This is a genomic window from Tangfeifania sp. (assembly GCF_055108615.1).
The window spans coordinates 1-57,671 of the sequence record NZ_JBSQIC010000009.1; the positions used below are offsets into that span (position 1 = coordinate 1).

54 protein-coding genes and 1 tRNA gene (2 of these 55 only partly in view) are annotated in these 57,671 nt (G+C 43.5%); 24 read left to right on the forward strand and 31 right to left on the reverse strand.

All coding sequences use genetic code 11. The annotated features are described in order from the left end of the window. The 4 genes from ACTCNA_RS03415 to ACTCNA_RS03430 form a co-directional block, all read left to right on the forward strand. Nucleotides 1-139: PadR family transcriptional regulator (locus tag ACTCNA_RS03415; RefSeq protein WP_462946546.1), on the forward strand; the 139-nt coding region annotated here is incomplete at its 5' end. Between the two features lie 19 nt (nucleotides 140-158). Next, nucleotides 159-1,784, forward strand: a complete 1,626-nt coding sequence (locus ACTCNA_RS03420; protein ID WP_462946491.1) for a PspC domain-containing protein — start codon at nucleotides 159-161, stop codon at nucleotides 1,782-1,784. A gap of 19 nt (nucleotides 1,785-1,803) precedes the next feature. Beyond that, nucleotides 1,804-2,304: a DUF4252 domain-containing protein gene (locus tag ACTCNA_RS03425; protein ID WP_462946492.1), complete on the forward strand. Its 501-nt coding sequence runs from the start codon at nucleotides 1,804-1,806 to the stop codon at nucleotides 2,302-2,304. A gap of 119 nt (nucleotides 2,305-2,423) precedes the next feature. Beyond that, nucleotides 2,424-3,155 carry an MBL fold metallo-hydrolase gene (locus ACTCNA_RS03430; protein WP_462946493.1) on the forward strand — a complete coding sequence of 244 codons (732 nt, stop codon included), beginning with the start codon at nucleotides 2,424-2,426 and terminating at the stop codon, nucleotides 3,153-3,155. 237 nt (nucleotides 3,156-3,392) lie between these two features. Here the strand turns inward: ACTCNA_RS03430 and ACTCNA_RS03435 are convergent, their stop codons facing one another. The 5 genes from ACTCNA_RS03435 to ACTCNA_RS03455 all read right to left on the reverse strand — a co-directional run bounded on the left by ACTCNA_RS03435 (nucleotide 3,393) and on the right by ACTCNA_RS03455 (nucleotide 7,657). Beyond that, on the reverse strand, nucleotides 3,393-3,977 hold the full coding sequence (locus ACTCNA_RS03435; RefSeq protein ID WP_462946494.1) for a hypothetical protein: 585 nt from the start codon (nucleotides 3,975-3,977) through the stop codon (nucleotides 3,393-3,395). A 595-nt stretch (nucleotides 3,978-4,572) separates the two neighbouring features. Further along, nucleotides 4,573-5,574 (reverse strand): tRNA dihydrouridine synthase DusB, encoded by a 1,002-nt coding sequence (gene dusB / locus ACTCNA_RS03440; protein WP_462946495.1) that lies wholly within the window; start codon nucleotides 5,572-5,574, stop codon nucleotides 4,573-4,575. Between the two features lie 189 nt (nucleotides 5,575-5,763). Next, nucleotides 5,764-6,576 (reverse strand): mechanosensitive ion channel family protein, encoded by an 813-nt coding sequence (locus ACTCNA_RS03445; RefSeq protein ID WP_462946496.1) that lies wholly within the window; start codon nucleotides 6,574-6,576, stop codon nucleotides 5,764-5,766. Between the two features lie 120 nt (nucleotides 6,577-6,696). Further along, a complete protein-coding gene (locus ACTCNA_RS03450; protein ID WP_462946497.1) occupies nucleotides 6,697-6,933 on the reverse strand; it encodes an acyl carrier protein in 237 nt (78 codons plus the stop codon). Between the two features lie 175 nt (nucleotides 6,934-7,108). Continuing rightward, the gene (locus tag ACTCNA_RS03455) at nucleotides 7,109-7,657 is read right to left on the reverse strand and encodes a GNAT family N-acetyltransferase (protein ID WP_462946498.1); all 549 of its coding nucleotides are present in this window, start codon (nucleotides 7,655-7,657) and stop codon (nucleotides 7,109-7,111) included. Between the two features lie 126 nt (nucleotides 7,658-7,783). Here ACTCNA_RS03455 and ACTCNA_RS03460 point away from each other — a divergent pair, with 126 nt between their 5' ends. Both ACTCNA_RS03460 and ACTCNA_RS03465 read left to right on the forward strand, forming a co-directional pair. Then, nucleotides 7,784-8,608 (forward strand): peptidylprolyl isomerase, encoded by an 825-nt coding sequence (locus ACTCNA_RS03460; RefSeq protein WP_462946499.1) that lies wholly within the window; start codon nucleotides 7,784-7,786, stop codon nucleotides 8,606-8,608. After that, complete coding sequence (locus tag ACTCNA_RS03465) at nucleotides 8,601-9,938, forward strand: peptidylprolyl isomerase (RefSeq protein WP_462946500.1); 1,338 nt, start codon at nucleotides 8,601-8,603, stop codon at nucleotides 9,936-9,938. Before ACTCNA_RS03460 ends, ACTCNA_RS03465 begins: the two co-directional genes overlap by 8 nt. Here the strand turns inward: ACTCNA_RS03465 and ACTCNA_RS03470 are convergent. Further along, entirely contained in the window at nucleotides 9,930-10,565 is a 636-nt protein-coding gene (locus ACTCNA_RS03470; protein ID WP_462946501.1) for an HAD family hydrolase, read from the reverse strand. The genes ACTCNA_RS03465 and ACTCNA_RS03470 overlap by 9 nt on opposite strands. 45 nt (nucleotides 10,566-10,610) lie before the next feature. Here ACTCNA_RS03470 and mtnA point away from each other — a divergent pair, with 45 nt between their 5' ends. Together mtnA and mtnP are read left to right on the forward strand one after the other, a co-directional pair. Next, complete coding sequence (mtnA, locus tag ACTCNA_RS03475) at nucleotides 10,611-11,717, forward strand: S-methyl-5-thioribose-1-phosphate isomerase (protein WP_462946502.1); 1,107 nt, start codon at nucleotides 10,611-10,613, stop codon at nucleotides 11,715-11,717. Beyond that, nucleotides 11,714-12,463 carry an S-methyl-5'-thioadenosine phosphorylase gene (mtnP, locus tag ACTCNA_RS03480; protein WP_462946503.1) on the forward strand — a complete coding sequence of 250 codons (750 nt, stop codon included), beginning with the start codon at nucleotides 11,714-11,716 and terminating at the stop codon, nucleotides 12,461-12,463. The genes mtnA and mtnP overlap by 4 nt, the downstream gene beginning before the upstream one ends. 20 nt (nucleotides 12,464-12,483) lie before the next feature. On the opposite strand, the gene metG is transcribed toward mtnP, so the two are convergent. The 3 genes from metG to ACTCNA_RS03495 are packed head-to-tail and all read right to left on the reverse strand — an operon-like array spanning nucleotide 12,484 to nucleotide 15,243. After that, nucleotides 12,484-14,562, reverse strand: coding sequence for a methionine--tRNA ligase (metG, locus tag ACTCNA_RS03485; RefSeq protein ID WP_462946504.1), 2,079 nt, complete (start codon nucleotides 14,560-14,562; stop codon nucleotides 12,484-12,486). 43 nt (nucleotides 14,563-14,605) lie between these two features. Continuing rightward, complete coding sequence (gene vapC / locus ACTCNA_RS03490; RefSeq protein ID WP_462946505.1) at nucleotides 14,606-15,007, reverse strand: type II toxin-antitoxin system tRNA(fMet)-specific endonuclease VapC; 402 nt, start codon at nucleotides 15,005-15,007, stop codon at nucleotides 14,606-14,608. Further along, on the reverse strand, nucleotides 15,007-15,243 hold the full coding sequence (locus tag ACTCNA_RS03495; RefSeq protein ID WP_462946506.1) for an antitoxin: 237 nt from the start codon (nucleotides 15,241-15,243) through the stop codon (nucleotides 15,007-15,009). Before ACTCNA_RS03495 ends, vapC begins: the two co-directional genes overlap by 1 nt. Before the next feature lie 64 nt (nucleotides 15,244-15,307). Between ACTCNA_RS03495 and ACTCNA_RS03500 the strand changes: the two genes are divergently transcribed. The 7 genes from ACTCNA_RS03500 to ACTCNA_RS03530 all read left to right on the forward strand — a co-directional run bounded on the left by ACTCNA_RS03500 (nucleotide 15,308) and on the right by ACTCNA_RS03530 (nucleotide 19,482). Beyond that, the gene (locus tag ACTCNA_RS03500; RefSeq protein ID WP_462946507.1) at nucleotides 15,308-15,958 is read left to right on the forward strand and encodes an HAD hydrolase-like protein; all 651 of its coding nucleotides are present in this window, start codon (nucleotides 15,308-15,310) and stop codon (nucleotides 15,956-15,958) included. A 109-nt stretch (nucleotides 15,959-16,067) separates the two neighbouring features. Continuing rightward, complete coding sequence (locus ACTCNA_RS03505; protein WP_462946508.1) at nucleotides 16,068-16,463, forward strand: hypothetical protein; 396 nt, start codon at nucleotides 16,068-16,070, stop codon at nucleotides 16,461-16,463. Between the two features lie 9 nt (nucleotides 16,464-16,472). Next, nucleotides 16,473-17,378: a S66 peptidase family protein gene (locus ACTCNA_RS03510; protein WP_462946509.1), complete on the forward strand. Its 906-nt coding sequence runs from the start codon at nucleotides 16,473-16,475 to the stop codon at nucleotides 17,376-17,378. Nucleotides 17,379-17,407: 29 nt separating this feature from the next. Next, the gene (locus ACTCNA_RS03515; RefSeq protein WP_462946510.1) at nucleotides 17,408-17,770 is read left to right on the forward strand and encodes a YraN family protein; all 363 of its coding nucleotides are present in this window, start codon (nucleotides 17,408-17,410) and stop codon (nucleotides 17,768-17,770) included. 53 nt (nucleotides 17,771-17,823) lie between these two features. Continuing rightward, nucleotides 17,824-18,180: an MmcQ/YjbR family DNA-binding protein gene (locus ACTCNA_RS03520; protein WP_462946511.1), complete on the forward strand. Its 357-nt coding sequence runs from the start codon at nucleotides 17,824-17,826 to the stop codon at nucleotides 18,178-18,180. Between the two features lies 1 nt (nucleotide 18,181). Further along, nucleotides 18,182-19,261, forward strand: coding sequence for a C1 family peptidase (locus ACTCNA_RS03525; protein WP_462946512.1), 1,080 nt, complete (start codon nucleotides 18,182-18,184; stop codon nucleotides 19,259-19,261). After that, entirely contained in the window at nucleotides 19,261-19,482 is a 222-nt protein-coding gene (locus ACTCNA_RS03530; RefSeq protein ID WP_462946513.1) for an RNA-binding S4 domain-containing protein, read from the forward strand. The genes ACTCNA_RS03525 and ACTCNA_RS03530 overlap by 1 nt, the downstream gene beginning before the upstream one ends. Before the next feature lie 3 nt (nucleotides 19,483-19,485). Here ACTCNA_RS03530 and ACTCNA_RS03535 read toward each other — a convergent pair whose 3' ends face one another. The 3 genes from ACTCNA_RS03535 to ACTCNA_RS03545 form a co-directional block, all read right to left on the reverse strand. Then, nucleotides 19,486-20,004: a DNA-3-methyladenine glycosylase gene (locus ACTCNA_RS03535; RefSeq protein ID WP_462946514.1), complete on the reverse strand. Its 519-nt coding sequence runs from the start codon at nucleotides 20,002-20,004 to the stop codon at nucleotides 19,486-19,488. A gap of 27 nt (nucleotides 20,005-20,031) precedes the next feature. After that, a complete protein-coding gene (locus tag ACTCNA_RS03540) occupies nucleotides 20,032-22,497 on the reverse strand; it encodes a YfhO family protein (protein WP_462946515.1) in 2,466 nt (821 codons plus the stop codon). Nucleotides 22,498-22,717: 220 nt separating this feature from the next. Then, a complete protein-coding gene (locus ACTCNA_RS03545; protein ID WP_462946516.1) occupies nucleotides 22,718-23,197 on the reverse strand; it encodes a superoxide dismutase [Ni] in 480 nt (159 codons plus the stop codon). A 244-nt stretch (nucleotides 23,198-23,441) separates the two neighbouring features. Between ACTCNA_RS03545 and ACTCNA_RS03550 the strand changes: the two genes are divergently transcribed. Next, a complete protein-coding gene (locus ACTCNA_RS03550; protein ID WP_462946517.1) occupies nucleotides 23,442-24,875 on the forward strand; it encodes a hypothetical protein in 1,434 nt (477 codons plus the stop codon). A 90-nt stretch (nucleotides 24,876-24,965) separates the two neighbouring features. On the opposite strand, the gene ACTCNA_RS03555 is transcribed toward ACTCNA_RS03550, so the two are convergent. Then, nucleotides 24,966-26,300: a glucuronyl esterase domain-containing protein gene (locus tag ACTCNA_RS03555; RefSeq protein WP_462946518.1), complete on the reverse strand. Its 1,335-nt coding sequence runs from the start codon at nucleotides 26,298-26,300 to the stop codon at nucleotides 24,966-24,968. 251 nt (nucleotides 26,301-26,551) lie between these two features. Between ACTCNA_RS03555 and ACTCNA_RS03560 the strand changes: the two genes are divergently transcribed. The 5 genes from ACTCNA_RS03560 to ACTCNA_RS03580 all read left to right on the forward strand — a co-directional run bounded on the left by ACTCNA_RS03560 (nucleotide 26,552) and on the right by ACTCNA_RS03580 (nucleotide 35,767). Beyond that, nucleotides 26,552-28,936, forward strand: a complete 2,385-nt coding sequence (locus ACTCNA_RS03560; protein ID WP_462946519.1) for a glycoside hydrolase family 127 protein — start codon at nucleotides 26,552-26,554, stop codon at nucleotides 28,934-28,936. A 142-nt stretch (nucleotides 28,937-29,078) separates the two neighbouring features. Continuing rightward, nucleotides 29,079-29,921 (forward strand): alpha/beta hydrolase, encoded by an 843-nt coding sequence (locus ACTCNA_RS03565; protein WP_462946520.1) that lies wholly within the window; start codon nucleotides 29,079-29,081, stop codon nucleotides 29,919-29,921. Between the two features lie 19 nt (nucleotides 29,922-29,940). Beyond that, the gene (locus ACTCNA_RS03570; protein ID WP_462946521.1) at nucleotides 29,941-32,409 is read left to right on the forward strand and encodes a glycoside hydrolase family 95 protein; all 2,469 of its coding nucleotides are present in this window, start codon (nucleotides 29,941-29,943) and stop codon (nucleotides 32,407-32,409) included. A 17-nt stretch (nucleotides 32,410-32,426) separates the two neighbouring features. Continuing rightward, the gene (locus ACTCNA_RS03575) at nucleotides 32,427-34,193 is read left to right on the forward strand and encodes a glycoside hydrolase family 43 protein (protein WP_462946522.1); all 1,767 of its coding nucleotides are present in this window, start codon (nucleotides 32,427-32,429) and stop codon (nucleotides 34,191-34,193) included. A 2-nt stretch (nucleotides 34,194-34,195) separates the two neighbouring features. Beyond that, the gene (locus tag ACTCNA_RS03580) at nucleotides 34,196-35,767 is read left to right on the forward strand and encodes a glycoside hydrolase family 43 protein (protein WP_462946523.1); all 1,572 of its coding nucleotides are present in this window, start codon (nucleotides 34,196-34,198) and stop codon (nucleotides 35,765-35,767) included. 74 nt (nucleotides 35,768-35,841) lie between these two features. Here the strand turns inward: ACTCNA_RS03580 and ACTCNA_RS03585 are convergent, their stop codons facing one another. Beyond that, the gene (locus ACTCNA_RS03585; RefSeq protein WP_462946524.1) at nucleotides 35,842-36,927 is read right to left on the reverse strand and encodes a DUF6051 family protein; all 1,086 of its coding nucleotides are present in this window, start codon (nucleotides 36,925-36,927) and stop codon (nucleotides 35,842-35,844) included. 314 nt (nucleotides 36,928-37,241) lie between these two features. On the opposite strand from ACTCNA_RS03585, the gene ACTCNA_RS03590 reads away from it, so the two are divergent. Beyond that, nucleotides 37,242-38,090 carry a LytR/AlgR family response regulator transcription factor gene (locus tag ACTCNA_RS03590; RefSeq protein ID WP_462946525.1) on the forward strand — a complete coding sequence of 283 codons (849 nt, stop codon included), beginning with the start codon at nucleotides 37,242-37,244 and terminating at the stop codon, nucleotides 38,088-38,090. A 55-nt stretch (nucleotides 38,091-38,145) separates the two neighbouring features. On the opposite strand, the gene ACTCNA_RS03595 is transcribed toward ACTCNA_RS03590, so the two are convergent. The 4 genes from ACTCNA_RS03595 to ACTCNA_RS03610 are packed head-to-tail and all read right to left on the reverse strand — an operon-like array spanning nucleotide 38,146 to nucleotide 42,447. After that, nucleotides 38,146-40,287, reverse strand: a complete 2,142-nt coding sequence (locus tag ACTCNA_RS03595; RefSeq protein WP_462946526.1) for a xanthine dehydrogenase family protein molybdopterin-binding subunit — start codon at nucleotides 40,285-40,287, stop codon at nucleotides 38,146-38,148. After that, entirely contained in the window at nucleotides 40,284-40,766 is a 483-nt protein-coding gene (locus tag ACTCNA_RS03600) for a (2Fe-2S)-binding protein (protein ID WP_462946527.1), read from the reverse strand. The genes ACTCNA_RS03595 and ACTCNA_RS03600 overlap by 4 nt, the downstream gene beginning before the upstream one ends. Before the next feature lie 6 nt (nucleotides 40,767-40,772). Continuing rightward, complete coding sequence (locus tag ACTCNA_RS03605) at nucleotides 40,773-41,363, reverse strand: nucleotidyltransferase family protein (protein ID WP_462946528.1); 591 nt, start codon at nucleotides 41,361-41,363, stop codon at nucleotides 40,773-40,775. Next, the gene (locus ACTCNA_RS03610; RefSeq protein ID WP_462946529.1) at nucleotides 41,356-42,447 is read right to left on the reverse strand and encodes an XdhC family protein; all 1,092 of its coding nucleotides are present in this window, start codon (nucleotides 42,445-42,447) and stop codon (nucleotides 41,356-41,358) included. The genes ACTCNA_RS03605 and ACTCNA_RS03610 overlap by 8 nt, the downstream gene beginning before the upstream one ends. A gap of 133 nt (nucleotides 42,448-42,580) precedes the next feature. On the opposite strand from ACTCNA_RS03610, the gene ACTCNA_RS03615 reads away from it, so the two are divergent. Further along, nucleotides 42,581-43,390, forward strand: a complete 810-nt coding sequence (locus ACTCNA_RS03615; protein WP_462946530.1) for a Rossmann-like domain-containing protein — start codon at nucleotides 42,581-42,583, stop codon at nucleotides 43,388-43,390. Between the two features lie 12 nt (nucleotides 43,391-43,402). Here ACTCNA_RS03615 and ACTCNA_RS03620 read toward each other — a convergent pair whose 3' ends face one another. Then, complete coding sequence (locus ACTCNA_RS03620; protein WP_462946531.1) at nucleotides 43,403-43,627, reverse strand: hypothetical protein; 225 nt, start codon at nucleotides 43,625-43,627, stop codon at nucleotides 43,403-43,405. 216 nt (nucleotides 43,628-43,843) lie between these two features. After that, nucleotides 43,844-46,375 carry a cellulase N-terminal Ig-like domain-containing protein gene (locus tag ACTCNA_RS03625; RefSeq protein ID WP_462946532.1) on the reverse strand — a complete coding sequence of 844 codons (2,532 nt, stop codon included), beginning with the start codon at nucleotides 46,373-46,375 and terminating at the stop codon, nucleotides 43,844-43,846. A gap of 525 nt (nucleotides 46,376-46,900) precedes the next feature. Here ACTCNA_RS03625 and ACTCNA_RS03630 point away from each other — a divergent pair. Further along, nucleotides 46,901-47,143 (forward strand): hypothetical protein, encoded by a 243-nt coding sequence (locus ACTCNA_RS03630; protein WP_462946533.1) that lies wholly within the window; start codon nucleotides 46,901-46,903, stop codon nucleotides 47,141-47,143. 313 nt (nucleotides 47,144-47,456) lie between these two features. On the opposite strand, the gene ACTCNA_RS03635 is transcribed toward ACTCNA_RS03630, so the two are convergent. Beyond that, a tRNA-Asn gene (locus ACTCNA_RS03635) sits at nucleotides 47,457-47,530 on the reverse strand. Between the two features lie 176 nt (nucleotides 47,531-47,706). After that, on the reverse strand, nucleotides 47,707-50,793 hold the full coding sequence (locus ACTCNA_RS03640; protein ID WP_462946534.1) for a cytochrome c biogenesis protein: 3,087 nt from the start codon (nucleotides 50,791-50,793) through the stop codon (nucleotides 47,707-47,709). 222 nt (nucleotides 50,794-51,015) lie between these two features. Continuing rightward, nucleotides 51,016-51,627, reverse strand: a complete 612-nt coding sequence (locus ACTCNA_RS03645) for a cytochrome b/b6 domain-containing protein (RefSeq protein ID WP_462946535.1) — start codon at nucleotides 51,625-51,627, stop codon at nucleotides 51,016-51,018. 6 nt (nucleotides 51,628-51,633) lie between these two features. Continuing rightward, entirely contained in the window at nucleotides 51,634-52,623 is a 990-nt protein-coding gene (locus ACTCNA_RS03650) for a cytochrome c3 family protein (RefSeq protein WP_462946536.1), read from the reverse strand. A gap of 56 nt (nucleotides 52,624-52,679) precedes the next feature. After that, nucleotides 52,680-53,105, reverse strand: a complete 426-nt coding sequence (locus ACTCNA_RS03655; protein ID WP_462946537.1) for a c-type cytochrome — start codon at nucleotides 53,103-53,105, stop codon at nucleotides 52,680-52,682. 24 nt (nucleotides 53,106-53,129) lie between these two features. Continuing rightward, nucleotides 53,130-54,038, reverse strand: coding sequence for a DUF5777 family beta-barrel protein (locus ACTCNA_RS03660; protein WP_462946538.1), 909 nt, complete (start codon nucleotides 54,036-54,038; stop codon nucleotides 53,130-53,132). A gap of 22 nt (nucleotides 54,039-54,060) precedes the next feature. Continuing rightward, entirely contained in the window at nucleotides 54,061-54,447 is a 387-nt protein-coding gene (locus tag ACTCNA_RS03665) for a hypothetical protein (protein ID WP_462946539.1), read from the reverse strand. A 67-nt stretch (nucleotides 54,448-54,514) separates the two neighbouring features. Then, on the reverse strand, nucleotides 54,515-55,570 hold the full coding sequence (locus tag ACTCNA_RS03670; protein ID WP_462946540.1) for a hypothetical protein: 1,056 nt from the start codon (nucleotides 55,568-55,570) through the stop codon (nucleotides 54,515-54,517). Between the two features lie 173 nt (nucleotides 55,571-55,743). Further along, nucleotides 55,744-56,505 (reverse strand): Crp/Fnr family transcriptional regulator, encoded by a 762-nt coding sequence (locus ACTCNA_RS03675; RefSeq protein WP_462946541.1) that lies wholly within the window; start codon nucleotides 56,503-56,505, stop codon nucleotides 55,744-55,746. Between the two features lie 144 nt (nucleotides 56,506-56,649). After that, on the reverse strand, nucleotides 56,650-57,671 hold the 3' portion of the coding sequence (gene hemH / locus ACTCNA_RS03680; RefSeq protein WP_462946542.1) for a ferrochelatase. 1 nt of this gene lie beyond the right edge of the window; the window shows 1,022 of its 1,023 coding nt (coding positions 2-1,023); the start codon is cut by the window's right edge — 2 of its three bases fall inside, at nucleotides 57,670-57,671; it ends in the stop codon at nucleotides 56,650-56,652. Next, nucleotides 57,656-57,671 carry the final stretch of a protoporphyrinogen oxidase gene (hemG, locus tag ACTCNA_RS03685; protein WP_462946543.1) on the reverse strand. Its footprint extends 1,358 nt past the window's final position, so 16 of the gene's 1,374 nt are visible here — the last part of the coding sequence; its start codon lies off the right edge, out of view; its stop codon occupies nucleotides 57,656-57,658. The genes hemH and hemG overlap by 17 nt, the downstream gene beginning before the upstream one ends.

The window sequence follows — 57,671 nt, forward strand, 5'->3', positions numbered from 1 at the left end:
CTGGGAAGAATCGACCCAGGGCCCCCCGCGTAAATATTACGAGCTGACCGAAACCGGACGAAAATTTCTTACCGAACTCGAAGGTTCATGGTCGGAGTTGGTAAAGGCTGTTGACACAATTAAAACAAACAAAGCTTAAACAGAAAAAGAAAAACGAGATGAAAAAGACATTCACCATCAATATAAGCGGAACAGTTTTTCATATTGAAGAAGATGCCTACGAAGTTCTGCAAAAATACCTGGTAAACCTGAAAAACCATTTTGGCACCGATGAAGAAGGCAAAGAAATATTGTCGGATATTGAAGCACGAATTGCCGAAATTTTCAGCGAAAAATCGAATGACGAGAAAAAAGTTGTAACACTCGATTGGGTAAACCAGGTAATAGAAACAATGGGCACTCCCGAAGATTTTGCTGAAGAAGAGGGCGAAGAGGAAGAAGTTTATGTAAGCTCACCCAAACGCAAAAGAAGACTTTACCGCGATCCTGAACGCCGTGTATTGGGCGGAGTTTGCGGCGGACTGGGTGCTTATTTCAACATGGATCCGGTTATTTTACGAATCATTTTTGTGGTGCTGTTTTTTGTCACAACCGGTACAGCACTGCTGGCCTACATAGTTCTGTGGATTGCCGTGCCCAAAGCCCGCACCACTGCCCAACGGCTTGAAATGCGCGGCGAGGAAGCCACGGTGAAAAATATTGAAAAATCGATTCGTGAAGAAGTAAACGAAGTAAAAGAAAGCTATCGCAAATTTAAAAGTTCGGATACCTACGCCAAAGGCAAAAAATCAATGGAAGGCGCAGGTGACGTAACATACAATGTTTTTAAATTAATACTGAAAGTGGCCGTCATCATTATTGGAGTTATATTAATTATTTCCGGTTTCTTCGGATTGCTTGGTATGATTTCTTCACTTGCCATCGGGCACTCATTTGTTCAGGGATGGCCGCTGGTTTGGGGACCGGAGATTCATTTTCCCGACTTTTTCAACTATTTTGTTGAACCCGGAACCGTTAACTTCGGAATGATTGCAGTTGGCCTGCTCGCCGGCATCCCGCTGCTGGCCATGCTCTACATCGGATCCAAGTTGGTTTTCCGTTACAAATCAAACAACACGGCAATCGGTTTATCGATGGTTGGTGTGTGGCTCGTCGCGCTCGTCTCTTTAGTTGTGGTTTCGGCCAGCCAGTTAGGTAACTTTAAAAACCAGGGCTCCACCGTTATCAGCAATACGCTTCCGTGCGACAGCTGCCAAACTTACACGCTCGATATGGCAGAAGACAAATACGAAAACTACGCCGAACTCGACTGGGATTTAAACAATCTTAAAGCAGTAGTTGTAAACGGCGAAGAAGTAATTCTGGGCAAACCAAAACTCGATGTTGAAAAATCGGGTGGCGAAACGTTTGTGGTTTCGGTAAAAAAATCTTCTCGTGGACGAACCCGCGACGAAGCCAGGGAATACGCCTCAGACATCATCTATAATTACCAGATTAACGACTCCACGCTACTTTTCGATCCCTGGTTTTTGCTTGAAGAAGACGGCAAGTGGCGCGATCAGGAAGTACAGATTACCATTAAAGTTCCTGAAGGAAAATCCATTTACCTGAGTGAGGAAATGATAGAAATTATCTACGATATCGAAAATGTTTCGAACACATGGGATGGCGACATGGTAGGAAAAACCTGGGAAATGAAACCCGAAGGACTGACCATGAAAGAGCTGTCAGAAAATAACAATGAAGACATGAACCAATTGCCCGAAAACACTGAAGAACTGTAAACCACTTAATTTCAAAGCCATGAATTGGATTGCTAAACTGTTTTTTATTATAGGCTTTTTACTGGCTTCCCTGTTGCTGCCGGCACAAAGCAAGTCAGACAAAATCTACGAAACCTTTTCAGGGAAAGAAGGGGTAACCAATTTTTCATTCAATAAAAATATGATTGATGTGGTTGACATCGATTTGAATGATGAAAACCAGCATGTTTCAGGCGATATACACGAAATTCGTTTCCTATCTTACAATCCCGGAAAAGGTGAGTTAAGCGGAAAAGCATTTGCCGAAAAGGCCACCGCTTTGTTGCCTTCTGCATACAAAAAATATGAGGATCCGGAAGACGACGATTCAGACGCTGAAATCTGGCTGCTTGGTAAAAGAAAAAAGTATTCGGAATGCCACGTATTCATTAAAAATGAGGATGGTAATGGCAATCGTTTTATCATCTCATTTTATGGCGATTTTAATGTAAACGATTTGGAACAGCTTAAAAATACTGGACAAAATTTATCTGAAGATTAGAAAAAACAGGAGCATACAACTAAAATCCGGTGCCAATGGTACCAGATTTTTTATGTTTCTTATTTTTTTGCAGACTACCTGTCGTTTTTGTAATTTTATCAAAACTTAAAACTCATACCATGGAACTTCATTTTATTGCAAAAATGTGTGTCATTTTATTTGCCCTCTTTTCAACACAACAGAATTTTGAAACCGACACTTTTCAAACACAGTCGGGCGAACTGAAAATCACATTCATCGGCCACGGAACGCTGATGATGAAATTCGACGGAAAAACAATTCACATCGATCCGGTAGGACGTTATGCCGATTACTCAAAAATGCCAAAAGCTGATTTAATATTAATTACCCATGAGCACGGCGATCACCTCGACGCAGATGCTATTTCTAAAATCAAAAAGAAATCAACAGAAATAATCCTGACTGAAAAATGCCACGAGCAATATGGCAGCGGAAAAATTCTGAAAAACGGGGAAACAGGAGAATTTGCCGGAATAATAATCGAGGCTGTGCCGGCTTACAATATCAAACATAAGCGAAGCGAAGGAAATCCGTTTCACCCGAAAGGAATTGGGAACGGTTATGTTTTGCATTTCGGAGGTAAAAAAGTATATGTAGCCGGCGACACTGAAAATATCCCCGAAATGGCTGATTTAAAAAACATCGACATCGCTTTTCTTCCCATGAATATGCCCTATACCATGACACCGGAAATGGTTGCCGATGCAGCAAAAATCATCCGGCCGACAATTTTATATCCCTATCATTTTGGCAATACCGATACCCAAAAACTAATTGATTTGATGAAAAACCAGGATGAAACAGAAGTCAGAATCAGAAAACTAAACTAAGTTAAGTGAGATTCATTTTAACCCTGAAAAGGCCTGAACAAACTTTTTTTGCAAATGGTGGTTGTATTGGTTATTAACCAAATACAATTAAATTTATCGGAAAAATCGCTGATGCAGCTTGGGTACAAAAATGTTCACTCGCTGTAGCATGCCTGGGGCATCTGGAATACAGCTTATCCCAACATCAAAGAATAACTATCTGCAACAACTGAACATTTTTCCAGCACTAAATTCTCATTAGCGGGTTACCGGTGTATTTACCGGTTTTACCGTTTCTAATTTCTGTACCATTTCCGGTTTTACCTGGAGCGATTTTATCATCATGTTGTAATCGCTTACATCCAGGTTCTTTTGGGCCACAAAATCGGCCGGCAGCACCACAACCCTAAAAACCTGATCCTGGGCTTCGGCCGGCAATAAGGTGTTAAAATCAATCGTACCTTCCAGAAAAACCTGCACATCGGCAAAAGTATGGTCATAATTGTATTGTAATACCTCGTTATTTCCTGTATTTTCATCATACAAAACAACCGTTTGTGGCAGCAACCGCCAAACATCCAGCAATTCGCCGTTGTTGTCTTCTGTCTGTTCCCAAAGAATGTAAACCAACACCACATCGCTCTCATAAACTGTTAAACTTGACGGAAATTCAAAGTACAACGAGTAATCGTTTTGCGAAGTAAAATCGCCTTCAATTTCAAAAACTGAACCGATAAAAGATTCTCCGTCTTGCCCGGGAGGCCCCGGAGGTCCTTCCTCACCAATGCAACTGGTTAAAACAACAAGTGCAAAAACTAAAATAATTCCTGTTATTGTTTTCATGGCTTAAAAATTTTAAAGTTATGACTTATGGTTTCTGTTAAACAATATTAATGCCAACCCGGCTACCACCTGTAAAATTAGTTTCGGGATTTTTCAGAAATTAACCCGGAAATTCAATCCATTGTTTTTGCTGTGGCCGGAAATCGCAGCGTTTTATCATTTCAGCCCGGCATTGGAAAATCGATCCGGGTACTTCTATAACGTTCCATAATTATGTCGAGGATGGACAACACTTCTCCATTGGTTTCGAAATATAAAAGCGGCATTTGCCATTATTTTGTGGAATACGGGAATAATAGGAGTGCCTCGCAAAAGCTGGTGGTAAGATAAAGAGTAAAAAATTGAACCCTTTCAGGGTTCTGTTTTGGCGGTGGTAAACTTCCGTAGGTTGCACCTACGGCTATTATTGTTTTATCCCTTCGGGATATTGTGGGTAATTGCAGTTTTTTACAAGAATTTAGTTGGTTACAAAGAATCCGAAAAACCACGAAGTGGTTTAATAACAATAACCGCGGGTGAAACCCGTGGTTAATAAAGTCGTGCGGACAGAACCCTGAAAGGGTTCAATAAAATTTCAATAGAAAAGAAAAGGGATTTATTCCTGATAGTCCGGCCTCACATCTCCGTACTTCGCCACAATCTCATCCAGAATTGCGGTGACTTCGGCATTGGTTTCGGCGCGCAGCAGTTTGATTTTCAGCTCACGAAAATTGGGTAACCCCGGAAAATATTTGGCAAAATGGCGGCGCATCATCAGAATGGCAGAGCGCTCGTTGTCTTTCCATTCAAGGTTAAGTTGCAGTTGCTCTTTTACATTTTCAACCACTTCGGCAACAGTGGGAGAAGGAAGTATTTCGCCGGTTTGCAAGTAGTGCTTCACTTCCCTGAAAATCCAGGGGCGGCCAATGGCAGGGCGGCCAATCATCAGCGCATCCACACCGGTTTGGGCCAGCAATGTTTTGGCTTTTTCGCCACCAGTAATGTCACCGTTTCCAATGATTGGGATTTGAATTTGCGGGTGGTTTTTTACTTCGCCGATCAGCGTCCAGTCGGCCACGCCGGTGTACAATTGTTCGCGGGTACGTCCGTGAATGGCCAATGCGGCAATGCCGGCATCCTGAAGGCGCAGGGCAGCTTCCACAATAGGTTTGTCGTTTTTGCCCCAGCCCAGGCGGGTTTTGGCCGTTACCGGAACTTTCACCGCTTTCACAATTTCAGCAGCCATTTGCTGCATTTTGGGCAAGTCACGCAGCATGGCCGCCCCGGCACCGTGCCGGATAATTTTTTTCATGGGGCAGCCAAAGTTTATGTCGATAAAATCGGGCTGTAGTTCTTCGGCCACCTGTGCCGCACTCACCATAGAATCGATGTTGTGTCCGTAAATCTGGATGGCCACCGGGCGGTCGAAATCGAACAGCACCATTTTTTGTTTCGACTTTTTCACATCCCGCACCAGCGCTTCCGACGACACAAATTCAGTGTACATCACATCGGCACCGTATTTTTTGCACATCCACCGAAACGACTTGTAAGTCACGCCTTCCATGGGTGCCAGAAAAAGTGGGGTTCCTTCCAGTATGAGCTTTCCGATTTTCATTCCGGGTACAAAATTAAAAATTGCCGGAATATATTTTTATAGTTCCTTGTTTTCAGCAAGAATTAGTTTTCAAAAAGGAAACGATTGAAAGCTGTCATTTCACAAAGAAAATGGCATTGCCCAAAAGACAATGCCATTTTTTAGAATCATTTAGTCTGAAAAGAATTTCAACCTTCTTTCCCTTAAATTCTATTTTTGCATGTGTACATCCATTTGCGGGAATGGAATATTAATACCTTCCTTGTCGAATGTTTTATATACTTTTTCGTGCATGTCGAAGAAAATTGCCCAGTAATCTGAAGCTTCGGCCCAGGCACGGACCACAATATTTACCGAACTGTCGCCAAGTTCCTTAACGGCAATAAATGGTTCAGGATCCTGCAAAATTCGTTTGTCATCGTCAATTAATTTTCTCAACACAGCTTTGGCTTTGTCCACATCGTCGCCATAACCAATTCCAAAAAGAAAATCTACCCGCCGGCGTTTTTCAGTGGAATAATTCACCATTGAGTTGGTAGCAAGCCCACCATTAGGAATTATGATGGTAACATTATCAGGTGTTTTAAGTATGGTATTGAAAATCTGAATTTCGTTAACCGTACCTGAATGCCCCTGGGCTGTAATATAATCGCCGGTTTTAAACGGTTTAAAAAGCAACAGCATTACACCTCCTGCAAAATTTTGCAAAGTACCTGAAAGTGCCATGCCTACTGCCAGGCCGGCAGCACCAAGTACGGCAATAAAAGAAGTCATTGCAACTCCAAGCATTCCCACAACACTAATCAGCAGCATGATTTTCAGCAGTATGCCTATCATGCTGTTCAGAAAACCCCGCAACGAGGGTTCCATGTTATTTTTTTCAAATTTTTTCCGTAGAACATTCAGGATAATGTTGATTATCCACCAACCGATAATAAGCGTGATAAGTGCGCCTATCAAACGGGGACCAAAAGTCACTATTGCATCATAAAACTTTTGCCAAAGTGCGTCAATTGATTCCATAATATAAATTTTTTATTGATTAATGTTGAAAGTTACAAATTCTGTTGCAATATGTTCAACAAAAAGGGATCAAAAAATTTGATCCCTTTTAAACTATAATTCAATAATCACAAAAAAATACTAAGCTGTATTTTTTAAATATCGCAATGTGTCGTTTACACTACTCTGCCTTACCAGTTCTTCGTCGCGTACCGAGATATCAAAAATCCCTTCGAGGTAAAAAGTGAATATTTTCCAGTCAACTGAATCGAATCGTAAATCGCGCTGATAGAATGCAGTAGGCTGTATATCACCTTTTTGAACTCCTGTTTTACGAAGCACACGGTATAGGTTTCTTCTGATTTTCTTGTCTTCCATAGCTTCTTTTTCTTAAGTTATTACCTCTGTTTCAGTTATTTCGCTGTTGAAAAAACCGAACAAACGAATTTACGGGTCAAATATATGAATAAACATTAAAACACAAATTACAATTAAAACAAATTAACCTGTAATTAACAAATAAACAACTAATGTTCAGTCCAATGGACTAAAGCTAAATGAAGTTTTGCAAATCAGATTTCAGAAGGCTGTACACTTCCAAATCGAAAATTTTATTGCGATGTAACTCTCCTGCACGCTCGGTGCCCTCGTATTGAAATCCGAGTTTTACCGGGATAGCAGAACTTTTGGAGTTCCCTTTTGCCACCTTTATCTGAATGCGGTTCATTTTTAATTTTTTAAACGCATAACCAATTAGTTTTTCAACGCTTGTGGTTATAATACCTTTTCCCTGCATATTTTGCGCCAGCCAGTAACCCATTTCGGTTTTCCGGTTCACCCAGTCGGTATCTTTAAAACCTATAAGCCCGGCAAATTCGTTCTTGTACCAAATGGCAAAAACCTCATCCCGTTTTTTCCCCGTTTGGTTTACAAGGCTATCTATAAAATTTTCAGTGTCAGATAATTTTTGGGTGTATTCAACAAACGGGAGCCATTGGATTAAAAAATCGCGGTCCCGATCTATTGTTTCAAATATAACCGGAGCCATCGATAAGTTAACTGCTTCCAGGCGAACTTTCGGGTTTACACGCAAGTGATCCATTATTAAATTTCTTTAACCGACAAAATAATTACTTTATATGAAAGCATTAATGTCATTTTTTACAACTTTTTATCTTTACAGCGATTTTTTAAATTACGAAGGTCAATTTATACAAAATTCAGAAGAATGAAGAAACGGGTATTTTTTATTTTAACAGCATTAATGACATTGCTGTTTTTAGCCTTCGCAGGCTTTTCGCAATCCACGGTTGTTCAGGTATCAACCAACATGGGAAATATGAAATTCCGGTTGTACGACGACACACCCAAACACCGCGATGCTTTTATTGATCTGGCGAAAAAGGGCTATTACAACGAAACACTGTTCTACCGTGTCATTCAGGATTTTCTGATTCAGGGTGGCTCAAAAAGTTCGAAAAATGCGGCACCGGGCAAACGAATCGGTTACGGCGACCCGGATAAAACGGTTGACGATGAAATTCTGCCGCACCACTTTCATAAAAAAGGGGCCCTTTGTGCTCCGCGTCAGCCCGAAGAGGTGAACCCCTGGCAACAGTCCGATATTTCGCAGTTTTATATTGTAAAAGGAAGGGTTCACACGTCCGGCGAACTCGACACCATGGAAATGGCTGTGAACCGCCCTATCCGAAAAAAAATTGTAGCAAAATACCTGACAGACGATGTGAGGAATGAACTGCAAATGCTGAGGGAAGAAAAAATGGTAAATGAATTCCGGGAAATTGCCGGCAGGGTAAAACAGCAAATTGAAACCGAATACAACCTGCAAACCGAAACCCTGGAATTTTCGGATGCCCAGCGCAAAGCTTACACAACCATTGGCGGTTATCCTGATTTAGACGGGAAATATACCGTTTTTGGCGAATGTATATCGGGTTTTGAAACCATCGACAAGATTGCTGCACTTAAAACCGATGAAAATCACCGGCCTTTTACCGATGTGAAAATTAAAGTTTCCATTCTGAATGAATAATTTAAAACACATTATCATTTTATTTTTGTTTTCTGCGCTGGCTTTTTCGTGTGGCAACAACGCGCAGAAACAGGAAAATGAAACCCAACCTGAAGCGAAAGAAAAAACAGCCCAAAATCAGGAAACCGGCTGGGAAGACATCATGCCGTCCATTGTCACCATCGATTCGTATGACGATGATCGCATTCTGGAATCGGGACAAGGCTTTTTTGTTGCTGAAAACCTAATGGTTACCAAATACTCTTTGGTAAATGCTTCCAACAATGTGCTGGTTTCTCCGTTCGACACCGACGAAAAATTCAAAACCACCAAATACGTGGCAGTTGACAGGATCAACGATTTAATCATACTCCAGGTTGACAGCCTGCAACGAAAACCCATTGAACTCTTCCCCGGAACTGCCCCCAATTCAGCCAAAACATCTTACATCGCTGAATCTCCGGGAAAAACAATTCAACTTTTTACCGGAAAATTACTGAACCAGACCAATGTTAAAGGAAGCCGGCTCTACCGGATTACCAACCGAATCCGTAAAGCCACTTATGGCACGCCTGTTTTTGTATCGAACAAAAAAACCATTGGCATTGCATTTTCCGATGTGGCCAATTACCAAATGCAAAGTTTTGCCATTCCTTCCACATTCATCGCGCAATTGCTCAACAATAAAAACAGCGAAACCCAAACGCTCGAATCGCTGCGTTCGTTCACCAACGAAAAAGTGGCCGCCGAAAACAGAAAAATTAAAGGACTGGTGCTGGAAACCGACATGGGAAATATTACCATCCGACTATTTAACGAAACGCCGCAATACCGCGACAATTTCATCCGGCTGGTAAAAGAAAATTATTACGACAGCCTGCTGATCCACCGTGTGATTACCAATTTTGGCATTCAAACCGGAGCCGCCGATACGCGCTACGCCGAAAAAGGTGATATAGTGGGCTACAAAGGACCAGGCTACACGCTGCCTGCACACATTGTTCCGGGGTTGTTTCATAAACGCGGGATGATTGGCTCGCCGCGAAAACCCGACACCAAAAACCGGCACCGACGTTCCGACGGTTCGCAATTTTACATTGTTTCGGGCCGGAAATATTTCGACAAGGAGCTGGATGGCATTGAAGAAGAAAACGATTACACTTTTTCTCCGGAGCAGCGCCAGGCCTACAAAACCGTTGGCGGGGCACCGCATCTCGACGGTACTTACACCATTTTTGGCGAGGTAATTTCGGGAATGGATGTGGTTGATGCCATTGAGAAAGTGGAAACCGACCGCCAGTGGAGGCCCGTGGAAGACATCCGTCTGAAAAATATTCGTATTTTAAAGTGAACCGTTGAATACTTTTGTCAGCTCCATCTCCTTTTTCAGCCAGAATGTTTTCAGCCCTGCCTCACGCGCTGCCGCAATGTTATGCTCCAAATCATCAACAAAAAGGGTTTCTTCCGGCTGCACTCCCGAAAGACGGATGACTTTTTGATAAGCGCTCAAATCGGGTTTCCTCTCGCCAATCTCATGCGAATAAAAGTCCTTTACGAACAGCGATGGGAAATCGATGCCGTGCTCGTTTTTAAACTCCGCATGAAGCCGGTTAATGTGAATCTCGTTGGTATTGCTGAAAAGATAAACATTGAACTTCTCCTGTAACTTTTTAACAACTTCCACCCTTTCGTCCGGAATACCCAAAACCATAGCACACCAGGCATCGTCAATCTGTTCATCCTGAATTTCCGGATTATTTAGTATCTCACGTATTCTTTCCCGGAAACCTTCCGCTGAAACTTGTCCCGTTTCCAGTTCATAAAAAACCGGGTCGGAGTATGCCTGCCCGCTGTCCACCACTTCATCTGCCAACCCCAGTTTCCGGAAAGCCTCAATGGATGCGTTAAAATCGAGGTTCAGCAAAACATTGCCCAAATCAAAAATGATATTTTTTACAGCAGTTAAATCAATTGGCATTTTATTATTTTTAGCCTTCGAAGATATAGAATTTAAAATTGTTGAATGAAGATTAAAGGCAAGCATTACCATACTATCTCGCTGAAAAAAAATGACCCGCAAACCGTGCAGGTAATCGATCAGCGCAAAATTCCTTTTCAGTTTGAATTATTTAACCTGAAAACCGTTGAGGACACCTACTTTGCCATTAAAGAAATGGTGGTGCGCGGTGCGCCGTTAATTGGCATTGCGGCAGCTTACGGCATGTACCTGGCGTTGTTCAATGCGAAGCAAAAAAACATGGAAGAGCACCTTCAAAAATCAGCAAATTATTTAAAATCCTCGCGGCCCACTGCGATTAACCTGGCTTTTGCCGTTGACGAAATGCTGGAATTCATTCTGAAAGAAAAAGGAAATCCGCTACTCATTCAGAAAACGCTTGAAAAAGTCCATTCATTAAAAGAGAAAGAGATTAATTACAGCGAAAAAATCGGCGATTACGGTTTGGAAATCATCGAAAAAATTTATGCCAAAAAGCAAGATACTGTAAATATCCTGACGCATTGCAATGCCGGCTGGCTGGCCTGCATCGACTGGGGAACTGCCACCGCGCCGGTTTACAAAGCCCACCACAAAGGAATTCCGGTGCATGTGTGGGTGGATGAAACACGACCACGCAACCAGGGTGCCCGGCTTACGGCCTTCGAGCTGGGAGAAGAAGGTGTGCCGCACACCGTGATTGCCGACAACACCGGCGGCCATTTGATGCAACACGGCAAAGTGGATTTGCTACTGGTTGGCAGCGACCGCACAACCGTTACCGGCGATGTGGCCAATAAAATCGGCACCTATTTGAAAGCGCTGGCAGCCCACGACAACGGAATTCCGTTTTACGCCGCCCTGCCCTCTTCCACTTTCGACTGGAATATGGAAAACGGACTGGCTGAAATTCCTGTGGAAGAACGTGGTGCCGGGGAAGTAGCCGAAATTGAAGGCTGGACCGGAACCGAAATCCGGCGGGTGCGGTTAATTCCTGAAAACAGTCCAGCAGCCAATTACGGTTTCGATGTTACACCGGCTCGGCTGGTAACCGGACTTATTACTGAACGCGGTGTTTGCAAAGCCAGCAAAAAAAGTATTTTGAAACTGTTTCCTGAAAAATCAGAAATATGAATAAAATTGCAATTATAGGCGGATCGGGACTCGAAGATCCTGCCCTGCTGAAAAACCCGGGCGAAACTGAAATTGAAACGCCTTACGGAAAACCCTCTTCTTCTTTTAAAACCGGAAAAATTGAAGGTGTTGAAATTGTTCTGCTTTCACGCCACGGGCGCGACCACTCCATTCCACCATCGCAGGTAAATAACCGGGCCAATATTTGGGCAATCCAAAAACTGGGCTGCACCCACATTTTAACAACCACTGCATGTGGCAGCCTGCGCGATGAAATAAAACGGGGTGATATGGTTATTCCGGACCAGTTTATCGATTTTACGCGGCACCGGGAAATCACGTTTCACGACACATTTGAAAACGGGAATCTTCGGCACGCGGATATGGCGGAGCCGTTCAATCTATTGCTGCGCGATAAACTTATTGAAAATGCTGCAAAATTAAATTTGAGTTACCACCCGCGCGGAACAGTAATTACCATTGAAGGGCCGCGGTTTTCAACACGAGCGGAATCGAACATGTTCCGGATGTGGGGAGCCGATGTGATAAACATGTCCATTGCCCCGGAGTGTATCCTGGCCAATGAGATGAAAATTCCTTATGCGTCCGTTGCCCTCAGTACCGATTACGATTGCTGGAAAACCGATGAAGAACCGGTTACCTGGGAAGAGGTGCTGAAAGTATTCAACCACAATGTGAAAAATGTAATTGAATTGCTTTCAAAAACCATTGCATCTTTCCGGTGAAAAATATTCCCTCAGCGAGATTACTTGATTTCCGAACCGTTTTTCACTTTCTGGTCGGGCGAAACAATCGACAATTTCCCGTCGGCATCTTCGGCGCATAAAATCATTCCCTGAGACATGATTCCGCGGAGCTTTTTGGGTTCGAGGTTCACCAAAATGGAAACCTGTTTGCCAATCAGTTCTTCGGGTTTGTAAAACTCAGCAATTCCCGAAACAATGGTACGCTTGTCGATTCCGGTATCCACTTTCAGTTTCAGCAGTTTTTTGGTTTTGGGCACTTTTTCGGCTTCCAGAACAGTGGCCGAGCGGATGTCCATTTTCCCGAAATCGTCGAACTCGATGCTCTCTTTGGCCGGTTTGGCCTTTACTTCGGCCAGTTCGTTGGCTTTGCGGGCATCGAGCAGCTTTTGCAGCTGCGCCTCAATCACCTTGTCATCAATTTTTTCAAAAAGCAACCCGGGGTTGTTGATTTTATGACCCGGCTGCAATAAATTGGTGGTGCCCAGCTTGTCCCAGTTTGCTTTTTCAAAATTGAGGAACCCGCGCAGTTTCTTCATGCTGAACGGCAGGAACGGCTCCAGGATGATGGTGAGGCTGGCCGAGATTTGCAGGCAAATATTCAAAACGGCTTTCACCCGCTCGGGGTCAGTTTTGAACACTTTCCAGGGTTCCTCGTCGGCGAGGTATTTATTGCCGAGCCGCGCCAAATCCATAGCATATTTCAGCGCTTCGCGAATCCGGAAATTACCGAGGCTTTTATCCACTTCGGCTTTAATTTCTGAAATAGCTGCCAGTGTTTTTTTATCGTAATCCGAAAGTTCGCCCAATGCCGGCACTTCGCCATCAAAATATTTATTGGTGAGTACCAGGGCCCGGTTGACAAAGTTGCCAAGAATGGCCACCAGTTCGTTGTTATTCCGGTTCTGGAAATCTTTCCAGGTAAAATCGTTATCTTTTGTTTCCGGGGCATTGGCGGTGAGCACGTATTTCAGCACATCTTCTTTTCCCGGAAAATCTTCTAAGTATTCGTGGAGCCACACCGCCCAGTTGCGCGAGGTAGAGATTTTATCGTTTTCAAGGTTCAGAAATTCGTTGGCAGGCACATTATCGGGTAAATTGTATGTTCCTTCAGCTTTCAACACGGTGGGAAATATAATGCAGTGAAAAACAATATTGTCTTTGCCTATAAAATGAAGCAGTCGTGTTTCGGGGTCTTTCCAGTATTTTTCCCAGTCATCGGTGAGTTCTTTTGTGGCCGAAATGTAACCGATGGGCGCATCGAACCAGACGTACAGCACTTTTCCTTCGGCTTCTTCCAGTGGCACCGGCACCCCCCATTTCAGGTCGCGGGTAACGGCGCGGGGCTGCAGCCCGCTGTCGATCCACGATTTGCACTGGCCGTACACATTAGGTTTCCACTCTTTGTGTCCTTCCAGTATCCACTCTTTCAGCCACGGTTCGTACTGGTCAAGTGGCAGGTACCAGTGTTTGGTTTCTTTCAGCACAGGTTTATTGCCGCTAATCATCGAGGTTGGTTTAATCAATTCAGTCGGACTGAGCGATGTGCCGCAGCTTTCGCACTGGTCGCCATACGCTTTTTCAAACCCGCATTTCGGGCAGGTGCCAATGATGTAGCGATCAGCTAAAAACTGTTTGTTTTCCTCGTCGTAATACTGCTCCGATGTTTTTTCAACCAACTTGCCGGTATCGTACAGTTTTTTAAAAATTTCCGCAGCCGTTTCGTGATGTACTTTTGCGCTGGTGCGCGAATACACATCGAATGAAATTCCGAATTTCTCAAATGATTCTTTAATGATTTTATGAAATTTATCCACCACATCCTGTGGTGTCACGCCTTCATTTTTTGCTTTTAAAGTAATGGGGACACCGTGTTCGTCCGAGCCGCCAATCAGCAATACATCTTCGTTTTTCAGCCGCAGGTAGCGGGCATAAATATCGGCCGGAACATAAACGCCTGCCAGGTGGCCGATGTGAATCGGGCCGTTGGCATACGGCAGTGCAGTTGTAATCAGTGTACGTTTAAAATTACTCATGTTTAAATATTTTACTTGAAATTGGTTCTTTTTTGTTAAAGGCACAAAGATAAGGGAATTGAGGGAAAACGAATTTTCAAAACAGGGTTTATTCAATCCAGTTTTCCAATTGTAAATCCGGAATTCTTTTAAATTCCCGCATATTATTGGTCACCAATATTAAATCTAAACTAACTGCATGAGAAGCAATTAAAGTATCCAAAGGGCCAATTGGCGTTCCTTTTCTTTCCAATTCCGCTCTGATTTTCCCATAAACAAATGCCTGGTCAAAACCAAAATCAAAAATTTGAAGCGGGGTAATAAATCTTTCTAATGCTTCCTGGTTTTTCCCCGGATTGGAACTTTTCATTACACCATACTGAAGCTCGGCCAGGGTTATTGAAGATATACCAATAGAACCAAAAGAAATACTTCTGAATTTTTTGAATACTTTTTCAGGTTTCTTCTTAATGATATAAATGCAGATATTTGTATCGAGCAAATATTCCATTAGTCAAATGATTCCCGGGTTTGATGAGATGGCTGTTCCCTATTCTCCATAAAATCAGGAGTGAATAAATCCAGACTCTCCATTAAATTTTGCCAGGGATTGTGAAATGGGATAATTTGCAGGGTATGTCCCACTTTTTTAAGATAAACTTTGTCATCGTTTATCCTCATTTTCTCCGGGATATTTATTGCCTGAAATCCCTTCCGGTTTTTTATGTGAATTGTTTCGAAAGTCATATCATTTTAATTTACTCAAAAATACTAAAAAAATGTATTCCTCGGTTTTTATATCTTTGCGGGCATGAACAAATTTTCCCACATCATATTCGACCTGGACGGCACGCTGACCGACAACACCCGCGGAATTGAAAGCTCGGTGAGGTACGCGCTCGATAAAATGCAAATCGACGATTTTGATGGAATAGTGCCCAAACAATTTATCGGTCCGCCACTGCAGTGGGGGTTCCGAAATTTGTTTGGATTGAATGAACGGAACACAGAGCTGGCCGTGGAATATTTCAGGGAGTATTACTCTGTACACGGTTTGCTGGAAAACGATCCATATCCGGGCATTTTTGAAATGCTGGAAGAATTGCATTTCGCCGGAAAACATTTGTACATTGCCACGTCGAAACTGGAGAAGTTTGCCCTGCAAATCAGCGAACATTTCGGGTTTAACAAATACATTGTTCAGCTAAAAGGTGCCGATTACAAAGGGGAACATGCCACCAAAGCCACCATTATTTCGCACTTGCTGGAATCGAGGCAACTGCCGTCGTCAAAAGACATTGTGATGATTGGCGACACGCTTTTCGATATTGAAGGTGGCAAAGAAAACGGTTTATCAACGATTGCAGTCACTTACGGATTTGGGAAAAAAGAAGACCTCGAAAAAGCCGGGCCTGATTATTTGGTTGAAAGCGTGGAGGAGTTGTACGAGGTGTTGGTGTGATTTTTCAATTTTTTATAAACTCATAAACTTTCTAAAAAAATTTCAAAATTGTTTCAAATGCCTAATTTTGTTGCCGTTCAAGTTAATTCATGAAAATATGGGCCACTGGATGCAGCGAAAAGACACGGTTGCGATTGAATGGATGGCGCAATTTAACCGCAATCCGTATCCTGAAAAGGTGGTTTGGAAACAAAGCAGCGTAACTCACAACCATTTCTACTGGCTGGTCGTTCCTGAAAATGAAGCTGTAAAAGATGCGCTGGTGGTAGCCAATCGAGATGGTCAAACCATTACCATCAAAAAAGCCGAACTGGCAGATACACTCCTTATCAACCTGAATGATAAAATGGTTGATCTGGACGAAAAAGTAAAAGTGAAATACAACGACGAAATAATTTACCACGATGTTCCAAAACGTAACATCGCACAAATTTGGCAGTCGCTCACCCAAAGGAATGATCCGCAGCAGGTTTATTCTGCAAAAATTGAAGTAACTTTGAATTAAAACAGAAGTATGATTGTTCCGCCTGCATTAAAAAAAGAAGATAAAATCCGCATCGTTTCGCCTGCCGGAAAAGTGAAGGAGAAATATGTGTTGCCCGCGGTTGACTGGCTGCGCAAGCAAGGTTACCGCGTGGAACTGGGGAAACACGTTTTCGCCACGCACTACCAGTTTGCCGGAACCGATCAACAACGGTTAGAAGATTTGCAAACAGCACTCGACGATCCCGAGACTTCAGCTATTATCTGTTCGCGGGGAGGCTACGGAACCGTGCGCATCATTAGCAACCTCAGTTACAACGGGCTTCTGAGAAACCCTAAATGGATGGTGGGCTTCAGTGACATCACCATTTTGCACTCCTGCCTGAACAGCCATAGAATTGCCACTATTCATGGAGCCATGCCCCGTTATTTTTTCGAAAAAAACGGGCAACCCAACGAAAACCTGTATTCGCTGATTCATTTACTTATAGGAAATAAAGCCTCGTACGTTGTTTCTGCCGCCAAAGAAGACCGAAACGGGAAAGCGACAGGCGAACTGGTGGGCGGAAACCTTTCTGTTATTTCGAGCATGCAGGGAACCAGTTGTGAACTGGACACAGACGGTAAAATCCTTTTTCTCGAAGACATCGATGAATACCTTTACCACACCGACCGCATGATATACCAACTAAAACTGAGCGGAAAACTCGACAACCTGGCCGGGCTGGTACTGGGAAATTTCACCGATATGAAAGACAATGAATCGCCGTTCGGAAAAACCATTCATGAAATAATTGCCGATGCAGTTGATGAATACGATTATCCTGTTTGTTACGATTTTCCGGCGGGGCATAACGGCAAAAACCTGGCCCTGCTGTTTGGCAAAAAATGGGAGCTTGAAGTAACCGGAGAACAATCACAACTAAAATTACTTTAAACTTTGAACCTTAAACTTTAAACAAAATAATGGTTTCACAGCGCGAAATAGGGGAACTGGCAGAATTGCATGCAAAAAACTATTTGCAAAGTCAGGGTTACGAAATCCGGGACACCAACTGGTACCACGGTCACCTGGAACTGGATATTATTGCCCGCGACGGCGATGAACTGGTAATTGTGGAAGTGAAATCGCGGAACGGACTGCGCTACGAACATCCCTCGGAAGCGGTTACCAATGCCAAAATGAAACGGATTGTGGAAGCTGCCGATGCCTATATTCTCGAAAAAGATTTGGATTACGAAACCCGGTTCGATGTGATTACGGTCATTTTTTTCGGACAGGATTTTGAACTCGAGCACTTTAAAGATGCGTTTTACCCCACACTCTGAAGTCATTTCCGCACATTCTCAAAAAAATTCTATTTTTAAGAAAAATTTATTCGATGAACATTGAGGAGCTCAGGGAATATTGCATAGCTAAAAAAGGGGTAACCGAGGAGTTTCCTTTTGATGAAACCACGCTGGTTTTTAAAGTGGCAGGTAAAATGTTCTGTCTAACCGACCTGGAAGACGATTTGCATGTGGCCCTGAAAAACCTTCCTGAAAAGAACACGGAACTGCGTGAGCAGTTTCCGGCCGTAAAACCGGGTTTTCACATGAACAAAAAGCACTGGAATACCATTGATATTGATGGTTCAATACCTGATAAACTGATTTATGAATTCATCGGCACATCGTATAATTTGGTAGCCAAAAGCCTTCCCAAAAAGAAAAAAGAAGAGTTCAACTTAAATATCTGACATGAAGAATATAACACTACTATTCATTTCCCTATCGCTTGCTGCATTTACTGCACAAGCCATAAAAAACCCGGGTTCGTTTACCATTGAAAAAGAGCTGGAGCACACCCCGGTAATCAGCCAGGGAAGCACCGGCACCTGCTGGAGTTTCGCCACCACCAGTTTTCTCGAATCTGAAATTATGCGAAAAGGGTTTCCGCAAACCGATTTGTCGGAAATGTTTTTTGTGTATTACACTTACAAAAACAAAGCAAAAAAATACCTGCTTTACCATGGTAACAACAATTTCGGGCAGGGCGGACAGGCTCACGATGTAATCGATGTGTTGCGCGAATACGGCATGGTTTCGCAGGGAGCCTTCCCGGGAAAAACCGACGACGGCCGGTACCGCCACCGCAATCTGGTAAATGAACTTGAAACGGAGGTTACAAGCCTGAATAAAAAGAGAAAAGATTTTGACCTTGCCGGTTTAAAGTCGTACGAATCAATACTGAAAGAACACATTGGCCGTGTGCCCAACAAGTTTAAGTCAGAAAAAGGCAGGCTTTCTCCTTTGAAATTCCGTGATGAATACGAAATTGATCCGGACGATTACGTAGAGCTCACCTCTTTTTCGCATCACCCGTTTTACCAACCGATTGTCCTGGAAATACCCGATAACTGGTCGCATGCACTTTATTACAACCTGCCCATCGATGATTTGATGGAAGTGATGTACAATTCACTTGAAAGCGGCTACACCTTTTGCTGGGACGGCGATACCAGCGAAAAAACATTTTCCCACAGCAATGGAACAGCCGATTTGCCTGAGAAGCAAAAAGGGAAAGTGAATCAGCAGCTCCGGCAGGAAACGTTTTATAACCGCACCACTACCGACGATCATCTGATGCACATTGTCGGACTTTCGAAAAACGAAAATGGTGAAACGGCTTTCTACACCAAAAACTCGTGGGGCCCCGACAGTAACGATTTTGACGGGTACCTGCACATGACTGAAGATTACGTGAAGCTGAAGACCATTGCCATTTTAGTGCATAAAGATGCCATCCCGAAAAAAATCAAACGTAAACTCAATTTATAATGCAGGAATTTCAACTGAAAAAAGAATACATTGAGCTGCTAAAACTACTCAAACGGCTTGGGTTTGCCGAAACCGGCGGCCATGCTAAAATTTTGGTCGGAGAAGGCGAAATTTCCCTGAATGGCCAGCCTGAATTCAGGAAACGGGCAAAACTCCGCGATGGCGACGAAGTGGAAATAATGGGTGAAAAAATTATAATTCGGGGAGCAGCCAAAAAATAAGATTTAATCAGTTAAAATAAACCTCCAGGGCTTGCTGGCCCAATGCTTCCCTGCGTAATCAACTCCCACGCGCGGTGCTGTTTTGTATTGTACTTTGTTGCCTGCATCTTCTATCCAAATCCGGGTTGAATCAGCCAAATCTTCCCCGTAAAACGATTTGTCGAGCTGAAGCGTTTTCCCAACTCTGCCCGGCCCCGGAACGCCTTCAATTCCGCGAATTAATACGGCTGAAGCGTCACCTTGGTTGCCGGTAACAATATTCAGCAGCCAGTGAATTCCGTAAACAAGATAAACATACACCAGTCCGCCTTCGCGGAACATCACTTCGGTGCGCGGGGTTTTTCCCCGGCTGGCGTGGCAGGCCCGGTCGCCGTTGCCGCTGTAGGCTTCAACTTCGATAATGGCAAACCGCTCAATAGCTCCATTACTGAATTTACGAACGAGGATTTTCCCCAGCAAATCAGGAGCTACCTGCAACACATCGCGCTGAAAAAATTCAATGGAAAGCCTGTTGTTTTTCATTCAAAAAAACAATTTTCATTTTTCTGATTACGTAGCTTCTGACTTTCTTTTCCGGAACCGGGCAAACCCATAACCTGCTATTGCAAGAATCAACAAGATTGAACTGGCCAGCGAAACTTTATTGCCAATGTAATACGATTTCGGCTCAAACTTAAACTCAATGGTATGATTTCCGGCCGGAATTAGCATTGCCCTCAACACATAATTTACCCGGAAATGAGGCGCGGGCTCGCCATCGATGTAAGCATTCCAGCCATTTTCATAATAAATTTCGGAAAACACCGTGAATTGTTCACTAACCGCCGAGTAGTCATATTTCAGGTAATTGGGCTGGTATTGCGTGAGTTCAATCTTGCCATTATTATCTTTGCTGAATGATTTTCCGGCCACGTGGTCAGAAAAACGTTGGTCGATAATGGCTGTTTCTGCCGGATCGAAATTATCCATGGACTTAATCTCGTCGTCGGCATTTCCCACCACCTTAAACTCTGGTACAAACCACGCATTCCCCAGCGGCATTGGGTTGCGAACCGGCGACTGGTTTAAATCGTAAATCACGTAGCGGGTATTGAGCATGTTTATTGCCGGAAGCTCCCTGAAAACAGAATCCATGGCAGTACCGTTCTGAAAACCGCTAATCATTTGCTGAATTTCCGGCTGTAGATGATGGTCGATCAGATCCTGATAGCGGCGCAGTTTGGCCGCGTGATAACCACCAACATTTTTATGGAAATACGAACTTCTTGCATCCTGAAAAGGATTTTGCAATGGCAGAACCCGGAAATACAAATCGTCATCCTGCAAAATGGCCTCATCGGCAGGCATCATCTGAAACGGGTTTTCAGCTTGTCTTTTTGGCACAAAATGATCGTTGTTCAGGTAACGTTTGTCCACTGACCACAAGTCGATTAGAATTAAAATTCCGACTACAGCTATCAACGGTGTGGTTTTAATTTTTTTGATGTGCCACAGGTAGATTGCTCCGGCTGCCAGTACAATAAAAATAAATGAACGGAAAGCATCGGAGCGCAACATATTTTTCCGGTCGGCAATCACACTTTCCATGAGCCAGTCGGGAAAACGCATGGAATCGGTGGCATTGGTAAAATTACCCGAAATGCCCGGCAAAACGGCCAGCAGCAACGAAAGTCCGCCGGCAATAATAACCGACCATTTCAGCCCGTTCAACCACTCTCTCTTGTCCACTTTGCCCGAAATAATATCATTTAAAGCAATAAAACCGAGCAGCGGCATGGTAAACTCGGCAATTACCAGTGTCATGCTCGGTGCCCTGAATTTATTGTAAAAAGGCAGGTAATCGAGTAAAAAACTGGTAAGCCACATAATATTTCCACCCCACGACAGGACAATGGAAAGCACGGTTGCCAATGCCAGCCACCATTTTATTGGTCCTTTAACTACAAACAATCCCAAAAGGAAAAGCAAAACAACAATTGCGCCCACGTAAACCGGGCCCGATGTGCCGGGCTGTTCGCCGTGATACATGCTGACAGCCTGAATGGTCTGCCGTGGGTTTTGAACGCCCTGCTTTCTCAATGCCTGAAAACTTTCGGAATCGGTGCCCGGATTAATCTGGCTGCCGCCACCTTTAAAATTTGGAATGAGCAAAGTGAGTGTTTCATCAATTCCGTAGCTCCATTGCACCACGTAATCTTTATCGAGACCGCTGGTTTTGTTCTCATTGTTGGAAGTCAGCTCCGACGGTCCGCGAATAGTTTCTTTTGAATATTCCCAGGAAGTGTAGAGCCTTGAAAAATTCATTCCAATTGCCACAACAGCTCCTGCCAAAAGGAACAAAAAGGCTTTGAAAAATGAAGACAAAGTTTTTTCACGAATGGCAAAAACCAATTCTACCAGACCATAAACAGCAATTAATAAAAAGCCGTAATAAGTTATTTGCAGGTGCCCGCTCAGCAATTCAAACGAAAAAGCGGCTGCAAACAGCAACGTTCCGGCAACCGGCTTTCCCCTGAATGCAAGCAACACCCCGGCAACAACCGGTGCCAGCCAGGCAATGGCATTGGCTTTCGACATGTGCCCTGCCCCAAGAATTATCAAAAAATAGGATGAAAAGGCAAAAGCAATGGCACCGGCCACGCTCAGCCAGCGGTTAATTTTTAAACTTCTTAATAATATAAAAAAGCCAATCAGGTACAGTATCAGAAATGAGGCAGTTGAAAAAATCTGGCGGATTGGCCTTGTAATATAACGGGATAAATTGCCGGGATAAATTACCGAAATCATGTAACCGGGCATTCCGCTAAACATGCTGTTGGTCCAGATAGCTTCTTCGCCGGTTTCTTCACGGTAATCGGCCAGTTCTTTTGCCATGCCCTTGTGATGTTCAATGTCGGGCATTTGCAAAACCTTTCCTTCAATCAGGGGCGACAGGTACGCATAGGCCAAAACAATAAAAAACAGGATTATTCCCAGGGTTATTAGAATATTGCGGGAGCCGGTCAATTTTGCCATAACAAACGAGTTTTCTTGTATTTCTTAATCTGAACAAAAATAGATATTAACCTGGACTATTCATAAATTTTCAAAAAAATGAAAAAAGTTCAGATTAAACTTCAATATTTTTGAATCCGAATCCCAACTAAATGAACTAAAAACACGAATGAGGCAAATAAAAATAAAAAAGGGCTTTGAAAAAAATCAAAACCCTCTTTTTTTGGTAGTTTATGAAAAATTAATGATCGTGACTATGAAAATACAGGTTTTCAAAATCATGAACTTTTGCACGCAGCGTGTCAATTACACCTAAATCTGTTGACTGCTTGCTTTTCATGGCAAATACCAGGATATGGTGAAGTACCTCGAGTTGTTTCTGATACTTCTTGTAAGCTTCTTCATTATTCGCTTCAACAGGTTTAATCCGCTGGTGAAGGAAATACTGGCTCACAACGTCCTGAATTTTTTTGGCGTGCTCTTCTTTATTCACCACCCAGCGAACCAACTGGTTATAATCCGGGTTTTCCTGTTCCGACAGCTCGTTAATCATGTTCATCGATTTTTCCACTGTCTCAATGTGTTCGTAAATCAGGGCAATACGCACGGAGTCGCCATAAATTCCACAAGGGATTTCGCAATGCGCTTTCGATTCAAATGCTGAAAAACTCAGCACACTTATAAATAGTGCCGTTGTTAAAAGTTTTGATATTTTTTTCATACTCAATTAAATTTATTGTTCCTGTGTACATAACAATGAATCGTGCATTTGGTTTGGAAATATTTTAGTTCGCTAAAACCGGCCTGCCAAAAACACCAACTATTAAAGAATTAAGTAGTTTGCCCCAAAATACCAAAACTATTAATTTTTTCAATTTCAGCATATTAGCCCATAGAAAGGTAAACTGGTATGGCTTTTGCATTTTACGAGTGAAGAGATGATCCTTCACTAAAATTTAAAAGTCATGAAAAATTTAGTAATCACATCAATCATCGCGCTGCTGACAGCAGGCTGGAGCATAGCCGGGGCACAAAATTATCCGGATGAATATCTGGGTTTGCCAGGTGATAATTTAAATCTCTATGCAGTAATGAAACTCTTCCAGGAATCAGAAACCCTTGAGGAATTTGAAAAAAATCTCAATGATGAAAACACTATGGTGAATAACCTCGACCTGAATGGCGACAACCTGGTCGATTACATTATGGTGTATGATTATGTTGACGGGAACGTTCACAACATTGTTTTACGCGTTGCAATCAACCCAAACGAGACACAAGACGTTGCTGTTTTTACTGTTCAGCAGTTTAACGACGGTTCCGTTCAGGTGCAGCTGATTGGCGACGAGCTGCTTTATGGCAAAAACTACATTGTAGAGCCCTATTATGCTGAAAACGGGGCAACTCCAAACCCGGGTTATGTTGGCAACACACGGGCTGGAAAAAATGTTACAGTTGTTCATACCAACACTTATCAGGTTGCAGAGTGGCCGGTAATTCGGTATATCTACCTTCCTTCTTACACTGTCTGGCGTTCATCGTGGTACTGGGGTTACAGGCCGGTTTACTGGAACCCGTGGCGTCCGTTCTACTGGCACACCTACTACGGATATCACTCTCACTACTATCATCATTACCACGCGCATTACCGCCACTGGAAACATTACCGTTATCCGCGGTATAAAAATCATTACTATACCAATATCAGGACTTATTCGCCGAGGATAACTGTAAACATTAACAAAGGCGATTACAAAAAAACCTATTCCCGTCCGGATTTGAAAAAAAGGGGAGAAGTGCTTTATGCCCGAAAAAATTCAGGCAGAAATTCCACTTCATACAGAAATTCTGCAAATGGAAGAACCAGGGCAGCCAGCACTTCCACGGCCAGAAGAGTACGTGCAAACACTCAAAACAATACCGAAAACCGTTCGGCTGTCAGGGCTTCGGCCAGACAAAGAAACAATACGGCCGTAAACCAACGGAACAGCGCTGAAAGAAAATCTGCAACCGTCAGAAGCACCAACAGATCTGTTCGCAGTTCATCGTCAAATACTTCAAAACGGCCGGCAGTTACAAGACAGACGAGGATCAGCACGCCCAGAAAATCTGCTACGTTTTCCTCTGGAAACAATACGAAACGTTCGGCTGTGAGCCGTTCCACCAATAGTGTTTCCAGAAAGTCAGCACCTTCGGTTACACGGCAGCGTGCACCAAAAACCAAATCGGCACCAAAAGTAAGCACTTCAAGGAGTTCGGCTCGTCAGTCAGCTCCTAAAGTGAGTACTTCGCGGAATACTTCCCGCCGCTCGGCTCCGACAGTAAGCAGAAGTTCTTCGCCCTCTGTAAAAAGTAGCAGCTCAAGAAGCTCATCAAGAGGAAGTTCACGACGCAGGTAACAACAATGTGATTACTAATTAAAATAAGGATATACAATTCTTACAGCCTTCTCTGGTCATTCGGAGGAGGTTTTTTTTTGAAATGAAACTTTATTTTTCGAAATATCGTTCAGCAAAACGTATAAACCACGGCCAGTTGGGTTTATTGGTGTGGCCGCCTTCGTGCTGCCGGAAAGCCACTTCGCCATCCACCAGTGTTTCCTGCGGCGGGAACAACATGGTGCGCATACTTTTTTTTCCCAGCAACTCATAAACCGGTCCGGCCATGGCACCACCGAGAAACATGCCTTTGGCATCCACCCACTGACCTTCAACTGTCGCCGAACCCGAGCTGATAAAAACCGGTCGTGGTGCACATAAAGCTATCAATTGATGCGCATCCACCGGTAAATCTTCCTGGGTGAGCGGACCGGCATATTTTATAAAATTACCTGCAAACCAATGATATTCAGCTGAACTGGCCAGATTTTCCACCTGCTCGCCAAAAACCCGGTGCAGTATTTTTGCCCCGCCGGCTCCCGATGAACCAATAAAACCAATGGCAATGCGCGGTTCGTATGCCATTGCAACCAGCGCAGCTTTTCCGTAGCGTGAAAGTCCTTCAATTCCGATTCGGGTTTCATCCACCTCGTTATCGGTTTCAAAATAATCGACAGCGCGACTGGCACCCCAGGACCAGGCGCGGAGTGCTCCCCAGTCGTCGGGTTTGCGGGGTTCCCCTTCATTCACCAACCCGATAACTCCCTGGCGCAATCCGGCTCCGTTGTCGGCCTGAACACTTACAGGAACAATAATGGCATAGCCCCAGCCTTTTTGAAGCAATTGCTGTTTCCAGGTGAGTTCATCCTCGTTTTGGTTTCTTCCAAATCCGGCAGGCCAGTTAAAACCGAACTCCATTATCAGGGGAACCGGGTGCTGGATTTTTGTCGGCGTTCCAACGATTAAATCAATTTCAACTTCAATTTCAGGATAGGAAGAATTATCGACAATCCCTTTCAAATGCTTTATGGTCAACGGAAAGTCACCGTCCATGGTATCTTTTATGCTGATTATTTCCCAGGTTACTCCGGGAATATTTTGCGGTAGTCTGCCGTAAATTTCGCGGTCGAACAGCTCGAAAATTTCGGTGCGGCGGTTTTCCCATTGCTGCGGAGTTGTTACTTTTTCACCACTATTAAAAACCAGCGGATTGGGCAAAAAGTAGGGCTGCACTTTGGTTTCATCAAAAATTGCGGAATTGGGTGCTTCCGGATTTCCCGACGGCCCCTGACGCAATTGGGAAATGCCCAGTTTTTGCATCATCAGTTGGTGATCGGCATTACTCAATCGGTTAATACTGTCGCGGTATTGCTGCGAAAATTGAGCAGATAAAAGGGTAGAAAACAAAACTCCCAGAAGTAAGAAAAATCCTGATTTATTCATCATTCAGTTCGTTTAAGTACCTGATACATCTGCGCAAGTTAATTTATTTCAGTCAGATTGTCCAAATACACATAAATTTAGGTTTCATCTTTTAATGTGATAAATGTTTTGATAGGAGTATTTCTGTGAGCTTTCCACATGTTTTTAAATAGGTTGAAAAAATTTCTTTTTAACAGTAATTTTTACGTTTTTTAAAGTTTGGTAAGGCAGTTGATTTAGCGTATTTTTAATGAATAAGTATTAAATTTCAAGTTATGAAGAATTTCCTGTTTTCTATATTGGTTTTCATAACATGTATTGGCAATTCAACCATTTCAAATGGCCAAAACTACTCCAATATTTTTTACCCGGCAGATGTGGTTTTGCTGGATGGCCCTTTCAAACATGCCCGTGATCTGAATATTCAGCATCTTTTAAAATACAATGTTGACCGCTTACTGGCACCTTACCGCAAGGAAGCAGGCCTGAAACCCAAAGCTGAAAGCTACGAAAACTGGATAGGACTGGATGGTCATATTGGCGGGCACTACCTGTCGGCCATGGCGATGAATTACGCAGCAACCGGCAATCCCGAGTGCAAAAAGCGAATGGATTACATGCTGACCGAATTAAAAGCTTGCCAGGATGCCAATGCCAAAAACAATCCGGAATGGGGTGTTGGGTATGTGGGCGGAGTTCCCGACAGCGAAAATATTTGGCCCGGTTTTCAAAAAGGCAATCTGGGCGCATTCCGCAGGTCGTGGGTGCCGTGGTACAACCTGCATAAAATGTATGCCGGCTTGCGCGATGCCTGGTGGTACGGAAAAAGCGAAGAGGCCAAAAAGATGTTCCTGAAATTTTGCGACTGGGGAATTGAAATTACTTCAGGTTTTTCCAATGACGAAATGGAGGTTATGCTGGGAACAGAGCACGGAGGCATGAATGAAGTTTTTGCCGATGCTTATGCCATTTCGGACGATGAAAAATATTTAACTGCTGCCAAACGGTTTTCGCATAAATTTTTGCTGGAACCAATGGCTGCAGGCCACGATAATCTCGATAATTTGCATGCCAACACCCAGGTTCCAAAAGCTGTGGGATTTCAGCGAATTGCTGAATTGAGCAGCGACGAAACGTATGCAAAAGCAGGCCGATTCTTCTGGGAAACAGTAACAAAAAACCGGAGCCTGGCATTTGGCGGCAACAGCCGGCGCGAACATTTTCCTGCGGCATCGGCTTGCACCGATTATGTGGTGGATGTAGAAGGGCCGGAATCGTGCAACACCTACAACATGCTCAAATTAAGCGAAGGATTGTTCCGGACAAATCCATCAGCCCAATTTGCCGACTACTATGAACAGGCGCTGTTCAATCATATTTTATCCACACAACATCCGGAACACGGCGGTTATGTTTATTTTACCCCGGCACGGCCGCGGCATTACCGGGTATATTCTGCGCCCAATGAGGGCATGTGGTGTTGCGTGGGAACGGGAATGGAAAATCACGGGAAGTACAATGAATTTATTTACACGCACCAGGATAATTCCCTGTATTTGAATCTGTTTATTGCATCGGAACTGGACTGGAAAGAAAAAGGAATTCAAATCAGGCAGGAAACCGATTTTCCGTTTGAAGAGAAAACCAGGTTACAGGTAACTGATGGTTCGGCACATTTTGACGTGAAAATTCGCTATCCGGGGTGGGTTGCAGAAGGAGAAATGAAAATAACAGTCAATGGTGATGACTTTCCGGTTAAGAAAACTCCATCTTCATACGTACCGGTTGAACGCACCTGGCAAAAAGGTGATGTGGTGGAAATCAGTTTTCCGATGCAAAGCCGGCTGGAACAACTGCCAAATGTTTCGAATTACTATGCTTTTATGCACGGACCCATTTTGCTTGCTGCCAAAGCCGGCACAGAAAATCTGGCCGGACTGGTGGCCGACGACAGCCGCTGGGGACACATTGCTCACGGCAAAAGATTGCCAATTGACGAAGCACCGGTAATTATTGCGGGCGATATTTCTGAAATCACAGAAAACCTGAAACCTGTAAACAACAATCCGTTGACCTTCAAACTTTCGGATTTAAAAATGGTTAATGCACAGGAAATTACTCTGGAGCCCTTCTTCCAAATCCACGACGCAAGGTACAGCATGTACTGGATGGTTTTGTCCAATTCGGGCTACCAGGCTTACCTCGATTCTGTGGCAAATGTTGAAATGAAAATGCTGGAATTGCAAAACCGCACCATCGACTATGTGGCAACCGGCGAACAGCAGCCGGAAGCCGACCACTCCATGAAAACAAAAAATTCCGGTTCCGGTAACAATTTAAACGAATTTTACCGCGATGCCCGGAACGGAGGCTTTTTCAGTTACCTGCTGAAAACCAACGGAGAAAAAAATCTGGAATTGATGGTGCGCTATTGGGGATATGAATGGGGTAGCCGAAAATTCGACATATACATCGATGACGAAAAACTGGTTACGGAAGACAATACCGGCAGGTGGTTCCAGTCAAAATTTCAAGATGTAACCTATCAAATTCCTGATTCGATGGTGGAAGGGAAAGAATCTGTCCGGATAAAGTTTCAGGCGCATGAAGGCAGCACTGCCGGAGGTGTGTATTACATCCGTTTGCTCCGCCAAAATTAGTTTCAAATTAGATAGAAAATACTTTTCAACATAAAACAGAAAAAATGTCACAGGAGATTTTTCAATAACAGTATTTTTTACTTTTTTTACTGAAAATTATTCGGTTGTGAATAATTCCTAAATCAATATAAATTAACCTGCTATGAAGAAATTAATTTCTGTAATTTTCCCCCTTTTTATAGGCATGCTTGTTAATTCACAGGAAATAACAGAACCTGCCCAACCGGGTTACGACTCAGTTCGTTCCAATATTCCTCACGGGAACATCGATACCGTTACGTATTTTTCGAATACTGTAGGCAACAACCGAAATGCTGTTATTTACACTCCACCCGGATATTCCAAAAATGAAAAATATCCTGTGTTATATCTTCTGCACGGAATTGGCGGCGACGAATTTGAGTGGTTAAATGGCGGTCAGCCGCAGGTTATTTTCGATAATCTGTATGCCGAAAACAAACTGGAACCCATGATTGTGGTAATGCCCAACGGCAGGGCCATGAAAGACGACCGGGCCACCGGAAATGTTTTTGCTCCTGAGAAACAGGAAGCATTTGCGAATTTCGAAAAAGATTTGCTGAACGATTTGGTTCCTTTTATTGAGAAAAATTATCCGGTGATTAAAAACCGCGAACACCGGGCCATTGCCGGTTTGTCGATGGGTGGTGGGCAGTCGCTCAATTTCGGGTTGGGCAACATGGATAAATTTGCCTGGGTTGGCGGATTTTCATCGGCACCCAATACCAAATCACCAGAAGAATTACTGCCCGATCCCGATGCCGCAAAAGAAAAATTGAAGCTGCTCTGGCTGTCGTGCGGCGATAAAGACGGGCTCATCGATATCAGCAACCGAACAAGCAATTACCTGAAAGAAAACGACGTTCCGCATCGTTATGAAGTTTACGACGGAAACCACGATTTCGGGGTTTGGAAAACAAGTCTCTACAAATTTTCACAACTACTATTCAAACCAAAAGATTTATAATCTAATAGAATTTTTACGAATGAATCAATTTAACTCAGTGCTATTAGTAATTTGCATTTTACTCTTCAACAACCCGTTGCATGCAGCAAAGGGAGGCAAACTGAAACTGTGGTACGATAAACCGGCCAGCAACTGGAACGAAGCCCTTCCGGTTGGCAACGGCCGTTTGGGCGCCATGGTTTACGGCGATCCGGCAAACGAAAAAATTCAGCTAAATGAAGAGACATTCTGGTCGGGCGGCCCTTCGCGCAACGATAATCCGGATGCGCTGAAAGCGTTGCCGGAAGTACGCCAGCTCATTTTCGACGGCAAATACCACGAAGCTGAAAAAATGGTTAATGAAAACATGGTCACCGGCTTGCACGGCTCCATGTACCAGGTGGTTGGAAACCTCAACCTCTCTTTTCCCGGCCATGAAAACTATACCGCCTATTATCGCGAGCTGGATATTAAGAAGGCCGTTTTTACCACTACTTACCAGGCAGATGAAGTAACATACAGACGGGAAGTTTTTGCATCGCAACCCGACCAGGTGATTGTTGTTCGGTTAACTGCCGACCAACCGGGTAAAATAACTTTCAGGGCAGGAATGGATGGCGCTTTGCAAAAATCAATAAAAACTCTCGACAACCACACCATTGAAATGACAGGCCTTTCGGGAACGCACGAGGGAGTGCAAGGAAAAGTTAAATTCAATGCCCGAAGCAAAATAATTAACACAGGCGGTTCGGTTTCCACAGAATCAAATGAAGTAAAAGTCGAGAATGCCAATGAGGTGGTAATTCTTATTTCAATAGCTACCAACTTTGTCGACTACAAAACACTAACTGCCAATGAGGCGGAGAAATGTGCCGGCTTTCTGAAAAAAGCCGAAAACAAATCTTACGATGATTTAAAAGCCAGCCACATTGAAGCCTATCAAAAATATTTCAACCGGGTAAGTCTCGATTTAGGTACTTCTCCAGAAGCCAAATTGCCTACCGACATACGAATCCGGGATTTCTCCCAAAACCATGATCCGGAACTCGTTTCATTGTATTTTCAGTTTGGACGCTACCTGCTCATTTCGAGTTCGCAGCCCGGTGGCCAGCCGGCCAATTTACAGGGCATCTGGAACGAGAGCACTCATCCGGCATGGGACAGCAAATACACCATCAACATCAATACCGAAATGAATTACTGGCCGGCCGAAAAATGCAACCTGCCGGAAATGCACGAGCCGCTGATTCAAATGGTGAAAGAACTTTCTGAATCGGGCCGGCAAACCGCACAAACCATGTATGGTGCACGTGGTTGGGTAACCCATCACAATACAGATATTTGGCGCATTTCGGGAGTAGTAGATGGTGCTTTCTGGGGCATGTGGCCCATGGGAGGTGCCTGGTTGTCGCAGCATTTATGGGAAAAATACCTGTACAGCGGCGACATGGAATACCTCGAATCTGTTTATCCGGTGCTGAAATCGGCATGCCGGTTTTACCAGGATTTTCTCATTGAAGATCCAACCAACAACTGGCTGGTGGTAAGCCCTTCTGTTTCTCCGGAAAACGCCCCAGCCGGCCGCCCGTCGATTTGCGCCGGGGCAACAATGGACAACCAGATTCTTTTCGATTTATTTACCAATACCATAAAAGCAGCCGAGTTACTTGGAAAAGATAAAGCTTTAACGAAAGAGTTCCGGAAAATAAAAGACCGTCTGCCGCCCATGCAAATAGGGCAATACGGACAATTACAAGAGTGGATGCAGGATTTGGACCGCCCCGACGACAAACACCGCCATGTTTCACATTTGTACGGACTGCACCCCAGCAACCAAATATCACCCTACACTTCGCCTGAACTGTTCGATGCCGCCCGTACTACACTCATCCACCGCGGCGATGTATCAACGGGCTGGTCGATGGGTTGGAAAGTAAATTTCTGGGCACGGCTGCTCGATGGCAACCACGCCATGAAACTGATAAAAGACCAACTCACTTTGGTTGGCGAGGAAAGTAACCGCGGTGGTGGCGGGACCTATCCCAATTTTTTGGATGCCCATCCCCCGTTTCAAATCGACGGTAATTTTGGCTGCACCGCGGGAATTGCCGAAATGCTGATGCAAAGCCACGACGGGGCCATTCATTTTCTGCCTGCCCTGCCCGATGACTGGGAGAACGGTAAAATTTCAGGTTTGAGGACCCCGGGTGGTTTCGAAGTCAGTTTTTATTGGGAAAACAGTGAAGTTCAGCAAATTGAAGTTAAATCGAACCTCGGTGGAAATTGCAGGATTCGTGTTCCAAATGAAATGGCGATATCCGGCAGCAATTCACTGATACCGGCAACCGGGGAAAACCGAAACCCGTTTTTTGATACTCCTGAAATCAAAAAACCACTGATTTCAGAAGCAGCTAAGCTGAATCCGGTAAACCTGGCTCCAACAAACCTGTACGACATTCAAACCGAAAAAGGGAAAACATACACCTTGATAAACAAAAAAGGAAAATAAATTTAAACTATACAACCATGAAAAGGAATAGGATTAGTTCAACATTCGTAAAAACAAACCCAATCCACTTACTGGTGGCTGTTTTTACATTCTTGTCATTTTCAGCATTTAGCGGAAACGGAATTTTTTCGGGCGGAAATCAACCCCAAAACACACCCGTGTTCACCCAATTTGTTTACAAGGGGAACGACCAGGTTTATAAAAACCATCCACTGGAAGAAGATGAATTTTACAATCCCATTCTGCAAGGATGTTATCCCGACCCTTCCATCGTCCGCAAAGGCGACGACTATTTCATGGTGCATTCATCATTTGCCATGTTCCCGGGCGTGCCAATTTTTCATTCGAAAGATTTGGTGAACTGGACACAAATCGGGCATGTGCTGGAACGGAAATCGCAGCTCAAAGTACACGACACGGGAATCGCTGCCGGCGTGTATGCACCCGCCATTAAATACAACCCGAACAACGATACGTTTTACATGATTACCACGCAATTTGCTGGTAATTTTGGAAACATCGTGGTGAAAACAAAAGACCCCCTTGAGGGCTGGAGCGACCCGTATAAACTCAATTTCAACGGGATTGACCCTTCGCTTTTTTTCGACGACGATGGCAAAGCTTACGTGGTGCACAACGATGCCCCGGATCAAGGAAAAGAGCTGTATAACGGCCACCGGGTGATAAAAATATGGGATTACGATGTGGAAAACGACCAGGTAATTGCCGGCACCGATAAAATTATTGTGGACGGCGGGGTGGACATTTCGGAAAAACCAATTTGGATTGAAGCGCCACACATTTACAAGAAAAACGGCCGCTACTATTTAATGTGCGCCGAAGGAGGCACCGGCGGCTGGCACAGCGAAGTGATTTTTGTGAGCGACAATCCGCGCGGCCCCTACAAACCGGCTGCCAACAATCCCATTCTTTCGCAACGGTATTTGAATCCCAATCGTGCCAACAAAGTGGATTGGGCAGGCCATGCCGATTTGGTGAAAGGCCCCAATGGAGAGCAGTATTACGGTGTTTTTCTTGGAGTTCGGCCCAACGAAAAAGAAAGGGTGAATACCGGTCGCGAAACATTTATCCTTCCGGTTGACTGGAGCGGCGAATTTCCGGTTTTTGAAAACGGTTTAATTCCGATGGAACCCAAACTGAAAATGCCCGAAGGTGTTGAAAACAAAACCGGTCAGGACCGATTTTTCCCCAACGGGAATTTCACTTTTACCGAAGATTTTTCGTCGGAAAAGCTGGATTATCGCTGGATTGGAATGCGGGGGCCGCGTGAAAATTTTATTTCGGTTACTTCAAACGGACTGGAAATAACTCCGTTCGATACAAACATAAAAGCTGTTGCGCCAATTTCTTCCCTTTTTCAAAGGCAAATGCATAAAAATTTCTCAGCAACCGCCACAGTGAACTACAAACCGGAATCTGAAAATGATTTGGCCGGTTTGGTATGTTACCAAAGCGAACGGTTCAACTATGTTTTCGGGATTACAAAAAAGAATGATTCGTATTTCCTTCTTCTTGAAAAAACTGAAAGAGGAGAATCCGAAATAATTGCAAGTACCCACATTGACGTTAACCAACCAGTTCAGTTGCAGGTAAAAGCCGACGGCGATGATTACCTGTTTAATTATGCCATTGGTGAAGACGATTTTCAAAACCTGGGAGGTACCGTCTCGGGCGATATCCTTTCCACCAACGTGGCAGGAGGATTTACCGGAACTTTAATCGGATTGTATGCAACTTCAGCTAACGACGCTCAACCTGAATAGTTATGAAAACACCTGTTTTAATTCTGATTAGCCTATTAACACTCGTTTACGAAAATTCAGTTCTTGCACAAAACCGTGCGAAAAATCCAATCATTCACGCCGATGTACCCGACATGTCGATGATTCGTGTGGGCGATACGTATTACATGAGCAGCACGACTATGCACATGAGCCCGGGTGTACCGATTATGAAATCGAACGACCTGGCTAACTGGGAAATTATCAACTACTGTTACGACACACTTGAGGATGTGGAAGCGCTGAACCTCGAAAACGACAAAAATGCTTATGGAAGTGGTTCCTGGGCGAGCTGCATCAGGTACCACAACGACACCTATTACGTAAGTACGTTTGCCGGCACCACCAACAAAACGTACATCTATTCAACCAAAGACATCGAAAACGGGCCGTGGAAAAAGATTTCGTTCAGTCCGAGCTATCACGACCACACCATTTTTTTCGATGATGACGGGAAAATTTACATGATTTGGGGCGTTGGCCAGTTGATGATGATTGAGTTGAAAGAAGACCTTTCGGGCGTGAAAGAAGGAACCGGGCGGGTTCTGATTGAAAACGCCAGCGAGCCGGCAGGCGACAATATCATGCTGCCTGCCGAAGGATCGCAGCTTTTTAAGGTGAACGGCAAATACTACCTGTTCAACATCACCTGGCCACGAGGTGGTATGCGCACCGTAATCATTCATCGCGCCGATAAAATTACCGGCCCGTGGGAAAGTCGGCTGGCTTTGCAGGACCGGGGCATCGCGCAGGGTGGATTAATTGATACGCCTGATGGTGCCTGGTATGCTTACCTTTTCCGCGATTACGGTTCGGTTGGACGCATTCCGTACCTTTCTCCGGTAACGTGGGAAGATGGCTGGCCGGTATTGGGATCCGACGGGAAAGTGCCTGACGAGCTGGACCTTCCGGCAAGTAAAGGATTAATTCCGGGAATTGTGGCATCCGACGATTTTAAACGGAAAAGGGGAGAACCCGATTTGCCGCTGGTGTGGCAGTGGAATCATAATCCCGATAATAATTTTTGGTCGGTTACCCGCCGAAAAGGATTTTTGCGCCTCACAACCGGACGTGTGGACAACAACTTTCTTCAGGCTAAAAATACGCTTACCCAAAGAACCACCGGACCTGAATGTTCCGGTTCAACAGCAATCGATGTATCGAACATGAAAGAAGGTGATTTTGCCGGGCTGGTTTTGTTGCAAAAGAAATATGGACAGGTAGGGGTGAAGTACGAAAACGGCGAAAAAAAAATTGTGATGGTCAGCGCGCAAACCGAGGAGCCTGTTGAAGTTGAAAGTCTGTCGCTTGAACAGAAAAAAGTTTACCTGAAGGCGGAATGTGATTTCAGAAACCGAAAAGATGTGGCTGATTTCTTTTACAGTCTCAACGGAAAAAAATGGACAAAAATCGGCTCGCAACTGAACATGGAATACACGCTTCCGCACTTTATGGGATACCGTTTCGGGCTGTTCAATTTTGCAACCCAAACAGCCGGCGGGTATGTTGATTTCGACTGGTTCCGGGTAAACGACAGCATATCAGGGATGAACTGAACTCCCTCATTGGTAAATGCACACCAAAAACCCAGCTGACAGTTCCTGCCAGGTGTTTTATTTCAGGAAAAGGCTCAGGCAAGAAACCCGGCACCTTTTTTAAATACCTTATTGAATGCGGATTCCAGCTCATTGTGATCAATCCTTCCATTTTCCGGGAAGGGTGATTCATGCGAGTATTCAAACGGAAAATCCATCACTTCAAAACATTCGCCTGCCCTTTGTTTTCCCATGCAGGCCTCTACTCCACCAAAAGGCATCACTTTATCTTTTAAAAGAGAAATACCCGCAATCCTGTGTTTTTGACTTTCAAAGAATGTTTCCCTCTTATTTCGGTTTATATCAGGCTTTATCATTGAATTAAAAGACTGAAACAAGATATCATTCGTATTCCTTCTCGATAGCTGCCGGTTATGGACCGTTCCGAGCCAATTTTCACAATAAAATTTCAACAACAGGTTATAGGCCTGTTTATCCATGATATATTTCGATTCTCCATACATATTACCGAAAATTGCCCCACCACAAAAAATGAAAAGGCGCGATGCAGAAAACAATTTCCCCGGATTGGCCATCAAAAGTATTTCGGCCAAAAATGAACCAATCGAATAGCCAAAAAAATCCATAGTTGTTCCTTTACTAAAAAGCGGGTGCCTCCCATTTGAGATTTGTGAGGCCAACCGAAAAATATCTTCAATTGTCTGTACTCCTGAATTATAGAAACGAAGCGGCTCTTCCGTCAATCGCTCACTCATTGCCGCGTTGGCAAAACTTAATGAGCTGAAATCCCCTTCCGTCCTTTTTCGTTTTTCAATTAACCGGGTCATCTTTCTCGGATCGCTCCATTCAGAAGGCCTTCGGTTAATATGAAATGCAATAGGAAAAAGAATTACCGGTTTGCGTGTCGAGGCAGCCAGGTATTCAGCCCAGGAAACGTATTTCTCCCAGCTCTGTTCATTTAGTCCGTGAAGCAACATAATACACGAGTTGTTAATGCTGTTAACCGGAACAATTACAGAATAATGAAAATACCGGTTTTCTGATATAGTAGAATCATAAGACAGGAATTCATTTTCCCGGGCTACATCAGTGGTTGAAAATTCAGAGTGAAACGAAAAATTCAATGTTTTCAATGCGGGCTTCCTTGTGAAATTTTTCATCAGCACCCGCTTTGAAAATTTATTTTGAACCACTGGATATTGTTTTGTTTGCATAACTTTTCTTTTTGAGCGAACAAAAACAGATTGTTCCGCTACAAATAAAAGCCGGCAAAATTCCCTGTGCAAAATAATGGGTCTTACGCCCCTGAAAGGGGAGAAAATCGATTTTACAGGGACAAAATGAATTTATTTGGGGTGAAATCCGATGAAAGAATAATAAAAATGATTGCACAAAGGACGCGAATGGGCTACCTTTACAATGCCATAAAACACTTTTTGCATTTTGCAGGATAACAACAATTTTTCAATAAAAAATGAATCAAAAAATTCCGGAATACTTGTATGAAAAAGGGAATATCACAAGGTTGATAATCTACACCGCTTTGTTTGCCCTGATTTTTATAAATATTTATCAGCCCTTTGATTCGCGCAACTGGTTTCCGGTATCAGAAGAAATGTTTCTGGTTTTTTCGAGCCTGGTAATTCTTACCGGCGTTTTGGTTGTACTAATAAGCAGGGTTATCATGTACCACTATGCCCGTCGCAACGGGCTCTTTTTTTGGCAATATGCATTATGGATCCTGACCGAAATTTTTGCCATGTCCATGTTTTATACGCTTTTCCAAAACATTGTACTGGATGACCAACGGCTTTTCAGCGATATGTTGCGGCAATCGATAATAAACACATCACTTGTGTTGCTGCTTCCCTATTCCATATTATGGCTGTACTTTGCCCTGAAAGACCGGAATAAAAAGCTGGCCACACTGAGCAACAAAGAGATGGAAGAAGGGCATTCCGGAAAACAAATGTTTAATTTCAGGGATGAAAAGAAAGAACTCAGGTTTTCGGTTGTTGGTAACGAAGTACTTTGGATTGAAGCAGCTGACAATTATGCAAAAATATATTACCAAAACAAAGGTAAAATTGCCACTTTCATGATCAGAAATACGTTGAAAAAAATTGAAAATGATTTTACCGCCACTTCTCTTGTGCGCTGCAACCGTTCGGTCATTGTAAATTTCGATCGGATTAAAATTCTCCGCAAAGAACAGGAAGGTATTTTTCTGAGTCTCGACTATGAATCTGCACCCGATATCCTTGTTTCCAAAACCTATGCCGACAAAGTTTTGATGCGATTTTCAGAACAGTACTCCGGTTAGTTGGCAGGACCACCATTCCAGCCAATTTTCTGCACTGCCACGAACAAGCAAAAGGTTATTTTTTCATTGCCTCCAAAACGCGTTGAGATGTTAAAGGCATTCGGAAAACACGGGCACCACAGGCATCGAAAACGGCATTGGCAATGGCACCGCCCACCGAAATAATGGCGGGTTCGCCACCTCCCTGTGGTGGTTCGTCCATTGCATCCACGTAAACCGATTCTATTTTTTCAGGAATCATTGAAAATACGGGCAGTTGGTAATCGTTAAAGTTATCGGCTTTCACTTCGCCCCAGTCAAATTCAATGTCTTCGGTAAGTGAATAGCCCAACCCCATGTTCACGCATCCTTCAGCCTGAATATCGGCTCCGGCTGGATTGACAACCTGCCCCATATCCTGGCCAACCACGGCACGGATTACTTTCACCTCGCCCGTTGATTTATCTACATTCACCTCCACCATAATGGTTACAAAAGTCCCGGCATCGAAACCAACGGCAATGCCTTTGCCATGACCTTCAGGAAGAGGTGCCGGCCAGTTAAACTTATCGGCAGCCACTTTTAACGAACGTAACGCCCGCTTGTCGCTAATGTTTTTCAACCGAAACTCCAGCGGATCCATCCCAATTTTATGCGTCATGATATCGATATGCGATTCGCGGGCAAATGTGTTGGTTGGATTGCCCGGTGCACGCCATGCACCTGTACCAAACGGATGGACATTCTCACCTGTGTAAGTTGTGGTTATATGATTCGGAACACCATAAAACGGGTCTGTTCCTCGCGAGCCGGAGCAATAAGCGTTAAAATCGAAATAAGTCATCATGCCGTCGTTTTTCATTCCCGATTTGATTTTCACCACTGCCGCTGCACGAAACATGTCGTACATGAACTCTTCTTCACGTGTCCACATCAGCTGAATAGGCGTACCTGTCATTTTCGCGGCAATCCGGGCAGCTTCAATTGCCTGCTGGTTATAAATTTTGCCACCAAAACCACCCCCTAAAAATATTTGTTTCAAATGCACTTTTTCGAGGGGCAAATCAAGTTGTTCTGCAATTTGCTGGCGGGTACCGAAAGGCGTTTGCGAGGAAGCCCACATGGTTATTTTCTCATCTTCAAAAATGGCAGTTGCGGCATGAGTTTCGATCGATGCATGGGCTTTGTACCCGTCGTGAAATTCTTCATCAAAATGAATGTCGGCTTCTTCCTGTCCGGTTTCCAAATTGCCCCCGCTGTGTTCCACTTTCCCGTTGGTTGCCGTTTCAAGAATGTGTTTAAAAATGGTTTCATTGTCAGCTTTCGAAGGTTGCGTTTCCCAATTTGTATCAATGGCATTTACTGCTTCTCCTGCTTTTTCAGGATGGGCATGCAAAGCCACAATAAAGTCGCCATCTTTCAGAATGGTTACTCCATCCATTGCTTCAGCTTTTGAAGTATCGGAAGAAACCAGTTTTGCGCCATGTGCCGGCGGCCTCACAATCCGCGCATACAACATTCCCGGGAGCTGAATATCGGCAGCATAGAGTGCTTTCCCTGTTACTTTTTCGAGGGCATCTCTCCGCAGGTAGAATTTTCCGATATAGTCAAATTCCGAAGGTGTTTTTAATTCGGGTTCGCCATCAAGCGCACGGACAATTTTTTCCCCTTTTGTCAATTCTTTATAATGAACACTTTTGCTTTTATCGTTTTTTGCAAACACCTTCCCATCAGAAGCCTCCAGCTGATTTGCAGGAACTTCGAGTTTTTCAGCAGCCAGTTCGATTAAAACCAGCCGGGCTTCGGCAGCAGCAGCGCGGATAACCGGCCCGTGAAACCGGGTTGTCATCGACCCCCAGGTTCCTGCATCATAAGGAACCAGGTCGGTGTCGCCCATAATCATTTTTACATCTTCAAGTTTCACTTCCAGCTCGTCGGCCAGTTCCTGCGCCAGCGAGGTATTGATGCCCTGCCCCATTTCAATTTTACCGGTGAAGCAGTCCACTTTCCCGTCTTCGCGCACCCTCAGGTAAGCATTGAATTCAGGAAAATCCTCATCACCGGACGATTTCAGGCCTTGTGCAAAAGCCATTTTGCTGAGTGAAAAAACGATGATGATCCCGCCGCCCAGTTTTTTGATAAACTCCCGCCTGTCAAATTTCACGGGGGGAGTATTTACATCTCTGAAATAGTATTTTTCAATTTTATCTGGTTTCATAGTTTTGGCTCTCCTTTCATCATTTTTGACGCTGATTCAACTGCTTCTATTATCCGGGTATGGGCTCCGCAACGGCAGAGGTTTTCTTCCATCCCATTCAAAATATCCTGGTGCGAAGGCTCGGGGTTTCGTCTCAGTAAACCCACTGCATTCATAATCATGCCCGGGGTGCAGTAACCGCACTGGAATGCATCGTGATCGACAAATGCCTGCTGGACCGGGTGAAGCTGGCCATCATTTTCGAGGCCCTCGATGGTTGTAATCTGCGCATCCTGAATATCATCGAGATAAATGCTGCAGGAGCGCACGGGGTCGTCGCCCCAAAGAACGGTGCACGAGCCGCAATAACCGAGGCCGCACCCGTACTTTGTCCCTGTTAAGTTGAACTGTGTCCGCAACGCCCAAAGGAGCGAGGCATTCCCTTCATAAGTTGCTTCCACTTTTTCTCCATTCAGTTCAAACTGAACTTTCTTTTCCATATATTTTCAGTTTTTATTGGTTTCAAAATCATAATCGACGGGAGTATCAATATCACGGAGTATTTCCGGCCTTCCGCATTCTTCTTCATGCACATCGGCACTGAATTTTTCCATCAACTGTCTTAATCCTTTTTGGGGATCAAGCTGCTTTATTTCCGTACGGTATTTCATATCAATTAAAACGGGATGTCCCCTTTTCCCTTTGTAAACAGGAATGACTATTCCTCTTCCTGATTTCTTATATGCATTAATTACCTTAAAAGTTACGTCGGTTGTAATTTGCGGCTGATCGCCTAAATATATGAGTGCTGCTTCTGAACTTTCAGGTAATGATTCAATACCGCAAATAACCGATGAAAGCATTCCGGTCAGATGATTCCGGTTTTCTACCAATTTTACGTGAAATTTACTAATTTCTTTTGAAATTTCCTCGCGGTTTGCCCCAAGTACCACCGTAATATTTTTTTGCAATGCAGGAACAGCCCGGCTAATTACTGTTTCAATGATGGTTTTCCCATTGAACGGCAGCAGTAGTTTTTGCTTTTTCATCCGTGTGGATGAACCGGCAGCCAGTACTATGCCCCAGATTTCATTCATTTTCATTGTATAACCGATATCTTTCCTGAACCAGCTGGGCTGCAATGCTGACAGCTATTTCCTGTACTGTTTTTGAATTGATATTCAGGCCAATGGGGGCATGAATTTTATCCCATTGTTCCGCGGTAGCCCAGCCTTCTTTTATAAATTGTTCTCTTACCTGTACAATTTTTTTCCGGCTTCCAATCATACCAATATACCCAGTGCCGGTACTAATAAACTGTTTCAATACCTCCGAATCATTTTTATGGCCCCGGGTTACAATTACAATAAAAGTATCTGCCCCAGGAGTTATTTTTCCAAGTGTATCAGCCAGGTTCCCGGACAGTAAATGATCCGCATCCGGTATATTTTCATAGTTGGCATATTCAGCTCTGTCGTCCCAAACTGTCACTTCAAAATCGAGCAGTTTACCGATATGTGCCAGTACTTTCCCAACGTGTCCTGCTCCGGCTATTAACAAGCGGGGTAACGGCACAATACTTTCCAGAAAAACGTAATTATCTTCGAACAGCGGTGAAGTATGACGAACGATTTCAGCGAATTTTCCCTTTTCAGATTTTTCGAACATGGCATTTATTTCCTGTTTCAGGCCAGTATCAAACCTGCTATCGATCAGTTCAGTATTGTCTTTTTCAACCCAAAACCATTCAATTTCAAAATTTCCCTGAGAATCTGTCCCGGCCATTGTAACCAGCACTCCTGGCACTCTTTTTTTTAATGATTTGGTTAACGCGCTGAAAACCGGTAAATGCTTTTCAGGAGTGGCATCAACCAGAATATTCATTCCTCCGCCGCAAATAACCGAATCTTCGGCATCAATTTCGTTATTGAGATCAAACCGGTAGTATCCCGATTTTTTTGTTTTCAGGGCCTCAGCAGCTTTTTTTTGTATAATAAATTCAACATTGCCCCCTCCAACCGTTCCTTCCAGCAAACCATCCACACCAAAAATGGCCGAACTGCCCGGCTTTTGAGGCGTTGAGCCATGCGTTTCAACTACTGTTGCCAATACACAGTTTTCATTTATTTGAAGGTGCTTTGCGAGTGCGGGATAAATATATTTTCTGTTCAGGTTTTCCATCTTGGTTTTTGTATTTTTTTACTAATTAGGAAAAACAATATTGCTTTAATTTCAAACAGGTTAAGCATTCTAAATTAATAAAAATGTTGAATTAAAGAAAATTCTTTTATTTTGCCCTATTGAAGTAATTGACATGATTCTGGAAGAAACCATAAATTTCCTGAAAGAAAATTACACTGATTACATTGGGAGTTTAAGTATAACCGATGTAAGGATTGGTATTTTCATGACGGCAATTGAGCTCTCCGATGGCTCAGTGGGTGTTTCGGGAACAATAACACCATCAATCTCAGCGGTTCATTGTAAAAAAGAGAACCGTGATTTTGGAGCATTTACACCTAACCAGATAACAGGCAAAGAAGTTACCGAACTTTTAAACACTCCCAAAAAGAACAGCTTAACCGACACCTTAAAAGTTGCTGCGCTAAATGCTGTTTCTTCAAAAATTTTGGAACATTCCAGCTACCAGATAATCAAAAATACCGACCCTATTGATTTGGTTGATTTAAGCACTCCGCAAACAATTACAGTGGTTGGGGCTTTTCAGGGTTATATCAGTAAAATCTCATCTTCGCCAAACCGGCTGTTTGTTCTGGAATTTGATGCGCATGCCCTTAATGATAACGACAAAAACTATTTTGTGCCGGCATCAGATTTCAAGAAAGTATTGCCCGTGTCGGACACAGTAATTATTACCGGGCAAACAGTGCTAAACAACACTATTGATGAGCTTTTAAAATGGGCAAACCCGGGGGCTGATATTATTGTCACAGGTCCGTCGGGCAATTTTATTCCCGATGTTTTGTTTGCAAACAATGTAAAAATAGTTGGGGCTTCGAGAACCACCCATCCTGAATTGATGTTAAAGCTGGCAGGTGAAGGTGGAACGGGTTACCACATGTTTAAGTACTGTGCCGAAAAAATCTGTATTTTAAATGAATAGTATCGGTTGCATCTATTTTTTCAGTTCATAACTTGTCAGAACAGCGTATTCGGCAGCAAAGGCAAAACTAAACATGGCTTCTATACTATTTTTCACCTTATCTGAATTCCTGCCGTTCAGTAAATCAGAAGGCAGAAATCCATCATGTAAAAAATGCTCGTAGCCATAATCGAGGTTTTGCTGAAAGCTATTGATATAATCAGCAACGTCATTATCGTTTATATTTTTGTACAACACCAGCGGACTTACCAGTGGCCCGTTGCTGCATGAATGTTTGGTTACGTAGCCCGGGCCCCAGGTTATACCGCCAATTTCATCTCCGTTTGAGTCGCGGGTGCAATCCCAGCCGTCGAGAACGTATTCAGTTAAATACTCCGCTTTTTCTAAATACTACGGCAGAATTGTCCATTAATTTGTTTGCATAACTTGATACAGTTAAAAAAACCAGCCTGTTTATTTTATCAAATTCTTAAACGCTGATCCAAAAATCAGATAACTGGTATTGCCGCCAATCGTGCCTTCGTTTTGTCCCCACAGAAATGGCCAGTCGTCGTAGTTTTCAAAATGGTCGGGTTGGCGAAATAATATGCCCGGTGCCACATTGCCCGGAATAAAGGAAAAATCGGCCCGGTTGTTCCCGTAAAAGACTTCTTTGGGACGTGCGGCACCCAACGTTGCCACCAGCGAATAGTTGTGATAAGGATGGCAGCCATACAACCAGTTGGTGGTCTTGAACGCATGGCTGATGTCTATAATATCAGGAAAATATTTATTGGCAAAACAAATGGTGGTACCAAAGTTCACAATTCTTCCGGCACCGGCCCAGTTGCCAAGGCCGATGGGTACTCCGTAGGGATTATCCTTTTCAAGCCCGTCGATGTATTCTTTGTACTTAACAATATAAGGCCGGAGCTTTTCCCTGTAGGAGGCGTCCATGTATGGAATGCCGTGCAGAGCGGTCAAAATGGCGAAACTGAGGTTCCGCTCCAGTGCAGGCCATAAAAGTTCCTGAAACTTATCAGCATATTGTTGCTCCCCGGTTGAGATGTACAACTGAAGGTTGGTGCCAACATCTGCTGCTCTGAAGCGCCTGTCGGGGCGATCCTGCGGCTGGTTGGCCAGCAGTTCCGTTGCCTCTTTCAGCAGTCTTTTCGACTGAGTCAACGCGCGTTCCGAAAGATCGTCATTGTATCCCTTCAGTGCGCGGCTGACAGCGGCAAACATGGTTGCCGCCCTGAGGTCGAGACCAGGATTGCGGCTTGTAAAGGCCCACATATCATCCTTCACCCCGCTCGAAAGACCATCATCGGCAACTTCGTACGGGCCAAGGTCCGGGTTGTACGGAAGGCCGTCGGTGATGGAGGCGGCATCGCCCAGGTGATGGTAATTGTACAACACCGAGTTGGAAAGCGTTTGTGCCATGTGGCCGATAATCTCTGCCTGAGCTACCAGGTTCATTGCTCCATGCTCGATAAACTGCAAAATATCCGGTGTCCCGTCCGGGCGGTGAAGATCCACATAACGCTGCCCCTGACTGACAAACGTCTGGTCGCGTTGGGGTTTGAAATACTCCCAGGTCTGCACAAAGTTTTGCACCACGCCAATGTTCGAGCCGGTTTCGATATCAAAATCTCCGGCATCGAAAAACCCTCCAATATTTAATCCGGGAATCAGTTCCAGCCCTTCAAAATTTGTGTCGGTTGTCGGACCCTGTCCGTGGAGGTCGAAATGATCGGTATTCGGCGGTGCCTGGCGGTACCCTTCCTTAAACGGCTCGCCGTGCCACACCCTGTATCCCTCGCGCACAAACATGTGGTTCATATGAATGGGAATCCAGATATCGCTGGTGGCATCGGTAATCTTGTCGTAAACGTCATCGTTAATGATAAAATTATTGGTTTTCTCGTCGCCATATTGAATGTAATAGATACCGGGGGTGGTCACCGATGAAAAATCGAATTTCACATAGTGATATTTGTAATAGTCGCCCCATGAACGGATTGGGCCATTGAACACTTCGGCAGCCCGGCCGTGTTCATCGATTTTATAAAGCGATGCGGTGGCAAGCGGTGTGTCCTTTTTGTCGAGTTCAATTACCGAAACTTTGGGTTGCGACGGGAGGTAGCCCACCTGCGAGAACCCGATGTTGGGCTCCCGTATCCAGCCGTCGATGGCATGGGGTTCAACAGTCCAGCTCAGCACCTTGCCGGTTTTTCCTGCCGGAAGCAGACTGCGCACAACAAACCAGCCGTTTTGTGCCAGTACACGACCGTCGAAAAGCATGAGTTCGGCATCTTCGGAGGTGATTTTTACCCGCCGTTCTGGGTCTTCGGGTGCAAGTATAAAATTATGTCCGGTTTCCAGCGGCAGCGGATCGACAAAACGGTCGGTTCCCCTGTCGTCGGCAGTAACATATCCTTTAAATTGTTTTATTTTTTCACTGTTGGGCCGGGTAACGGAATTTCCTACCACATAGCGCGGGAACCGGTTGAGGCGTCCGTCGGTCAGGTAGGTTTTCCCCCAGTATTTCGAGGGCAGGAACTCCAGGTTAAATCCGGCAGCCCCCTCCAATTCCTCGGGAACGGGTTCATCCAAATAAACGGCCATCTCAACGCCTTTATCTTTGGCCGTAACCACCACCCGCGAATCAAAACCGTAATCTTCATAATTCAAAACAGACTCGATGGAATTGGACTCGCGATTTACCGTGCGTGTAGGAATGGCCGGAACCAGGTCCCACTGCTCCGGCGTGTTGGACAGCCGCACCGCACCGCCCTGCGCGGTTCTGACGCCATGGTGTATCAGTTCGATACCGGCGGTTTTCTCGTCGTTGAACCCTCCGGTAAACAGGTTACTGTACACCAGAACGTTGACACCCTGCGTTTCGAAATATTCCAGATCGTTGAGTTTCAGCTCCTGGGCCGGAGTCTTTTGGAATGCCACCATCAGCAGCACAAAAAGTATTAGAAATGTAAATTTTTTCATGATGGTCAAAAAAAATTAAAAATCAGATATTGGTTTAACTAAACATTTACTTGTAATTATTAACGCTGTTTAAACACTTAAACACAGGTACTAAAATAAGAAAATATGTGCTATAATAAAACAATTAAGATTGTAGCAAAATGAGGTAATTATCAATAAAATATGCACCAAACTGAGGATAAATTTTGAAAAAGAAAAGTTATCAATTTCAACTTCGAAGGAAACTTCTTTTACTGTAGATGATAACAGGGAAGTTTTTATAGATACTACAAAACAAAAACACGCCTGAGATTATTGATTTCAAGCATTTTTGTAAATTTCACTTTGCATTTCAGCACCCCAGAAAGTTGGATGTTGCAACTTTATTTGTTATAACTGCATCCGCGTAATACCCACTTGTCCAGAAATTACCACCCAATAACCTTGCTTCAATTTCTGCAATTCCCCATTTCTTGGGATTGCCTCTTATCTATAATCAGTCTAAATTTGTCGCCGAATACATTAGAAATCAAACAAAAAAGGCAGATGATGGGAGTTGTTGGTAAGAAGGTGATTGAAAAATGGATAGCCATGTTGCTATCCTTGTTATGCTTTCTTCCGGCTGTATCGCAAAATGCACAAACAAAAATTGAAGGCACCATTGTGGATGTGAACAAAATCAGCCGCTGCCTTTTGTTTCCGTCCTTATTGAAGACACTCAGAAAGGTGCTGCTGCCGATGAAAACGGCTATTTTTTTATCGAAAATATTTTCTTGTAGATATCTTTAAGGGCAAAAAAGTTGCGCCCCAAAGGATTTTTTTTTACATCTCTGACAAGGTCAACACTAAAGGGTAATAATTTGCAACTAAATAATAGCATGATTATATCCTTTGACATCCGCTCATTTTCAGAACTGCAGGATGTACTAAACAGATACGTTGAAAGGTCAGGATAATTCATCCAATTTTACGTAGGAAAGTTAGGGCATTTGTTGGTTTGCTTTCCACAAAGTGAGGGTAAATTCCAAGGTTGCCGCAAAACAAAAAATGCCTGAAATTCATTGATTTCAAGCATTTTCGATAATTTTAGTTGTCTAACCGGCTCCCCAGGTAGGACTTGAACCTACGACCTACGGATTAACAGTCCGCCGCTCTAACCAACTGAGCTACTAGGGAATATGTTTTCGCTTTCAGAACGCTTGCTTTTAAAAGCGATGCAAAAATAACAGCTTTTCGGGAAAGAAAAAATTTTTTGGAAAAAATTAATTGTTCTACCAACATTTTAACGGAACCCAGCTTCACGCCGGAACTGGAGTCACATTTATTGTTTCCCTCACGTTCCGGCTTAAAAACTAAAGGTCTTTCTCGCCTGTTGGCGCAGGTTTGTTTTTAGTTTCAGAAACAAAAGCTGCAATAACAAGTGCCAAAGCCAGAAAGATACCGATGTAAACCCCGGTTGGAATAGGTGCCGGTTCTCCCTGTGCATACGAATGTAAACCCGACAGGTAGTAATTCACCCCAAAATAGGTCATCAGCACCGAACCGAACCCAAGCAGCGAGGCAGCACTAATCGCATAATTCCCTTTTAATCCCGGAATTTTATACATGTGTACGATAAACGCATACACCAAAATAGTTACCATGGCCCAGGTTTCTTTAGGGTCCCAGCCCCAGTATCTTCCCCACGACTCGTTCGCCCACACGCCGCCAAGAAAGGAACCAATGGTAAGTGTGAACAACCCGAGAATCAGAGAAATATTTATGATGTAAACCAATTCTTTAATGGTAAAACTAATCCGGTTTAAATTTCCGGGAGTGCGGAAAACCATGAGAATTAAGTTGAGCAGCCCCAGCAAAGCGGCAATTCCCAGAAACCCGTAACTGGCCATAATTACTGCCACATGCACAATTAACCAGTACGATTTCAACACCGGAACCAGGTTTGTAATTTCCGGGCTCATCCAGCTAAAGCTGGCCACAAGCAAGGTTAAACCGGCAAGCAGTGTAGTCAGCGATAATGTGATTTCAGACCGTCTTACAAAAATCAGCCCGGCGAGCAAAGTCGCCCAGCTCACAAAAACCATCGACTCGTACCCGTTACTCCAGGGCGCATGCCCCGAAATATACCACCTGACAGCCAGCCCGGCGGTGAGCACCAGAAACAAAAGAACGATGAGCAGAAAACCGGCCTGCCTTAATTTGCTTAATTTTACTTTTGGATTGAAAATGGTAATCAGCTGTATAAAAAGCAGCACCAATCCTAACGTCATGAATATTTTTGAGAGTTTTCCGAAAATATCCAGTTTATGGTACAGTACTTCAAGTTTTATTTTGGTTTTTGAAGGGATAATTTCAGCACCTTGCTGTTGCTGGTAGCTTTTTAATTGGGCCAAAAGCTGGTTGGCAGCCACCCAGTTGCGATTACCAACCGCATTTAAGTAATTGCTGACAATCTGTTCGGCAAAAACTTCATGGTCCCCGCCCAGGGTTTCAGCTTCGTTAACCGATACCCACTTTTTGTTTTCGTCGCCGGGGACGGGAAAAACAGTAAAAAAATACCCGGTAAATACACTGTTCAGAATATTAACACGCTCATCAACATTAATCACCTCTTTTTCGAGCTTGTTGCGTTTGGCCGAACTTTTTTCGTAGGCTGCATTTACCAGTGAACTTAACCTGTAGCCACCGCGCTCACGCGTAGTAACAATATCGTTAAAAGCTGCATATTTTCCGTTGATGCCAAGAAAATTCCGGAGTTCGGGATTGGCCACTTTTATGAACGGCACGTTTCTCCATTTTTCGGGATTGGCCTGCATGTCGAGAAAAACAGCAGAGGCCGACAATCCTTCCCACTTTTGCTTTTTGGCTACTTTACGCATAATTTCAGAAGCCAGGGTTGCAGCAGGCTCAACACGTCCTTTCCGGCTTTGCAGCAAAAGTTCCTCAAATTCTCTCACATGCTGCTTGTCGGGTGGTTGCAGGTTGGGTGTTTGGGCGCTTACTGCTGAAAACGAAAATGCAAAAATTAAAACCGCAAAAAGTTTCTTGCGCTTTTCACTCATTTTGCCTGAACCTTTCACCAAACTCCGGAAACGGCTGCTTTTGTTGAAAAGTGTTAATATCATTCCCAGTGTCATAATTAAATATCCGAAGTAGGTCACGGAGGTTCCAAGCACATCATAATTTACCGATAAAATTGTGCCCCGCTCATCCTGATCATACGACGACTGAAAAAAGCGATATCCTTCGTATTTCAAAATATTGTTCATGAAAATACGATACGGAATTTCCACGTCACCGTCCCGGAGCACCACTTCGCTGGCATAAGACGAAGGGCTGTTTGAGCCGGGATATCTTTCCAGCTGAAAGTCTTCAAGATATAATGAAAAAGGCAGTTCAATATTTTTTGAGCCGTAAGAAGCCGAAACGGCAATGTCATTTATTTTGGCATTCACGGGGCTACTGACTACCCCTTTTTGCCCGAAAACAATCAGCTCTTTGGACTGGTCGCCAACCGTTACCAGCATCCGCAACGCATCGTTTGCTGCCCCGCCACGCTGCGATGGATCGTACTCCAGCCGGGTAAGGGCTTTCATGAAAAACTGTTTTACAGCAAAATTGAGTTCTCCCATTGAATACACCTTTTGGGTTTCTACCTGCGCGGTTTCCCCGGGTGGTATTACATGTGGTTCGGTTCCCTGCATTCCTGTAACACGGAGCGAATCGTTTGCCGAAATAAACAACGTTCCGTTATCAATAAATAAACTGACATCATTATTTTCAGCAGATTCGAAACCCAGCGAATAGCCGTCCACCTGTTTTGAATTACCCTGTTTCAGGTTGAAATCGTTGCGTTGCATTCCGGGGTTTACTGTTAAAACCGAAACTATTGGTTCGCCGGAAGGATTGGGCACAACTGTTTCGACGGCCGAAGGGACATATTGTAAATTTTCAAAATGAATTTCCCGGTTATCTAAATGTAATGTTTCTGAAAACCGGTTTGAAGCATAGGGCGAAAACAACACTTCAGTTTCATCATTTACGGTTTGGTTTTCATTTGAAGCGGTTACGTTTATAAATGAAGCGGTTGATACTATTTTGTCGGACGAATCGCCTTCGCGGATGTGCATTGTTCCTTCGTAACCAATATAGCGCGTGAATGCAGCCCCCAAAATAATAAACAGGAAAGCAAAGTGAAACAGAAAATTGGTCCATTTCTTTTTACTTGCCAGGCCATTTATAATTATACTTCCAATGAGGTTTACACTAATTACGAGCAATAAAATTTCGAACCAGCGGGCATTGTAAATCAAAATTTTGGCCGTGGTAGTGCCATAATCGTTTTCAATAAAAGTGGCGTAAGCAATTGAAATGGCAAACACCACAAACAAAATCCCGGTAAAAAACATGGAAAACAGAAACGAAACAAACTTCTTCATAGATAAGCTTTCATAAAAATTACAACAATAACATGCAGGCGAAAATAAATGTTTTGCAGAAATATTTGCATAATAACCCACACGAAAATCAGAAACTACTTTGGTTTTGTTCCGGCACAGCAGTTAAAATGTTTATGGTTGTTTGAATTGGGTTGCCAAAAGTATTTTTAAGCAGAAAAAAACAGCTCGCTGAAACAATCGGTCAACTTTCTTTTGGAATGGTTAACTGTGCCACCCTGTAACCATGCTTTTGTAATTGCTAACAGGAGATTTTCCAATTGATGCCACATACAAATGCACGAAAAGAAAAATCATTATAAAGAAACCAACGATGCTATGAAAAATTGCTGTAAGCATGACACCACTAACCTGGTACACCTCTTCAATAATTGTTTCGGGGAACAAAAGTGCGAACCCGGTAATAATTACCAGCGGAACCAAAATGTACATAACCCCAATGTAGGAATATTTTTGCAGCGGGTTAAATTTTCTGTTAGCGGTAACAGGATAGGGTGAAGTTTCTCCTTTAAACATTCCCGAAACATAATATTTTATCTGTTTCTGAATTCTGTTTTTTAACCCTTTAGTTTTTATCTGGTAGAATTTCCCATTTTCAGTTATAAGATTCCCCACAAAAAACACGAAATAAAAAATGGTGAGAACCACTCCGGAAATATTGTGCACGGCAACAGCGCTTTCAAATTTGAACAAAATGCTGGTGGAATAATGCATACTCAACCCGGTAACAATTAAAATGATAATGCAAAGTGCATTCACTCCGTGCCAAATCCTTAACCAAAGTGGATATAAATAAAGCTTTCCTTCAGCTGACATAACGATTTACTTTTTTAAAAACCTGAAAATTGCATGAGTAACAATCCCGGCAACGGTGAAACCAAAAATCAGTACAAAAATTGTGTTTAACAACGGAATACGCGAAGCACCGATTACATAGTACTGGTTGGAAAAAATATTATTCATACTCAAAAACTGAAATGAGCCCGAATACACCTCACTGGAACTCACACTGTCGTTTTCGGCGTTTCCCGACCGCAGCCTGAGATTCTGATATTTATATAACGATGCCTGCAGCACTGAGTTGGAAGAGTGACATTCCACACAATTTTTTGTTGCTTTTTCTTTGGGAAGAATATTGTGGGAAACCATCAGCGAATCCTGAACAACGGTGTGGCATTCGATGCAGCGCACCCGGTTAAAATGCAGTTCCTGGTTGGGCAGCCAGTCGTGAATTTGTACCAGCTGTGGTTTTTCTTTATCGGATACCAACTGATATTTAATCATATTATCGTGGCACGATAAACACATGTTGTTGCTGTATTCAACAATTTCTTTTACGTTACTGCTGGTACGTGCCGTTGGGGTGTAGTAATGCTGGTCATGACATTTTGAACAGGTAAACTGATCGCCAAGCAGTTCATGGTGAATACTTTTTTCAAACTCCTCCTCCACCTTATCGAACTGATAAGATGCATAGGTATCATCACCACCGTGACAATCGATACATGTCATTAACGGTTCGAGTTTAAGTTCTCCGTTGTGCGGGTAAGTTTCATATTCGTACGAGTGGCAGTCGATACACTGAAAAGCTCCGTGAACCCCGTTGACAAACCTTATGGTATCCAAAATATAAAAAGGATTCATCAACCGTGTTTCATCCATTCCTGTCCAGTCGTTATGAATTGTAAAACTTTGCGAGGTATGGCATTCAATGCACAGCTTGTTCTCCTCGGCAACCATCTGGCTTTTAACCGGCACGACCAAAAAAGAAAATACAAATAGCAGCAGAATTGCCCGGATTAAAGAAAGCATGTTGGTATTTCAATTTAAAAACCGGAGGTATTGGATACCTCCGGTAGTATTATCAATTATTCTTTCAGTGATCTGATGTAGTTGATAACAGCCCAGCGATCTTCCTCAACAGGAATCTTTTTTTCGTAGTTGGGCATGTCGTCGCGGCCAATTATCGACTGATAATACAGCTCTCCATCACTTTGTTCCTGAACTTCAGCTGAACCCAAATCACGGATTTTTACACTCATGCTGGCTGCTTTGGGACCATCACCTTCTCCTTTTGAACCGTGGCACGATTTGCAGTGCTTGGTGTAAAGCATTTTACCTACACGGTCAAGCGATTTGTCGCCTGCATAAGGATTTTCCATGTTTTGGTATTCTTCAGGAATATCCCACTCACCACCGTATTCTTTATCTTGCGGGAGTGTAAAAGCCACCAAAAACAATCCTGTTGCAAGGATTATTAATGGATATGTCAAAAAACGAATTTCTCTTTTCATAATACTAATTTTTAAAATTCAACATTAAAAGTTCCAAAGCCTGGTAATGGTAAAGCCAATTGCCAAACCATTATCTGTCCAGTCATTTTGGTTCCACATCATAATATCTTGAGGTATAATTCCGTCTGCAGTTCCCATATAAATCTGGAAAGCGTGAGTACTTGTAGAGATTTCCACGCCAAAGGCAAGGTTTGGTTTCGGGTGATCAACCCACTCGCGCTGTTCCGAAATTGATTTTATTTTTAAAGGAACATCGTAGTTAAATATGAATGACGATTGCATGGAGAACCGGATGCGTCCGTTAAAATGCAAACCAATTTTATCATGATCGTACACGCTTCCTACCATGTTGTAATGGGTAAAACTTGCGCCTGCCTGTAACGATAGCCAATGGGTAAATTTCCGGCCAACAATTAGTTGTGAGAAATAGGAAAAGCGATCGCTAAAAACAATATCGAACTCTTTTGTTCCTTCTCCAGAGTGCCACACTTTTCCGGTCCCAAAGGTATTTTCATTGCTCCCGTCAATTGCCATCGACCCGTAAAGGGCAACAGCAAGCGGTATTGTATTTTCGCGGGTTTGTTCCAATATAGTCCATTTGGCATTCAGGTCGGTGTACATATTCTTTTTGGTAAGTCCCAATCCAACCTGAAAATTATTAACCGGAACATAGTTTAAACCGAGCCTTACATTGGCTCCCGGTGAATAAATTCCCCAAACATCGGAAAGACCATTCTCCATGGTGCCAAACTTATGCTGGATAACGTATTCCAAGGTTCCTTCAATAGGAATCTGGGTTGTTTGGTTATCAATCAGGTAACCACTTTCAAAGGGAGCCCGTACCGGAATATCTTCTTTTTCGTCATCCTGTGCAAATGCACTGGGTAATGTTAATCCTGGAAGAATTAATAATAGTAATATATATTTTTTCATTATTCCCATCTTAAAAGTGTAATTAGTTGTTTTCAGCCCCTTGTTTTAGCCAGACAAGGATTAAAGCTGCATCAGCCTCTGAATACTTGGGGTGAGAACCCGATCCGTCAGGGTGTGGCCTGGTATAAATCAGGCTTTCTTCCGGGGTGGAAGTATTAATATAACGTGATGTATTCAAAGACGAAAATGCGTTATCAGGAGTCAGGTCCGGAATCTGTCCGCCGGTACCGTGACAGGCAGTACAATTATTACCTGTAAAAATTGGAATAATATCTTCTGAGAACGACACCTGTTCCACGTCCGGATCATCGGGATCGATAACCTCTTCGGGCACAATAAAGTCGTATTTACAACTGGTATAAACCAACGCTAAAAATACAACGGTAATAACTAACAATAACTTCTTCATACATTTAAAATTTTAAAAAAAAACTTCTGAAAAGACAGAAGCCTTTTTTCTTATCCCGTTCAACCTGTTATTCGTTTGCTTCCAACGCTTCAAGAGTATTGGCAAGAAGAGCTTTTACATATTTTGGGTTGTGGGCACCGAGGCTGCGGTCTTCAACCAGTCCAATCCAGTTAAAATAAGCCTGTGCCTGTAGCATTGGATATTCCCCAGTAACCGGGTGGTAGCCATTCTCTTCATCTCCTGCAACTACACCCAGTTCAATTAATTTATCTCTTAATTCGTTTAGCTGACTCTCAACAAGTGCCTGTCCGTTTCCATAATTGAAATCATCCATATCAGAACCGTGGCATTCGATACATGCATCGAGGTTGGCTTTCCAGGTGTGGCCGCCGCCATTTTCGTATTCGCCCATGTGACAACCTATACAAGAAGCATCTTCGTTGTAATGATATGAACTTCCTTGTTCAGGATAATTGGCTGTACCTTCGATTTCAGCAAAACCAACACCCAAAACAATATTAGCCTGCGGCCCATGATGTGGACCATAATGTGAACTTCCAATATTGAAAGTTTCTTCACCAGGTGTAGCTAAATTTGGCTCCGGGGTCCTTGTTTGATGACAAGTAGCACAGAGGTTGTTATTGCCAATTAAATCCATTGTTGCTGAAGCATCAATATCTTCAAGATAAACAGCACTTACCGGGTCATTCACCCGAAGTGCATAATCCTCTCCTTCGAATGTTTCATGGATACCATGACATGTATTACACTGCCATGCTGAAGGATTGGTAATATCTCCCATAACCTCACCAAATTCAGCATACTGCACAAATCCTTCGTGTGAATGGCATTCAGCACATGACTGTCTTCCACCTGCGTAAGCAACAGCCTTTTCGCCTGAAAAGTGGCCTGACATGGCAAACTCTGCGTTTATTGACTCGATATTATCGGATGCATGACAAACTAAACATGTTACGTTCCCATCTACACCGTCACGTCCGTCGGCACCATCAGCACCATCTTCTCCGGGAGGCCCCATAGGACCTTCTTTCACACACGATGCGGATAGAAAAGCGCACAAACAAACACTCAAAATAAGTTTAAAATTAAATGTGTATTTCATAACAAAATCAGATTAGTAAATTGATACTTTTATTCCTTTCATTCTTTGGGCATAAAAATACTTCTGATAGAGTGTTGAAATACACAACACCCAGTGATATATCAAACACGAATTGTTGATATATTCAACAAGGATTATTGACCTGGATTAACAATATTGTTGATATATGTCAATCAACCGTTTCGGCTAATCGACTGTAGGCCATTTTCATCAATAATTTCGAAGGTGTTTCCTGATACCTTAATGAGACCGGAAGTTTTGAATTGCTGAAGAATTCGTACCAGGCTTTCCTTTGTCATGTTCGACATTTCTGACAGATCCTGGCGCGTAAGTGGTACCGAAAAAGTGTTGCTTTTGTAGATTTCATTTTTCAGATAAAGCAACGTATCGGCTACCCTTCCGGGCATGTATTTTTGGGTGAGGTTTACAAGTTTTGTTACCAGGCTGCTGTTTTGTTTTGTATGATGCCTGAGCAGCTCCACTGAAAAGTTGCTATTCCCGGAAAAAAGTTTTGCAAGTTTCGATGAATCGAGCAGGCAAACAGTTACAGGCGTAATCGCCGAGATGGTAAATTTCTGAATATTCCCGTTGAACAAACCGCCGCCGGTAACAAAATCCTGGTTACTGATGAGCCTGATGATAATACTTTTCCCGCGCACACCTTCCACATAAACTTTGGCGAGCCCTCCTCTTACACATACCACGTAGGTTGAACTTGTATTTTGTTTGATGATGGTTTCGCCGGGTTTATAGTTGATTTGGTGTTTCCCTTCAACCAGGTAGTCCAGCTCGTCTTTGCTTAAAGCCTGTAAAATGCTGGTATTATCGTCTTTAAAACAGCTCTTACAACAACAGTCGAAGGTTTTACTACAGTCATCCGATTGCTTGTGACAATTGGAGCATTCAATATTTTGTGCAGTTTTTGCCGATTCCATTGTTGCAAATATATCAATATTTATCTATGTAGCTATTTAAAAATTAATTGACTGCTAACTTAGAAAAAATATTCATCAAATAAATAATATCCTTTTTTCTTTTATTGCCCTGTAATAAAACAAGAAATCCACTCTCGTTGTTCATTAATTTTCAGTTTCGTGTATTATGCTTTTCATGGCATCGATCCAGTACGGTTCTGCATTTAAGCTCTCTACCAACTGCAGTTTTTCACCTCCCTGTTCCAGGAAAATCTGTTTGTACTCGTCGCCAATTTCAATAATGGTTTCGAGGCAGTCGGTGACAAACGCAGGGGCTAAAACCAGAATTTTCTTTTTGCCTTGTTTTAATTTCTCAAGCAGCAACTCATCGGTAAAAGGTTCCATCCAGTTTTTGTCGAGCCGCGACTGGAAAGACACCGAGTAATCCGTTTTTTGAAGGCCCAGTTCCTTTGCCAGCATGCGCGATGTGGCATAACATGTTGCACGGTAGCAATATTTCCCGTGTTCCGGAAGCGATCCCGTACAGTTGCAATCCTGAACTTTAATTCCCGGATGGCATTTTTCGAGCTGGCGGTTTGGCAGGCCGTGGTAGGAAAAAACAACATGATCGTAGGTAGAAGTATCGTATTTTTTTGCCTGTGCTGCAAATGCTTTCAAAAACTCCGGGTGGTCATAAAACTGATCCACAACCGACAAGTCAACATCTACCTTCTGTTTTTTCAGCTCCTTTTTAACTGCCACAATGGTAGTTTCGGTTGTTGACATGGCGTGGTGCGGGTACAGCGGAAAGAGAATCAGCTTTTTAAATCCCTGCTGTTTTATCTGGTTGATAATCCTTTTGTAATCGGGATTTTGGTAGCGCATGGCCACAAAAACATCGTAATCATCGCCAAGTTTTGCCTGCAATTTTTCTTTCATTTCAAAAGAATAATAAATAAGCGGCGAGCCTTTTTCGGTCCAGAGAAGTTTATAAAGCCGGGTCGAATTTTTTACCCTGAACGGGATGATAATAAAATTGACCAGAAATTTGCGCAGCAGCGAGGGGAGGTCAATCACGCGTTTATCGTTTAAAAATTCGGTGAGGTATTTATAAACCGATCCGATGCGGGGTTCATCAGGACTGCCCACGTTCATGAGCAAAACTGCAGTTTTATTTTTCTTTGCCA

Bases quoted from the DNA above. Each gene is read 5' to 3' on its own strand.
- ACTCNA_RS03420 (WP_462946491.1), top strand. From the start codon at position 159: ATGAAAAAGACATTCACCATCAATATAAGCGGAACAGTTTTTCATATT.
- ACTCNA_RS03525 (WP_462946512.1), top strand. From the start codon at position 18,182: ATGAAGAATATAACACTACTATTCATTTCCCTATCGCTTGCTGCATTT.
- ACTCNA_RS03560 (WP_462946519.1), top strand. From the start codon at position 26,552: ATGAAGAATTTCCTGTTTTCTATATTGGTTTTCATAACATGTATTGGC.
- ACTCNA_RS03500 (WP_462946507.1), top strand. From the start codon at position 15,308: ATGAACAAATTTTCCCACATCATATTCGACCTGGACGGCACGCTGACC.
- ACTCNA_RS03595 (WP_462946526.1), bottom strand. From the start codon at position 40,287: ATGAAACCAGATAAAATTGAAAAATACTATTTCAGAGATGTAAATACT.
- dusB (WP_462946495.1), bottom strand. From the start codon at position 5,574: ATGAAAATCGGAAAGCTCATACTGGAAGGAACCCCACTTTTTCTGGCA.
- ACTCNA_RS03665 (WP_462946539.1), bottom strand. From the start codon at position 54,447: ATGAAGAAGTTATTGTTAGTTATTACCGTTGTATTTTTAGCGTTGGTT.
- ACTCNA_RS03590 (WP_462946525.1), top strand. From the start codon at position 37,242: ATGAATCAAAAAATTCCGGAATACTTGTATGAAAAAGGGAATATCACA.
- ACTCNA_RS03670 (WP_462946540.1), bottom strand. From the start codon at position 55,570: ATGAAATACACATTTAATTTTAAACTTATTTTGAGTGTTTGTTTGTGC.
- ACTCNA_RS03540 (WP_462946515.1), bottom strand. From the start codon at position 22,497: ATGGCAAAATTGACCGGCTCCCGCAATATTCTAATAACCCTGGGAATA.
- ACTCNA_RS03425 (WP_462946492.1), top strand. From the start codon at position 1,804: ATGAATTGGATTGCTAAACTGTTTTTTATTATAGGCTTTTTACTGGCT.
- ACTCNA_RS03650 (WP_462946536.1), bottom strand. From the start codon at position 52,623: ATGCTTTCTTTAATCCGGGCAATTCTGCTGCTATTTGTATTTTCTTTT.
- ACTCNA_RS03530 (WP_462946513.1), top strand. From the start codon at position 19,261: ATGCAGGAATTTCAACTGAAAAAAGAATACATTGAGCTGCTAAAACTA.
- ACTCNA_RS03465 (WP_462946500.1), top strand. From the start codon at position 8,601: ATGAATAATTTAAAACACATTATCATTTTATTTTTGTTTTCTGCGCTG.
- ACTCNA_RS03580 (WP_462946523.1), top strand. From the start codon at position 34,196: ATGAAAACACCTGTTTTAATTCTGATTAGCCTATTAACACTCGTTTAC.
- ACTCNA_RS03545 (WP_462946516.1), bottom strand. From the start codon at position 23,197: ATGAAAAAAATATCAAAACTTTTAACAACGGCACTATTTATAAGTGTG.
- ACTCNA_RS03445 (WP_462946496.1), bottom strand. From the start codon at position 6,576: ATGGAATCAATTGACGCACTTTGGCAAAAGTTTTATGATGCAATAGTG.
- ACTCNA_RS03645 (WP_462946535.1), bottom strand. From the start codon at position 51,627: ATGTCAGCTGAAGGAAAGCTTTATTTATATCCACTTTGGTTAAGGATT.
- ACTCNA_RS03660 (WP_462946538.1), bottom strand. From the start codon at position 54,038: ATGAAAAAATATATATTACTATTATTAATTCTTCCAGGATTAACATTA.
- ACTCNA_RS03435 (WP_462946494.1), bottom strand. From the start codon at position 3,977: ATGAAAACAATAACAGGAATTATTTTAGTTTTTGCACTTGTTGTTTTA.
- ACTCNA_RS03495 (WP_462946506.1), bottom strand. From the start codon at position 15,243: ATGACTTTCGAAACAATTCACATAAAAAACCGGAAGGGATTTCAGGCA.
- mtnP (WP_462946503.1), top strand. From the start codon at position 11,714: ATGAATAAAATTGCAATTATAGGCGGATCGGGACTCGAAGATCCTGCC.
- ACTCNA_RS03600 (WP_462946527.1), bottom strand. From the start codon at position 40,766: ATGGAAAAGAAAGTTCAGTTTGAACTGAATGGAGAAAAAGTGGAAGCA.
- ACTCNA_RS03655 (WP_462946537.1), bottom strand. From the start codon at position 53,105: ATGAAAAGAGAAATTCGTTTTTTGACATATCCATTAATAATCCTTGCA.
- mtnA (WP_462946502.1), top strand. From the start codon at position 10,611: ATGAAGATTAAAGGCAAGCATTACCATACTATCTCGCTGAAAAAAAAT.
- ACTCNA_RS03450 (WP_462946497.1), bottom strand. From the start codon at position 6,933: ATGGAAGACAAGAAAATCAGAAGAAACCTATACCGTGTGCTTCGTAAA.
- ACTCNA_RS03625 (WP_462946532.1), bottom strand. From the start codon at position 46,375: ATGAAAAAATTTACATTTCTAATACTTTTTGTGCTGCTGATGGTGGCA.
- ACTCNA_RS03515 (WP_462946510.1), top strand. From the start codon at position 17,408: ATGGTTTCACAGCGCGAAATAGGGGAACTGGCAGAATTGCATGCAAAA.
- ACTCNA_RS03505 (WP_462946508.1), top strand. From the start codon at position 16,068: ATGCAGCGAAAAGACACGGTTGCGATTGAATGGATGGCGCAATTTAAC.
- ACTCNA_RS03585 (WP_462946524.1), bottom strand. From the start codon at position 36,927: ATGAAAAATTTCACAAGGAAGCCCGCATTGAAAACATTGAATTTTTCG.
- vapC (WP_462946505.1), bottom strand. From the start codon at position 15,007: ATGGAATATTTGCTCGATACAAATATCTGCATTTATATCATTAAGAAG.
- ACTCNA_RS03630 (WP_462946533.1), top strand. From the start codon at position 46,901: ATGATGGGAGTTGTTGGTAAGAAGGTGATTGAAAAATGGATAGCCATG.
- ACTCNA_RS03675 (WP_462946541.1), bottom strand. From the start codon at position 56,505: ATGGAATCGGCAAAAACTGCACAAAATATTGAATGCTCCAATTGTCAC.
- ACTCNA_RS03510 (WP_462946509.1), top strand. From the start codon at position 16,473: ATGATTGTTCCGCCTGCATTAAAAAAAGAAGATAAAATCCGCATCGTT.
- ACTCNA_RS03605 (WP_462946528.1), bottom strand. From the start codon at position 41,363: ATGAATGAAATCTGGGGCATAGTACTGGCTGCCGGTTCATCCACACGG.
- ACTCNA_RS03575 (WP_462946522.1), top strand. From the start codon at position 32,427: ATGAAAAGGAATAGGATTAGTTCAACATTCGTAAAAACAAACCCAATC.
- ACTCNA_RS03460 (WP_462946499.1), top strand. From the start codon at position 7,784: ATGAAGAAACGGGTATTTTTTATTTTAACAGCATTAATGACATTGCTG.
- ACTCNA_RS03550 (WP_462946517.1), top strand. From the start codon at position 23,442: ATGAAAAATTTAGTAATCACATCAATCATCGCGCTGCTGACAGCAGGC.
- ACTCNA_RS03535 (WP_462946514.1), bottom strand. From the start codon at position 20,004: ATGAAAAACAACAGGCTTTCCATTGAATTTTTTCAGCGCGATGTGTTG.
- ACTCNA_RS03455 (WP_462946498.1), bottom strand. From the start codon at position 7,657: ATGGATCACTTGCGTGTAAACCCGAAAGTTCGCCTGGAAGCAGTTAAC.
- ACTCNA_RS03520 (WP_462946511.1), top strand. From the start codon at position 17,824: ATGAACATTGAGGAGCTCAGGGAATATTGCATAGCTAAAAAAGGGGTA.
- ACTCNA_RS03430 (WP_462946493.1), top strand. From the start codon at position 2,424: ATGGAACTTCATTTTATTGCAAAAATGTGTGTCATTTTATTTGCCCTC.
- ACTCNA_RS03640 (WP_462946534.1), bottom strand. From the start codon at position 50,793: ATGAAGAAGTTTGTTTCGTTTCTGTTTTCCATGTTTTTTACCGGGATT.
- ACTCNA_RS03470 (WP_462946501.1), bottom strand. From the start codon at position 10,565: ATGCCAATTGATTTAACTGCTGTAAAAAATATCATTTTTGATTTGGGC.
- ACTCNA_RS03555 (WP_462946518.1), bottom strand. From the start codon at position 26,300: ATGATGAATAAATCAGGATTTTTCTTACTTCTGGGAGTTTTGTTTTCT.
- ACTCNA_RS03615 (WP_462946530.1), top strand. From the start codon at position 42,581: ATGATTCTGGAAGAAACCATAAATTTCCTGAAAGAAAATTACACTGAT.
- ACTCNA_RS03610 (WP_462946529.1), bottom strand. From the start codon at position 42,447: ATGGAAAACCTGAACAGAAAATATATTTATCCCGCACTCGCAAAGCAC.
- ACTCNA_RS03565 (WP_462946520.1), top strand. From the start codon at position 29,079: ATGAAGAAATTAATTTCTGTAATTTTCCCCCTTTTTATAGGCATGCTT.
- ACTCNA_RS03570 (WP_462946521.1), top strand. From the start codon at position 29,941: ATGAATCAATTTAACTCAGTGCTATTAGTAATTTGCATTTTACTCTTC.